44 protein-coding genes (1 of these 44 running past the window's edge) are annotated in these 57,671 nt (G+C 28.4%); 18 read left to right on the top strand and 26 right to left on the bottom strand.

Going from position 1 to position 57,671, the window contains the following annotated elements; translation table 11 throughout:
- The 6 genes from KI686_RS00220 to KI686_RS00195 all read left to right on the top strand — a co-directional run.
- On the top strand, window positions 1-1,503 hold the 3' portion of the coding sequence (locus KI686_RS00220; protein ID WP_237587212.1) for a SulP family inorganic anion transporter. Its footprint begins 225 nt before the window's first position; only the last 1,503 of its 1,728 coding nucleotides appear in the window; the start codon falls outside the window, past its left edge; it ends in the stop codon at window positions 1,501-1,503.
- Window positions 1,504-1,515: 12 nt separating this feature from the next.
- Window positions 1,516-2,922, top strand: a complete 1,407-nt coding sequence (locus tag KI686_RS00215; protein WP_237587211.1) for an MBL fold metallo-hydrolase — start codon at window positions 1,516-1,518, stop codon at window positions 2,920-2,922.
- A 5-nt stretch (window positions 2,923-2,927) separates the two neighbouring features.
- The gene (locus KI686_RS00210) at window positions 2,928-3,302 is read left to right on the top strand and encodes a rhodanese-like domain-containing protein (protein ID WP_237587210.1); all 375 of its coding nucleotides are present in this window, start codon (window positions 2,928-2,930) and stop codon (window positions 3,300-3,302) included.
- Between the two features lie 86 nt (window positions 3,303-3,388).
- Window positions 3,389-6,670, top strand: a complete 3,282-nt coding sequence (locus KI686_RS00205) for a toxin-antitoxin system YwqK family antitoxin (protein WP_237587209.1) — start codon at window positions 3,389-3,391, stop codon at window positions 6,668-6,670.
- Entirely contained in the window at window positions 6,639-8,582 is a 1,944-nt protein-coding gene (locus KI686_RS00200; RefSeq protein ID WP_237587208.1) for a DUF3858 domain-containing protein, read from the top strand. The genes KI686_RS00205 and KI686_RS00200 overlap by 32 nt, the downstream gene beginning before the upstream one ends.
- A gap of 10 nt (window positions 8,583-8,592) precedes the next feature.
- The gene (locus KI686_RS00195; protein ID WP_237587207.1) at window positions 8,593-10,551 is read left to right on the top strand and encodes a DUF3857 domain-containing protein; all 1,959 of its coding nucleotides are present in this window, start codon (window positions 8,593-8,595) and stop codon (window positions 10,549-10,551) included.
- Between the two features lie 74 nt (window positions 10,552-10,625).
- On the opposite strand, the gene KI686_RS00190 is transcribed toward KI686_RS00195, so the two are convergent.
- From KI686_RS00190 to KI686_RS00155, 8 genes are all read right to left on the bottom strand, one after another.
- Complete coding sequence (locus KI686_RS00190) at window positions 10,626-11,723, bottom strand: type I phosphomannose isomerase catalytic subunit (protein WP_237587206.1); 1,098 nt, start codon at window positions 11,721-11,723, stop codon at window positions 10,626-10,628.
- A 42-nt stretch (window positions 11,724-11,765) separates the two neighbouring features.
- Window positions 11,766-13,016, bottom strand: coding sequence for an NRAMP family divalent metal transporter (locus KI686_RS00185; protein WP_237587205.1), 1,251 nt, complete (start codon window positions 13,014-13,016; stop codon window positions 11,766-11,768).
- A 668-nt stretch (window positions 13,017-13,684) separates the two neighbouring features.
- The gene (locus KI686_RS00180) at window positions 13,685-13,753 is read right to left on the bottom strand and encodes a DUF885 domain-containing protein (RefSeq protein WP_237587834.1); all 69 of its coding nucleotides are present in this window, start codon (window positions 13,751-13,753) and stop codon (window positions 13,685-13,687) included.
- A 166-nt stretch (window positions 13,754-13,919) separates the two neighbouring features.
- Window positions 13,920-15,962 (bottom strand): M13 family metallopeptidase, encoded by a 2,043-nt coding sequence (locus tag KI686_RS00175; RefSeq protein WP_237587204.1) that lies wholly within the window; start codon window positions 15,960-15,962, stop codon window positions 13,920-13,922.
- A gap of 189 nt (window positions 15,963-16,151) precedes the next feature.
- Complete coding sequence (locus KI686_RS00170; RefSeq protein ID WP_237587203.1) at window positions 16,152-17,018, bottom strand: hypothetical protein; 867 nt, start codon at window positions 17,016-17,018, stop codon at window positions 16,152-16,154.
- 6 nt (window positions 17,019-17,024) lie between these two features.
- Window positions 17,025-18,413 carry an MBOAT family O-acyltransferase gene (locus tag KI686_RS00165; RefSeq protein ID WP_237587202.1) on the bottom strand — a complete coding sequence of 463 codons (1,389 nt, stop codon included), beginning with the start codon at window positions 18,411-18,413 and terminating at the stop codon, window positions 17,025-17,027.
- Between the two features lie 186 nt (window positions 18,414-18,599).
- Window positions 18,600-19,415, bottom strand: coding sequence for a hypothetical protein (locus tag KI686_RS00160; RefSeq protein ID WP_237587201.1), 816 nt, complete (start codon window positions 19,413-19,415; stop codon window positions 18,600-18,602).
- A 164-nt stretch (window positions 19,416-19,579) separates the two neighbouring features.
- Complete coding sequence (locus KI686_RS00155) at window positions 19,580-21,922, bottom strand: TonB-dependent receptor (RefSeq protein WP_237587200.1); 2,343 nt, start codon at window positions 21,920-21,922, stop codon at window positions 19,580-19,582.
- 452 nt (window positions 21,923-22,374) lie between these two features.
- On the opposite strand from KI686_RS00155, the gene KI686_RS00150 reads away from it, so the two are divergent.
- Window positions 22,375-23,466 carry a TlpA disulfide reductase family protein gene (locus KI686_RS00150; protein WP_237587199.1) on the top strand — a complete coding sequence of 364 codons (1,092 nt, stop codon included), beginning with the start codon at window positions 22,375-22,377 and terminating at the stop codon, window positions 23,464-23,466.
- Between the two features lie 114 nt (window positions 23,467-23,580).
- On the opposite strand, the gene KI686_RS00145 is transcribed toward KI686_RS00150, so the two are convergent.
- The 5 genes from KI686_RS00145 to KI686_RS00125 are packed head-to-tail and all read right to left on the bottom strand — an operon-like array spanning window position 23,581 to window position 26,539.
- Window positions 23,581-24,177 carry an AAA family ATPase gene (locus KI686_RS00145; RefSeq protein ID WP_237587198.1) on the bottom strand — a complete coding sequence of 199 codons (597 nt, stop codon included), beginning with the start codon at window positions 24,175-24,177 and terminating at the stop codon, window positions 23,581-23,583.
- Window positions 24,147-24,770, bottom strand: a complete 624-nt coding sequence (pnuC, locus tag KI686_RS00140) for a nicotinamide riboside transporter PnuC (protein ID WP_237587197.1) — start codon at window positions 24,768-24,770, stop codon at window positions 24,147-24,149. Before pnuC ends, KI686_RS00145 begins: the two co-directional genes overlap by 31 nt.
- A gap of 6 nt (window positions 24,771-24,776) precedes the next feature.
- Window positions 24,777-25,520, bottom strand: coding sequence for a phosphoglycerol geranylgeranyltransferase (locus KI686_RS00135; protein WP_368735861.1), 744 nt, complete (start codon window positions 25,518-25,520; stop codon window positions 24,777-24,779).
- A gap of 8 nt (window positions 25,521-25,528) precedes the next feature.
- Window positions 25,529-25,867, bottom strand: coding sequence for a 5-carboxymethyl-2-hydroxymuconate Delta-isomerase (locus tag KI686_RS00130; protein ID WP_237587196.1), 339 nt, complete (start codon window positions 25,865-25,867; stop codon window positions 25,529-25,531).
- Window positions 25,868-25,909: 42 nt separating this feature from the next.
- Window positions 25,910-26,539, bottom strand: coding sequence for a 4'-phosphopantetheinyl transferase family protein (locus tag KI686_RS00125; protein WP_237587195.1), 630 nt, complete (start codon window positions 26,537-26,539; stop codon window positions 25,910-25,912).
- A gap of 63 nt (window positions 26,540-26,602) precedes the next feature.
- Between KI686_RS00125 and ahcY the strand changes: the two genes are divergently transcribed.
- Window positions 26,603-27,916, top strand: a complete 1,314-nt coding sequence (gene ahcY, locus KI686_RS00120) for an adenosylhomocysteinase (RefSeq protein ID WP_237587194.1) — start codon at window positions 26,603-26,605, stop codon at window positions 27,914-27,916.
- Window positions 27,917-28,026: 110 nt separating this feature from the next.
- Here ahcY and KI686_RS00115 read toward each other — a convergent pair whose 3' ends face one another.
- The 12 genes from KI686_RS00115 to lpdA form a co-directional block, all read right to left on the bottom strand.
- Entirely contained in the window at window positions 28,027-29,172 is a 1,146-nt protein-coding gene (locus KI686_RS00115) for an AEC family transporter (protein ID WP_237587193.1), read from the bottom strand.
- Window positions 29,173-29,175: 3 nt separating this feature from the next.
- Window positions 29,176-30,366: a pyridoxal phosphate-dependent aminotransferase gene (locus KI686_RS00110; protein WP_237587192.1), complete on the bottom strand. Its 1,191-nt coding sequence runs from the start codon at window positions 30,364-30,366 to the stop codon at window positions 29,176-29,178.
- A 238-nt stretch (window positions 30,367-30,604) separates the two neighbouring features.
- Window positions 30,605-32,140 (bottom strand): YifB family Mg chelatase-like AAA ATPase, encoded by a 1,536-nt coding sequence (locus KI686_RS00105; RefSeq protein ID WP_237587191.1) that lies wholly within the window; start codon window positions 32,138-32,140, stop codon window positions 30,605-30,607.
- 26 nt (window positions 32,141-32,166) lie between these two features.
- Entirely contained in the window at window positions 32,167-32,556 is a 390-nt protein-coding gene (locus tag KI686_RS00100) for a hypothetical protein (RefSeq protein WP_237587190.1), read from the bottom strand.
- A 52-nt stretch (window positions 32,557-32,608) separates the two neighbouring features.
- Window positions 32,609-35,188: a phosphoenolpyruvate carboxylase gene (locus tag KI686_RS00095; RefSeq protein ID WP_237587189.1), complete on the bottom strand. Its 2,580-nt coding sequence runs from the start codon at window positions 35,186-35,188 to the stop codon at window positions 32,609-32,611.
- Window positions 35,189-35,450: 262 nt separating this feature from the next.
- Window positions 35,451-36,833, bottom strand: coding sequence for a TlpA family protein disulfide reductase (locus KI686_RS00090; RefSeq protein WP_237587188.1), 1,383 nt, complete (start codon window positions 36,831-36,833; stop codon window positions 35,451-35,453).
- Between the two features lie 47 nt (window positions 36,834-36,880).
- Entirely contained in the window at window positions 36,881-38,197 is a 1,317-nt protein-coding gene (tilS, locus tag KI686_RS00085; protein WP_237587187.1) for a tRNA lysidine(34) synthetase TilS, read from the bottom strand.
- Between the two features lie 21 nt (window positions 38,198-38,218).
- On the bottom strand, window positions 38,219-38,455 hold the full coding sequence (locus KI686_RS00080) for a hypothetical protein (RefSeq protein ID WP_237587186.1): 237 nt from the start codon (window positions 38,453-38,455) through the stop codon (window positions 38,219-38,221).
- Between the two features lie 21 nt (window positions 38,456-38,476).
- On the bottom strand, window positions 38,477-39,781 hold the full coding sequence (locus KI686_RS00075) for a serine hydrolase domain-containing protein (protein WP_237587185.1): 1,305 nt from the start codon (window positions 39,779-39,781) through the stop codon (window positions 38,477-38,479).
- A gap of 39 nt (window positions 39,782-39,820) precedes the next feature.
- Window positions 39,821-41,125: an anthranilate synthase component I family protein gene (locus KI686_RS00070; RefSeq protein ID WP_237587184.1), complete on the bottom strand. Its 1,305-nt coding sequence runs from the start codon at window positions 41,123-41,125 to the stop codon at window positions 39,821-39,823.
- Between the two features lie 22 nt (window positions 41,126-41,147).
- Window positions 41,148-42,368: a hypothetical protein gene (locus KI686_RS00065; protein ID WP_237587183.1), complete on the bottom strand. Its 1,221-nt coding sequence runs from the start codon at window positions 42,366-42,368 to the stop codon at window positions 41,148-41,150.
- A gap of 102 nt (window positions 42,369-42,470) precedes the next feature.
- Window positions 42,471-43,871, bottom strand: a complete 1,401-nt coding sequence (gene lpdA, locus KI686_RS00060; protein ID WP_237587182.1) for a dihydrolipoyl dehydrogenase — start codon at window positions 43,869-43,871, stop codon at window positions 42,471-42,473.
- A 134-nt stretch (window positions 43,872-44,005) separates the two neighbouring features.
- On the opposite strand from lpdA, the gene KI686_RS00055 reads away from it, so the two are divergent.
- From KI686_RS00055 to KI686_RS00040, 4 genes are all read left to right on the top strand, one after another.
- The gene (locus tag KI686_RS00055; RefSeq protein ID WP_237587181.1) at window positions 44,006-44,479 is read left to right on the top strand and encodes a heme-binding domain-containing protein; all 474 of its coding nucleotides are present in this window, start codon (window positions 44,006-44,008) and stop codon (window positions 44,477-44,479) included.
- A complete protein-coding gene (locus KI686_RS00050) occupies window positions 44,480-45,721 on the top strand; it encodes a glycosyltransferase family 4 protein (RefSeq protein WP_237587179.1) in 1,242 nt (413 codons plus the stop codon).
- 113 nt (window positions 45,722-45,834) lie between these two features.
- Entirely contained in the window at window positions 45,835-48,240 is a 2,406-nt protein-coding gene (locus KI686_RS00045) for a M60 family peptidase N-terminal accessory domain-containing protein (RefSeq protein WP_237587178.1), read from the top strand.
- Window positions 48,237-49,034 (top strand): hypothetical protein, encoded by a 798-nt coding sequence (locus KI686_RS00040; RefSeq protein WP_237587177.1) that lies wholly within the window; start codon window positions 48,237-48,239, stop codon window positions 49,032-49,034. The genes KI686_RS00045 and KI686_RS00040 overlap by 4 nt, the downstream gene beginning before the upstream one ends.
- An 81-nt stretch (window positions 49,035-49,115) precedes the next feature.
- Here the strand turns inward: KI686_RS00040 and KI686_RS00035 are convergent, their stop codons facing one another.
- Window positions 49,116-49,865 carry a DeoR/GlpR family DNA-binding transcription regulator gene (locus KI686_RS00035; RefSeq protein ID WP_237587176.1) on the bottom strand — a complete coding sequence of 250 codons (750 nt, stop codon included), beginning with the start codon at window positions 49,863-49,865 and terminating at the stop codon, window positions 49,116-49,118.
- A gap of 585 nt (window positions 49,866-50,450) precedes the next feature.
- Here KI686_RS00035 and KI686_RS00030 point away from each other — a divergent pair.
- The 6 genes from KI686_RS00030 to nagB all read left to right on the top strand — a co-directional run.
- A complete protein-coding gene (locus KI686_RS00030; protein WP_237587175.1) occupies window positions 50,451-51,905 on the top strand; it encodes a sodium:solute symporter in 1,455 nt (484 codons plus the stop codon).
- Window positions 51,898-52,731: an N-acetylmuramic acid 6-phosphate etherase gene (murQ, locus tag KI686_RS00025; RefSeq protein ID WP_237587174.1), complete on the top strand. Its 834-nt coding sequence runs from the start codon at window positions 51,898-51,900 to the stop codon at window positions 52,729-52,731. Before KI686_RS00030 ends, murQ begins: the two co-directional genes overlap by 8 nt.
- Before the next feature lies 1 nt (window position 52,732).
- Window positions 52,733-53,839 carry an acyltransferase family protein gene (locus KI686_RS00020; RefSeq protein WP_237587173.1) on the top strand — a complete coding sequence of 369 codons (1,107 nt, stop codon included), beginning with the start codon at window positions 52,733-52,735 and terminating at the stop codon, window positions 53,837-53,839.
- A 10-nt stretch (window positions 53,840-53,849) separates the two neighbouring features.
- Window positions 53,850-55,535 (top strand): glycoside hydrolase family 3 protein, encoded by a 1,686-nt coding sequence (locus KI686_RS00015; protein ID WP_237587172.1) that lies wholly within the window; start codon window positions 53,850-53,852, stop codon window positions 55,533-55,535.
- 19 nt (window positions 55,536-55,554) lie between these two features.
- Window positions 55,555-56,763, top strand: coding sequence for an exo-beta-N-acetylmuramidase NamZ family protein (locus KI686_RS00010; RefSeq protein ID WP_237587171.1), 1,209 nt, complete (start codon window positions 55,555-55,557; stop codon window positions 56,761-56,763).
- Between the two features lie 71 nt (window positions 56,764-56,834).
- Window positions 56,835-57,671: glucosamine-6-phosphate deaminase (gene nagB / locus KI686_RS00005; protein ID WP_237587170.1), on the top strand; the 837-nt coding region annotated here is incomplete at its 3' end.

Genomic DNA, 57,671 nt, shown 5'->3' with positions numbered 1-57,671 from the left:
GGACCAGTTGCTATGGATTCTCTAATAGTAGCAACAGGTGTTTCTACATTAGCTTTATCGGGTTCAGACAGTTATATTTCCATAGCAATATTATTAGCACTAATGGTTGGTGTAATCCAATTTATTATGGGAGTTTTTAGCTTAGGTTTTATTGTTAATTTTTTGTCAAAACCAGTAATAACCGGCTTTACATCTGCAGTAGCATTAATCATAGGTTTTAATCAATTTAGAAACTTATTTGGTGTCGATTTTGTACAAAGTGATCAATTACAATATGTAGTAGAAGATATTTGTTTACAACTTTCTAGCTTTAATTATAATACAACTATAATAGGTTTAATATCTGTTATTGTAATTGTTATCTTTAGAAAGATTGATAAGAGAATACCAAACGCTTTAATTGTAGTTGTTTTAGGTATTTTGATTATGAAATATTTTGGTAAATCTTTTAATGACGTTTCCATAGTAAAAGATATCCCATCGGGATTACCTGTATTTAGTTTTCCAGAATTTGATTTAGATTTAATAAAAGAGCTTTTGCCTATAGCATTTACATTAGTTATGGTTGGTTATTTAGAAACTATTTCTATAGGTAAATCTTTAGAAGCAAAACAAGATGAATATAGAATAAGGCCAAATCAAGAATTAATAGCCTTAGGAATTGGTAATATGGTAGGCTCACTTTTTAAGGCTTATCCAACTACATCAAGTTTTTCTAGATCTGCAATTAATGAAGAAAGCGGTGCTAAAACAGGTATGTCTGCCTTAATTTCTGTGTTGATGGTTGTTTTAACTTTATTGTTTTTAACACCTTTATTTTATCATTTACCAAAAACAGTATTAGCTGCAATTATTATTGTAGCAGTTTTTAAGTTAGTAAATTTTAAAGAAGCAGCCTTTTTATGGAAAGCAAACCATTTAGATTTTTGGTTAATGTTGGCAACTTTTATAGCTACATTATTGCTAGGTATAGAGTTTGGTATTATTGTAGGTGTTGGGTTGTCTTTAATAGTGTTAATTTATAGAACATCTAGACCTTATGTAACAGAGTTAGGAAAGGTACCAGATTCAGATTTTTATAGAAATAAAAACCGTTTTGAAGAAGTTATTATAGAAAATGATGTTTTGGTTTTTAGGTTTGATGCACAAATTTTTTATGCAAACTCTAGTTATTTTAGAGATAAACTAGATGAAATGGTAATTGAAAAAGGAAAAACATTAAAGTTAATTGTTTTAGATGCAGAAAGTATTAATAGAGTTGATAGTACAGGTGTAGAAATGCTAAAAGAGCGTATTAAATTCTATCAGAAAAAAGAAATTCTGTTCTATTTTGCAGGAGTTAAAGGCCCGGTTAGAGATGACTTTTTTAGAAGTGGAATTTTAGATATTATAGGAATTAATCATTTTTTTATGAAATCTAATCAAGCAGTTAAATTTTATAAAACAGGAGATAGAAAAGAACAAGAAAAATATGCTAAATACATTCATCAAGCATACAAATAAAATTTAAATATTATGATAATAGAACAAATATATACAGGATGTTTAGCACAAGGAGCTTACTACATAGAAAGTAACGGAGAAGTAGCTATTATAGATCCATTAAGAGAAGTACAAGATTATATTAACAAGGCAGAAAAAAATAAAGCTAAAATTAAATATATTTTCGAAACTCATTTTCATGCAGATTTTGTTAGCGGACACGTAACTTTAGCTGAAAAAACTGGAGCTAAAATTGTATACGGACCAACAGCAAAAACTAATTTTGATGCTATTATAGCAGAAGATAATCAAGTTTTTAAAGTGGGTGAAATTACCATTACAGTTTTACACACTCCGGGTCATACAATGGAAAGTTCTTGCTTTTTGTTAAAGGATAAAAACGGTAAAGACCATGCTATTTTTAGTGGTGATACCTTGTTTTTAGGAGACGTTGGTAGACCAGATTTAGCACAAAAAGGAGATATTACAGAAAAAGACTTGGCAGGTTTTTTGTTTGATAGTTTACGTAATAAAGTAATGCCTTTAGTAGACGATGTAATTGTATATCCTGCACATGGTGCTGGTTCTGCTTGTGGTAAAAACTTAAGTAAGGAAACTGTGGGTACAATTGGTAATCAAAAAGAAACCAATTATGCTTTAAGAGCAAATATGACTAAAGAGGAATTTATAAAAGAAGTTACGGATGGATTATTACCTCCGCCAGCATATTTTCCTCTAAATGTTAAATTGAATAAAGAAGGGTATAAAAATATTGATGATATTATTAAAACATCAGCAAAACCATTATCTGTAAAAGATTTTGAAATGATTGCAAATGAAACAGATGCAATTGTTTTAGATGTTCGTCATCAAACGGAGTTTGTAAAAGGATTTATCCCACAATCTATTTTTATTGGTATAGATGGTGGATTTGCGCCTTGGGTTGGTGCTTTAATTAAAGATATTAATCAACCAATTTTATTGGTTGCACCAAAAGGACGAGAAGAAGATACCATTACACGTTTATCTAGAGTTGGCTTTGATAACGTTTTAGGATATTTAGATGGTAGTTTTGAATCTTGGCAAAAAGCAGGCAAAGAAGTTGATAGCTTAGAATCTGTTTCTGCAGATATTTTAGAAGAAAAAATTAAAGAAAAAGCAATAGTTTTTGATGTTAGAAAACCAGGAGAATTTACAAGTGAACATATTATTATGGCAAAAAGTACTCCTTTAGATTTTTTAAACGATCATATTGCAGAGTTTCCTAAAAAAGGAGATTTTTATATACATTGTGCAGGTGGTTACCGATCTGTAATTGCAGCATCCATTTTAAAATCAAGAGGGTTTCATAATGTAATAGATGTTGCAGGTGGTTATTCTGCTATTAGAAATACAAACATAGAAAGAACGGCAGCGGTTTGTCCATCAACATTAAAATAGAAAGTATGACAAAAAATATTTTAAGTCTTTTTTTAATGGTGTTTTTCTTTATCAATTGTAATGCTCAAGAAGAGATTAAAACAATTTCTACAAAAGAATTAAAAATATTACTTTCTAAAGAAAATGTTCAGTTATTAGATGTTAGAACACCAATAGAAACAAAATTTGGTTATATAGAATCTGCTTTATTTATTAATTACTTTAATAGTGATTTTGTAGAACAAGCTGTAAATAAATTAGATAAAGAAAAACCTGTTTATGTATACTGTAGGTCTGGAAAAAGAAGTGCTAAAGCATCAAAACTATTAAAAGAAAAAGGTTTTAATGTCTTTGATGTTTTAGGAGGATATAATCAATGGACAAAAGAAAATCAGAAATAACTTCAACTAAAATAATTTTTTAAAAAAGCGTGTAAAAACTATATTAAAAAAAGGTGTTTACACGCTTTTTTTATTATTTTAGTTTAATGAAAAAACTACTTATTGCTATTTTTCTTGTTGCTAATTTAGGCTTTTCTCAAGAAAAACTCCCTTTTATTGATTATGATTCAATTCTTTTAAAAGTTTCAAAAGAAGAAAATTTAGAAAAGAAAATAGAATTAATTAATAAAATTAATAAAAACGATTCTACATATAATGCATTACTTGTTTCTAAATCTTATTATTTATTAAACCTAAATAAGTATAAAGAAGCTTTAGAAGTTATAAATGAAGGTCTTAGTAAATCTTCTAGTGATTCTAAATCAGACTTTTATATTAATAAAGGTATTGCACTAATAAGTTTAGGTGAAAATGATAAAGCTTTAGAAAATTACAATGAAGCACTTAAATTTTATCCTAAAAATTATTTATTATGGCATAATAAAGGTTATGTTTTAGAACTAAAAGGAGCTTTAAATAAAGCCGTAGGCGCTTATAAAATGGCAATAACTTTAAACCCTACTTATAAGAAATCGCACTTACAAATTGGTAATATTTTTTATAAACAAGAGCGGTTAACACAAGCTCTAATGTGTTTTAATATGTATTTACTATTAGAGCCAGATGCAGAAGGTGCTTTTGCAACTTTACAATCTTTAAATAATGTTGTGCAATCTAAAAATGCTAGTAAAAGAGATGCAACTATTAAGTTAGATGATGCAGATGACTCTTTTGAAGAAATAGATTTAGTGTTGAATAGTAAAATTGCAATGAATGCTAACTACACAACAGGAAACCCAATAAACATTGCTTTAACAAGGCAAAACCATGCAATGATTGAAAAACTAAAAGGCTTTAAAGGAAAAGGTACTTTTTGGGACAAAACTTATATACCATTATACAATTGGATTGCCAAGAATAATAAGTTTGATGATTTTATTTACACCTTAACTTACTCAATAGAAAATAAAGAGTTTAAAAAAATTGTAGATAAAAAAGAGAAAGAAATTATTGCTTTTTTAGCAGAACTAAAACAAGAATGGGCTAAAATAACAGCTGTTAATACAATTGTTTTTAACGGAAAAGAGCAAGAAGTAACTTATGAATATGATGGAAATTATGTAGATGCAATAGGAAAGTTTAAAGAAGGAAACCCTGTAGGTTTTTGGCAATTTTATAATGAAGACGGTATGCTAACTGCAGAAGGGAATTTTAATGATTCTGGAGAAAAAATTGATAAATGGACTTGGTATAATGGTTTAAACAAAATAAAAGAAACAGCATTTTACAAGAACGGTTTGTTAGAAGGTAAAAACGAAATGTTTTATAAGAATAACAAAAAATATGTAAATGCTATTTATAAAAATGATTCGTTAGATGGTAAATATGAATATTTTAATAATAGAGGAGCTTTATTACAAAGAAAATATTTTAAGTCTGGTAAATTAGAAGGAGACTATAAATCTTATTTTGATGTTGGAGAAAAACTAATTGAGTTTGAGATTCCTTACAAAAACGGAGAGATAGAAAAAGAGGTTCTAGAATATTTTGCTACAGGAAATTTGTATGCAAAATCATATTACGTTGCGGGTAAAAAGACAGGTTTAGAAACGGTTTATTATGATAATAAAAAAATAGCATCAGAAATTAATTATCAAAATGGAGATTTAAACGGAAGTTATAAAACATATCATTTTAATGGAAAAACTAAAGAAATAGGTCAAAGTTTAGAAGGTTTTTATAACGGACAATGGAAAACATTTTATTCTGATGGAACATTAGAAAGCGAATTTAATTATGTAAAAGGAGATTTAAATGATTTGTACAGATATTATGATAAAGATGGCAAGTTATTTTACGATTACGTTTACAGAAAAGGAGAAATAATTGCTTACACTTTTTATAACAAAGAAGGTTCGGTTTTAAAAGAAGGAAAGAAAAAAGGAGGCGAATTTTATTACCAAGGTTTTTCGCCAAAAGGAAATATAACAGCAGAAGGTTTGTATGATATTTCTGGAGGAAAAAGTGGAGAATGGAAGTTTTATGACAATAATGGAGTCTTAACCAACAAAGGAAACTTTGAAGATAATAAAACAATTGGTGAGTATTTTACTTATTTTAAAAATGGAGAAATAGATAATATTACAACTTATAAAAATGATGTTTTAGATGGTTATTATGTGGGTTACCATATTAATGGGCAAATGGCTGTACAAGGTTGGTATAAAGAAGGTAAAGCTCATGGAGAATGGAGATATTATAATATTGATGGTAATTTAAATACTATAAGTTTTTATCATAAAGGCATGCTACACGGATTGCAAAAATATTATAGTGTCAGTGGTAAATTAAGCTCTACTTCCCTTTTTAGTTATGATTATATTACTTCTGAAAACATATATGATAAAGAAGGAAACTTGTTTGAAACAATAAATTATGTTTCTGATAAAGAAGAATATAAATTATATGTAAAACATTTTAATGGCAATATAGATACAGAGGTTTCTTATGTAAATCAAATAAAAAACGGTAGCTATAAAGTTTTTTATTACAATGGAAAAAAGAAAATTGTAGGAAGTTACCTTAATGGAGAACAAAACGGACTTTGGACTTGGTATTATGAAAACGGAAATGTAGAAAGTATCGCTAATTTTTCTAGAGGAAAAACACAAGGTAAAGTAATTAATTACTATGAAAATGGTAAAGTACAAGGAGATTATAGTTTTGAGAATGACTTAGAAGTAGGTAAAAGTGTTACCTACTATAAAACAGGTGTAAAATCTGCAGAAATAGAATATTATGAAGGTAATATTCATGGTAAGAAAATTATTTTTGATGAAACAGGAAAAGTACAATTAATCCGTTTTTATAATCACGGAGAAATTATAGGTTATAGTTATTTAGACAAAAACGGAACAGAAATTGATATGATTCCTTTTAAAAATGAATCTGGTAAAATAGAAGCATTTTTTGATAACGGAAAACCTTCTGTAAAAACGGAATATAAATTGGGTTCTTTAGTAGGTTCTTTTAAATCGTATTTTTATAATGGTAATTTAGAGACTGATACACCTTATTTAAATGGTAAATATCACGGTGTAGATAAAGAATATTTTCTTAACGGTAAGTTAAAAAAAGAAACCAGTTATAGTCATGGTAAAAAGCAAGGAAAACAAATTGTATATTTAGAATCTGGAAAAAAGAAGGAGGAAAAAATGTTTTTAAATGATTTACAAGATGGCATATCATATTATTATGATAAAGAAGGGGAATTAAAAACCAGAAAGGAGTATTTTAATGGGAAAATATACAAGATTGAAAATTTATAAATTAGGTTTAGTCTGCAGCTTTTTATTAATAATTACAAGTTTAAATGCTCAGTTTTCTCCAGAATTTTTAAAATATAGTAAAGAATATCCAGAAGCAGCTAGGGTACAACTAAATCAAGAAACAATCATCAACATAGAAATTGGTGAAAATGGTTTAGATATTAACCAAGAGTTTCTAGAAGAAGAACTGTATTTAAACGAGTCTGCAACTTATAACTCTAAAAATACACTTAGTTTTTCATCGTTTTTTGAATTAAACCAAATTGAAGCCTCTTCTTTTTCTTATCAAAATAATAATTACGTAGAAACTACTGTAGATAAGTTTACAGAAAAAGATGAGTTAAATCAATCTTTTCATGATGATACAAAACTATTAAACTTTGTTTATCCTAATTTAAAAAAAGGATCAAAATCTAGATTAAAATATTCTCAAAAAATTAAAAATCCACGTTTTTTAATTCCTTTTTATTTTGGCGATTATTATCCGATTATAAAAAATAGAGTTGTAATTATTGCAGATAAAGATGTTAATTTAGAATTTAAGAAATTTAATATTGCTGAAGATAAAATTAAATTTACCAAAGAAGAAAAGAGAAAAAAGGTAATTTATACTTGGGAGTTAAAGGATCAAAAAGAATTTGAGTACGAAGAAAATACACCAAGTTTTAAAACAATTTTGCCACATATAGTACCTATAATTACATCTTATAAAACTAAAAACGAAACGGTAAATTTATTAGGGTCTGTTTCCGATTTGTATAACTGGTATTATTCTTTAGTAAAAGATGTAAATACAGAAGCACCAAGTAAAGACTTGGTAAGTTTGGTAAATGAAATTACTGCGGATAAAGAAACAGAATTAGAAAAGGTAAAAGCCATTTATTATTGGACACAAAAAAACATAAAATACATTGCATTTGAGTATGCGTTAGGTGGTTTTATACCAAGAGAATCTAATGATGTTTTTAGAAAAAAATATGGTGATTGTAAAGACAACTCTAGTATTTTATATAAAATGTTAGAAATTGCAGGTGTAAAAGGGCATTTAACGTGGATTGGTACAAGAAGTATTCCTTATACTTATGAAGAAGTACCAACGCCAGTTGTAGACAATCATATGATTCTTTCTTACGAAAACAATGGCAAAACTTATTATTTAGATGCTACAGGTAGGTATATAAAATTTGGCACGCCAACATCTTTTATACAAGGTAAAGAAGCCTTGGTAGCTTACGGAAATGAATTTAAGGTTAAAAAAGTGCCTATTATAGAGGCCAAAGAAAATGCAATTATAGACACTACAAGCATTAAGTTAGAAAACGGAATTGTTATTGGGCAATCTAAAACTACAGTCTCTGGATATCCGAAGATAGATTTATTTCAAGATTTAGAAAACGAGAATACTCAAACAAAATTAATAGAACTTTATAATAGAAGGTTTAATAAAGGAAACAATAAATTTTTGGTAACCAATGTTAAAGAAATTAATAAGTATGATTATGATAAACCTTTTATAGTAGATTATAATTTTGAAATTAAAAGTTATTTTAAAGAATTAGGCGATGAGATTTATGTAAACTTAAACTTAAACAAAGACATATCTAATTATAAAACAGACAAAAAACGTATTCATGCTATAGAATTCGACTACAAAAGGCACTTTAATTACACTACAAAATTAGAAATTCCGGCAGGCTATAAAGTTGATTATTTGCCAGAGTCAATTTCAATTTCAAATGAGTTTTTAACTTGTAGTATCGCTTATATTATTAAAAATAATGAAGTAATTTATAACCAAAAAATTAATTTAAACTTTTTGACTTTAAGCGTGGAGCAGCAAGAAGAAGTAAATAATCAGATAAAAAAAATTGAAAGAAATTATAAAGAAATTGTAGTTTTAAAGAAAGTATAAAAAGATAATTATGAAAATAAAAATTAGTTTATTAACGGTATTATTATTTGCTTTTCAGGCAGCTTTTTCACAAGAAAGTCCTTTTTTTAAAGGGTATGATTGGGAAAAAAACCCGAATTATAAAATAGAAAAAACATCTGAAGATATAATTGCTTTAAAAGAAAAAGCGGTAACAGAATTTTATTTTGAAGAAGAAGACTTAATAGAATACTTTTTAGAACATAAAGTTTTATGGTTAAATTCTGATGATGCTATAGAAGAGTATAATAAAATTTATTTACCATTCTCTTCAAGTGCAGAATTGCTAGTAAATAAAGCAAGAGTAATAACCCCAGAAGGAAACTTAATAGATTTAGACAAATCTAAGATTTTAACAGCTGCAGATGAAGAAACAGGCAGACAATACAAATATTTTGCGTTAGAAGGTATTACAAAAGGTAGTTTTATAGAGTATTTGTATGTAGTAAAAAGACAGCCAGGTTACATGGGTAAAAAGGCTTATTTACAAGATGAGTATTATATAGAAAAAGCAGAGTTCGATTTGTTTTCTCCAGAAAATTTAGTTTTTAAATTTAAAAGTTATAATGATTTACCAGAAGTAAAAGAAGACACTTTAACAACAGGTAAATTACATTGGAAAATACATTTAGATAAAGTAGAAAAGCTAGAAAATGAGTACCAAGCACCTTATAATGCATCTAGAAAATTTATTGTTTATAAGATAGATAGAAATAAAGCTGGTAATGTTTCTGATATTGTTTCATACAGTAAAGTAGCTCAAAATTTATATTCGTTTTACTTTTCTGAATACACAAAAAAGGAAGTAGAATTGATAAACGATTTTATAAAAGAATTAGAGTTAAGTAAAAAAGCAGACGAAGAAACCATTATTAGAAAAGTAGATGCTTACATAAAAACTAACTTATATTCTCAAGACGTTTATAGTGATGATTTAGAAAATCTAGAACTTATTTTAACCAATAAAGTAGCTAATGAAAGTGGGGTTTTAAAATTGTATATAGCCGTTTTAAAAACATTAAATATTAACCCAGAAATTGTTTTAACAAGTGATAGAAATGAGCTAAGATTCGATCCAGAATTTGAAGCAAATAACTTTTTAACAGACTTTTTACTGTATTTTCCTAATTCTAAAAAATATTTATCGCCAAATGCATCAGGTACAAGATATGGTTTTCCAATGCCATTTGTAACAGATAATTATGGATTATTTATAAAAGAAGTAGTTGTTGGAGATTACAAATCTGCTGTTGGTAAAATAAAATATATAGAACCAGTTACAGTTGATAAAACAGTTGATATAATGAAAATAACTGTAGATTTTGATAAAGATAATCTTACAGAAAATAGTGTGCATTTAGATAGATCTTTTAGCGGATATTATGCAATGAATATTCAGCCATTTATGCATTTAATACAAGATACAGATGATTTAGTTGATAGTTTTATAGAATCGATTACAAGTGAAGCAGAAACATCAAAAAGAAAATTAATAAATGATGATTCTGATTTATTTGGAGTAAAACCTTTACAAGTAATTGCAGATTTTACTACTGAAGCTTTTGTAGAAAAAGCAGGTAGAAAGTATTTATTTAAATTAGGAGATATTATTGGAGAACAATCGCAATTGTATCAAGAAAAAGTAAGAGTCTTGCCTTTAGAAGAACAGTTTCATAGAAGTTATTTTAGAACCTTAACAATTAATATACCAGAAGGTTATAAAATTACCAATTTAGAGGATATTAATATTGATAATTCATTTTCTAAAGAAGGTAAAAAGCTATTTTCTTTTAAATCTTCTTATAAGCTAGAAGGAAATAAATTAACAGTAACTGCAGATGAACATTATGCAGAAAACAAAATTGATGTTGCTGTTTATGAAGAATATAGAACAGTAATTAATAGTGCGGCAGATTTTAATAAAATAGTATTGTTATTAGAGCCTAAATAAAACGATATCATTTAAAATAAAAAGGGTATTACTTTTTAGTAATACCCTTTTTTATTGTTTTTAAATATTTTAAACTAAGCAGATGGTGGATAGCAAAGTAATATTTTAGAAGCTATTTTAGAATTAAAAGTAATTTCTGAAATTGCTGCAGAAATAAATATTTCATCACCTTGTTTGTAATCATATTCTTTTCCATTACAAGTTATTGTTCCGTTTCCAGAATAAATAACAGCTACATAAAAACAAGAATTTCCTTTAATAGTATGTTGGCCATCTAAAAGCAATTCGTTTAAACCAAAGCAATTTGTGTGCTTTTTATTAAACAACGTTTTTAGAGTAAAATCATTAGAACTATCCAGAACTTCTGGTGCTATTTTCCATTCATCTAAAGCCTCTTCCATTGTAAAAGTATCGTAATGGAAACATTCTAACATTTTTTCTTCACCAACACCTTGATGAATTAATTCTGGACCAATTTTTAAACCAGCAGGAGTCGTTTTTTCAACTCTCATAGTATAATCTGTAGGTTCTTGCACTTCCATTAAAAAACAACCTGCACCAATTGCATGTGGTACACCACCATAAATCATAAATGCATCACCAGGTTTAACTTCAATTTTATGCAAACAATCTAGCATACCTTGTATGTCTTGGTTTTCAAAATGAGTTCTCCAAATATCTTTAGTTACATGTTTTTTAAAGCCCATGTAAACAACTGGTTTTTCACCATTTATTTCGCGAGTATTTAACACATACCAAGATTCTGTTTTACCAAATTCTGAGTTAAATACGGTTCTTGCATACTCTTTATCTGGATGAACTTGTACAGTTAAACGCTCCATAGAGTCTAACATTTTAATTAGCACGCCAGTTGTACCGTATTTTTTGGCTAATTTTTCACCTAAATATAGTTCTAGATTAGAATCTATTAATTCTTTTAACGGTATAATTCCGTCTGTAGTTTCCATAAGAGATAAACCTTCATCTTCTGGTCTTCCATTTCCTCTTGCTGTAATAGTAGACATGATCCATTGTTCCGGCATGCTTCCATCAACTTCAGGAGATATTTTTTTCCAATTATCAATTAATGCACCACCTTCATAAGTTCTCCAAACTCTGTTAGAAAGTTGTTTTAAAGGAAAATGTGCGTGTTTTTCTAAATTTGTGCTCATGTTTTATTATTGTAAGTAAAGTAAGAAAAGCGTTTTTTTTTATTAGATAAAATCTATAAAGCCAGTAATTGCAACATACAGCATAAAGCAGTTAAAAATAAAAGTTGCTGTTAAGGCAATATTCATCCAAAGAGTTGTTTTTTGATCTTTCATTATTTCTTTTTTATTTAAAAGAATAATTAAAAATAAAGTAATTAATGGCATTACAAACGGACTAAGAGCTTGAGATGCGATTAAAATCCAAACAGGTTTTCCTCCTAAAAAAGGAACAATTAAACCAGACAAAGCAACCAAAACAACAATGGCTTTATACAATGGCTTTTTCATGTTACGAGGTGTGTTAGAATAATCTGCAATCAACCAAGGAAATAATAATAGATTAGGAAAAATAGAAGACAATCCAGCTCCAATAATTCCTAAAGTAAATAATGTAAGGGCAAAGTCACCTGCCCAAGGACCTAAAGCAGCCATTAAATCGGTAGCATCATTAACAGGTGTTCCTTTAAAATAAAGTGTACCTGTTGCACTAATCATAATTGCAAGACTAATTAAAAAAGTCATTATCATTGCAGACATTGCATCTTTATTCTCTTTTTGCAAGTCTTTTAAACCCCAATTTTCTTCTTGTACCAAAATACTACGAGAGGCCAAGCAAACACCAGCCATTGTAGTACCTACAATTCCTGCAACAATTAAACCGGTATTATTGCCTGCGGGTAAACTAGGAAAAAAGTCGATAATAGATTTACCAGATTCTTTTAACACCATAAAGCTTGTAAAAATAAAAGCCAATGCCATAAAACCGACCATAATACTCATGGCTTTAATAAAGTTTTCGTGCTTACCTGTCCAGAAAAGACCTATTAAAAGAGCAATAAAGAAAATTGCAATTGCTGGTTTATTTAAAAAAGAAATAGATGTTTTAACAGAAATCCATTCCATACTAACTTCAGCAACTACACCCATAACACCAATAACAGATGATATAATAGAAACAGCAAGTGCGGTTATAATAAACAGCGTAATGGGTTTACCAAATGTGGTTTTAAAAATATACATAAGCGTATTACCAGACATAATGGTTAGTTTACTAATGGATATTAATAAAAAATAAGTAAAAAAGCATGAAAGCAAAAGTGCCCAAGATAAGCTTAAGCCAAATTTAGCACCAGAAACTACCATAGAAGTTACACTACCTGTACCTACTACATAACCTATAATAAAAAAAGCAGGTCCGAAGTCTTTAATTTTTTTTTTCGTTTTTTCTAAAAAAGAAATGCTACTTGTAGCCATAGTTAATTGTTGTTTGTTAAAAAGAATAAATAGTTGATTACAAAAAGAAGAAAATTATACTGCTAAATAAATTTACCTTCTTTGATTTTAGTTAAAATAACAAGTTGATATTTTTATGATAAATAAATATCATTAGGTAGCTAAAGTAGGTTTTTAATGTTTAAATATCAACAGAAATTATTGGTTTAACAAAAAAGTGAATAAGCAGATATAAGATTGTAATTACCTATAGAAAAAAAATAATTACTTTTAAGTTTTATTTATTGTTTTAGAAGATATCCTTTTTTTTATTTATACTTTCTTATAATAAAATACAAAGTTCTTTATAGTGATTGATTAACAATCTACTTTTAGGTAAATTAATTGGTTGTAAACACTAATTAATTTTGACTTGAAACTTAATTTGAGTAAGATAAAAAGAGAGCAATTTTGCTCTCTTTTTTATTTCGATTTAGTGAGGTTTGATAACTTCCCCATGATATGATGTCGTTTTAATGACTTATATCATTAGTTATCAAAGCTATATTAAATTTTAAGGGAAGACAATACTCATTTATAGGTATTTTTTAAAGCATTTTATTATTAGATTTTTATTTGTTCATCAATCCAATTATTAATATTGTTTTCTAATACATCAAATGTTAGAGCACCACTACCTATATAGTACGTCATGAAAAAGCTCTAATATCAAATTTTTCTTTAAGAGTGTTTTCAGATTTCTTGCGTAACTCTTTTATTTTTAATTTTCCAATTTTGTAAGCTAAAGCTTGTCCGAGCTAAGTGATATATATGTATTCTATATATTTGATTATTAGCATTTTAAAAACAAAAAAACTCAAGCTTAAGCTTGAGTTTTTTTTATGAAAGTTAATTAAAAATACTTATTATGTTTTACTTAATAGATTACCATATTTTAACTCTTTTTTCTGGTGGCAAATACAGAGAGTCATTTTCTTGAATATTAAAAGCAGAATAAAATTCTGGAATATTTCTAACTACACCATTTACCCTAAATTTAGCAGGAGAATGTTCGTCTGTATTTATTTGAACTCTTAACGCTTCAGCTCTAGATTTACTTCTCCATGATTGAGCCCAACCTATAAAAACTCTTTGCTCTCCAGAAAATCCATCTATAACAGGAGGTTCTTTACCATTTAGTGATATTTTATAGGCTTTTAAAGCAATACTAAGACCACCTAAGTCTCCGATATTTTCCCCTAAAGTAAATTCACCATTAACATTTAAGCCAGGCAAGGCTTCATAAGAATTATATTGAGAAACTAAGGTAGAAGTCCGTTTTTTAAACTCTTCTTTATCTTTTTCTGTCCACCAGTTTCGCATAGCTCCATCTCCGTCAAATGTACTTCCCATATCATCAAAACCGTGTCCTATTTCATGACCAATAACAGCTCCTATGCCACCATAATTAACAGCATCTTCAACATTTAAATCAAAAAAAGGAGGTTGTAAAATAGCTGCAGGAAAAACAATTTCATTCAATGTAGGGTTATAATAAGCATTTACAGTTTGAGGTGTCATATCCCATTCTGTTTTATCAATTGGTTGTCCTAATTTAGAGATTGCTCTGTTATATTCTATAAGAGCAGCTCTTTGTAGGTTACCAAAAAGATCATCTGCTTTAATATCAACATCATAAGTTTTCCACTTATCTGGATATCCTATTTTAGGCATAAATTTATTCAGTTTATCTAAAGCCTCTTTTTTAGTATCATCACTCATCCAATCTAGTTCCTTTATACTTTGCTCATAAGCTTTTAATAAATTTGTTACTAGTGCTTCCATCCTTTTTTTTGCTTCTGGTGGAAAGTGTTTTTTCACATATACTTTACCTACAACTTCTCCTAAAGCATCATTAACAATTGTAACTCCACGTCTCCATAAAGGTCTTTGCTGTGGTATATCACGAAGTTCTTTACTGTAAAATTCAAAATTTTGATTAGATATATCGTCATTTAATTTAGAAGCGTTTTTATTAAGAATATGCCATTTTAAATATATTTTCCAATTAGAAATACTTGTTGATGTAATGATTTTGTCTAAAGCTTTCATGTAATCTAACATTAATACTCCAAGTTTTTTTTCATTTTTTAAACCAGCTTCATTAAGGTAGGTATCCCAATTATAATTAGGCATAATAATAGAAAGGCTATCAGTTGAAAACATATTATAAAGATTAACCAAATCTCTAGTCTTTTCTTTTTTTAAGTGCTTTTCTGCTAATGCGGTTTCAATAGACATTATTATTGAAGAAGCTTTTTCTGCATTAGGTAAATTAGCTAAAGCAAACATTTTAGATATATGTTCAGTGTATTTAATTCTTATTTGTTTAGAACGTTCATCATCTTTTAAATAATATTCACGGTCTGGTAGTCCCAGACCATCTTGCCAAGTATACATTCTATAAATTGTAGGGTTTTTAAAATCTTGATAGATAAATAAAGAAAAGGGTATATTGATGCCATATTTATTAGCGTAGGCAAAATAAGAGGCCAAATCATCATAATTTTTTATGGCATCGACTTTATTAAATTGAGGTTGTAACGGAGAAACTCCTAATTTATTTCTTGTTTCAATATCCATATAGGATTTATAAAGGTCTCCTACTTTTTGTTCATCAGAATCTTTTTTATATTCTTTAGAGGCAGATTCTTCTATAATTTCTTTGATATGATTTTCTGATTCTTCATATAAAATATATCCAATACCGTATGCTGATTTATCCGAAGGGATTTCAGTATTTTTCATCCAAGTGCCATTTACATAAGATGTAAAGTTATCACCTGGTTTTACAGAAGTATCCATATATTCTGTTAACACTCCAGAGGCAAGTGGCGTTTCTTTCTTTTCTTTAATATTATTTTTACAACTGATTATGATAATCAATAAAAACAGAGGTAAAATTTTAATTACAAATTTTGATTTCATACTCGTTAGTTTTAATATTGGTTAATGTTCTTTTTTAATTTCTATAATGCTATTTGTCAAAGTTATATGGTTTTATTAGCATTGTCAATACCAATATATAGGTATTTTACCTATTTCATTATCAGTTGTTTAAAAACAAAAAACTCAAGCCTAAGCTTGAGTTTTTTTGTTTTTATGAAGTTATTTTAATTATTTTATTTTGTCAAATTCTTTAATAAGTGTAGATGCTATAATTTTGATAGCTTCTTGGTTTGGATGACTATTTCTAAAAGATTCTGCATATTTAGCATCATTAATAATATCTACAGATTGAATTAAATGATAATTGGCGTCTTTACTAAATTCTTTAAACATTTGATATTGTTCCCAGTTTTTTGGACTTCCGCCAGCAGTAAAAGGTGTGTTTACAAAAATGAAAACATTTTCTGCATTAATAGAATTAAAGTAATTTTTTAAGTATTCTTTGTCTTTTAAATTATCTTTAGGAAAATTATATGCAGTTGTGCCAGGATAAAATTTACCTGTAAATGTTAACGATAAATACTGGATACTTTCTTTAAAAAATAGAAGAGAAGCAGAGTTTTTGATAATATTTTTTACATGAATTTTATTGGTTTCTGTAGCTTTTTCATCATTCTTTACAACTGATTTTTGTGTTATTGGAGGTAAGTTTTGAGTGCGAGAAATAATATCACTAATATTATAAAAGTAAATTATAAATTTAGGATTTAGTTTGCCAATTGAATCTAAAACAATTTTATGATCTACCAATTCTGTAGAAGATTTTGTTAAATCTATAAAGTTATAACCTCTAGATTTAAAATAATCTCTAAATAAAATAGGATAACTTTCTTTAGCATAAGCTGTGCTTGCATAACTATCACCAAGAAAATAAACATCATCTTTTATATTTTTATTAATAGATGAGGTGCTAACAGAAAAAGTATCAGTTGTAACCCTAAGTACATTGTCTTTAGAAGAAAGATTGGCAATCAATTCAAAAGAAAGAATAAAAGAAATAAGTATTAAGAAAGTATTTAATATAAATTTTTTCATCGTTTTTTAGAATTGAAAATAAATAAATTCTGATTTGGTGCTAGAAAAAGCTGCCGCAATAAATGCACCTATCATTAAAGGATATAATAATTTATTATATTTAGGAAACTGTATTAATATATCTACAATTACACCAATTAAAATTATCCAAAGAAAACCAAGATAATTATCGAAATTAAAATTGATTTTTTGAATGTATTTTACCGCATCTGTTATTGTGTCTGATCTAAAGAAAATCCAAGCAAATGTTACTAATATATAGGTTGATAAAATACCGAATAGTTGTCTAAGTTTATCAAAATTTAATTTATCAAATTTAAAAGGCCCTAAATATTTTCTGTTGTTGTTTGATAAAAAGATAGGAATAAAAAGCAGCGAATGCAATGCTCCCCAAACAATAAAAGTCCAGTTTGCACCATGCCAAAAACCAGAAACTAGAAAAATGATAGAAATGTTTAATAAAGACCTGTATTTTCCTTTTCTAGAACCACCTAAAGGGATGTATAAGTAATCTCTAAACCAGGTGTTTAAAGAGATGTGCCAACGTCGCCAAAACTCACCAATATTTCTAGAAAAATAAGGGAAATTAAAGTTTTCCATTAAGTTAAAGCCAAAAAGCATAGATGTTCCTCTTGCTATTTTAGAATAACCACCAAAGTCTCCATAGATTTGAAAAGAGAAAAATATAGCACCGAGTATTAATGTTCCTCCTGATACATTTTCGTAATTATTAAAAATATCATTTACAATAGGAGCAAGGGTGTCTGCTATAAATATTTTAAGAAAAAAACCGTAGATAATTAATTTAATTCCATTTATAAATTCAATTTTATCAAATTTTCTTTTATTTAAAATTTGTGGAATAAGATTGGTTGCTCTTTCAATAGGACCTGCAACTAATTGCGGAAAAAAACTAACAAAGGCAGCAAATGCAATAAAATCTTTAGTAGGCTCTAGCTTTCTTTTATAAACATCTATAGAATAACTTAATGTTTGAAATGTATAAAAACTAATACCCACAGGTAAAACAATATTTAAAGAACTTGCTTTTATATTCATTCCAAAAAAAGTAAAAGCAGCTGTAAAGTTGTCTATAAAGAAGTTGTAATACTTAAAAAAACCTAAAAAACCTAGATTTACAACGATGCTAAGCCATAATAAAACTTTTCTTTTAGAAGCATTTTCTTGGTTTAAAAGTCCTCTACCGATAGAGTAATCTACTAGTGTACTAAACAGAATTAGTGATAAAAATTTCCAATCCCACCAACCATAAAAAAGGTAACTAGCAACTACAATTAAAAAATTTTGAAGTTTAAGATTTTTATTGGTAATAAACCAATAAAGCACAAAGACAATAGGTAAAAAAATTGCAAAATCAATTGAGTTAAATAGCATCTTTTTTAGGTAAAAATAATAAAATTAAGTTTTTAAGAAAGGTGTTTTCTGATTTTAGTTATTTGTGATTAAAAATTAAACAAAAAGTCCCAAGTTTTTATACTTGAGACTTGTTTTTTATCTAATTAAAATATTAGAAAATAAGCAACAAAAATTATAAGTTGATACTCTCTTTTTAATAGATTTTTATTTATCAGTAGGTTTTAACATTATTTTACGTTCAACAGTGTTAAAAGGCCCAGGTATAACATTTCCTTCTGCATCAACTAATTTTAATTTTATGGTAACTTCTCCCATCTCTAAACCAGAGATAACATGAGGAATCCATTCTGTTATGGTAAATTCTTCGCCATTAATAGTAGCTATTACTTTATTACCAGTTTCTGATAATTCGGTATTTAAAACAAAGAAATCTAAAAGTATACTTTCTGTATCTTTACCTGTGTATGTGCCTTTTGGTCTACTATAGATTAATGTTGGTGCATCAATATCAATATTTAAACTATCTGTTGCATTTTCTCCAACAACTAATTTTCTTACTACCATAGAATTGTCGTTTTTAACAGATTCATGATAAGATCTACTTAAAAAAGCGACTAAATGATGTGTTCCTGCTGGTATTTCCTTTTTTATGTTTGATTCATAATGAGCAGAATAAGGTTGATTGTCTAATATAAAATGGATGTGTTGTCCTTTATTAGAATTTGCTAATTTTTCTGTGTTATTACTATTTGTTTGATCACCAAGTGTGTAGTTTTCTAGCTTAAAATTAAAACTAAAATCATCCTCTTCATTAAAGTTAATGGTTTTAGGAGTGTTTAGTGTCAATTTAGCATCCGAATAAGAAGGAGAATCCGTTAGAGGTGTTAAATAAATTTTAGATTTTTTACTAACAGAATCAATTTGTGTGCTTATTTCTTTAGATGCCTCTTCTTTACTTTTTTTACAACTTATTATAAATGTTAAAGACAAAATAAGTGCGATAAATTTTAAAAATTTCATAATTATTATGTTTTTTTGATTTCCGATAAGTTAAGAAAAGTAATAAAAATATTTGCTTGTATAAGATATACTTAACTTATAGTTGTAATAAGAAATGTCTATAAAAATGAAAAAACCTCAAGTTTTACACCTGAGATTTCTTCCTTTTTCTAATCATTAAGTTTTTAAAATTTTAAAGTAACACCTACTAAAAAGTTTGTTGTTGCTTGTGGGTAATAACCAGCGTAATCTAATGTTGTAGTTTCTCCAGCTACAGACCAAGTATCATCATAAGTACCATAATAACCTCTGTCTACATATTCTGTGTTAAAGATGTTATTAATCAAAGCTGTAAATACAATAGATTTAAAGATTCTATTTGGGTTAATTTGATAAACAATATTAAAATCTGAAGTAAAAAAGCTATCTAAAACATCATTTTCAGAAACTCTACTTCCTAAATTACTCATAAATTGTTTGCCAACATATTTAGATAAGATAGTAAATTGTAGGTTTTGTACAGGCGTATAAATAAATAAGTTTCCTGCAACAATATCCGGAGAAAAAGATAAATCTGTATTTCCTAAATTTTGTAAAGTTCCATCAATTTGAGAATAAAAATCTCTATTTTTATTAGAACTAAAAGCAGCATTTGGTTTTATTGATAATTGATTAGAAATAGTAATATCTGCATCAATTTCTAAACCTAAACGATAACTATCTCCAGAGGTTGCTCTTACTGGTGCACCAACATCATCTAAAGCACCTGTTAACACCAATTGATTTTTATAATTCATATAATAAACATTGGTGTTTAATTTAAAGTTTTCAGATTTTAATCTCCATCCAAATTCTAAATCATTTAAAGTTTCATGAGTTGTAACCCCGCCTTCAAAATCGTTTCTATTAGGTTCTCTGTTAGCAACAGCAAAAGAAGTGTATAAATTATTATCGTCGTTAATTTTGTATGATAAACCAACCTTTGGATTGAAAAAATTGAAGTTAGCATCTACATCAATAGCATCTCTATCAGAAGTTAAACCTTGTGTTTGATAACCTACAAAACGCCCCTGAATATCTGCGTAACCAGATAGTTTTTCGCTAATATCAAAAGTTGCTTTTGTAAAGATAGAAAAGTCTGTTTTTTTAGCATCAGAAAAATAATATTGATCTCTAATACTTACATTTTCTGCCAAATCAGATCCCCAAATAACTTCACCAAAATGATCTCCAGAATAATCAGAATAAGAAATTCCAGAAATTAAATTTAGTTTTTCTGATTTGTAATTTGCATTAAAGTTTACTACATAAAAATCGTTGTCTAACCAACGTCTTACAATAACATCAGAACCATCAACAATTAAGTTGTTAAAGTCTGCAGCATCTTCTTCTGCTTTGTATTGCTCAAAAAATCCAGATCCTTTTGTGTAGTTTAAACCTAAGTTTGTAGACCAATTATCGTTTAATTTTTCATTCCAGTGTAATTGATAATGGTTTTGTCCGTAATCATCAACTTCGTTTTCATAAGTATACGGGTTTTGTCTTCTGTCTTCTTCTAATTCTTCTGCAGTTAAACCGTACCAAGCTTGGTATGTAACTTCTTTACCACCAAAAGTTACCGCTTTTATTAAGGTATTTTCATCAGTATAACTACCTTGTAAATAATAAGATTTTATATCAGAAAAAGCTCTGTCTACATAACCATCCGAAGAAATTTTAGACAAACGCCCTGCAATTTCTATATGATCGTTAATTTTACCAGTAGTAAATTTTACAGTATGTTTTTTAGTGTTGTAAGAACCGAATGAGTTAGAAATTTCTCCTCCGGCTTCTTCTGCAACAGCATCTGTTAAAATGTTTAAACTTGCACCAAAAGCACCAGAACCGTTTGTAGAGGTACCAACACCACGTTGCAATTGTAGGTTTTCTGTAGAAGAAGCAAAGTCACCTAAATTTACCCAAAAAGAACCATGGCTTTCTGCATCGTTATAAGGTATTCCGTTAACGGTTACATTAATTCTTTCTCCGTTAGAGCCACGTACACTCATATATGTATACCCAACACCTGCACCCGCATCTGTAGATGAAACTACAGAAGGTAAATAATTTAGTAAAACAGGTATGTCTTGCCCTAAATTACGCGTTGCAATTTCTTTTTTGGATAGGTTAGAAAACGTAACTGGTACATCTGCGTTTACACGAACAGCAGAAACCAACACTTCTTCCAAAACATTTTCATTAGAATTTAAAACAAAGTTTATTTCTTTGTTTTGTACTAAAGTAATTTCTTTAGAAACGGTTGTGTAGCCAATAAAAGAAACCTGAATTGTATAGGTTCCTTTTTCTAAATTTATGCTGAAATTTCCATTAAAATCAGTAGAAGTACCTTTGTTGTTTTCTTTTACCAAAATAGTTGCACCTGGTAAAGAAGTATTATTTTCATCTATCACTTTTCCTTTTAATGTAAGTGATTGGGCGTTTGCAAGTAAACTGGCAAACAAGAATAAAAAAAATGAGATTTTTTTCATTTTAAAAAATTTTAAAACGAATAAAAAGAGGCAATTATTCTTGTAATTAATATTGAATAATTAATGTTTATCATTATTTGTAAGTTAACTAAATAACCTTTTTAATGATATGTTTTACAAAATGGCGATTATCGCCTCCCTAAACAGCATTATCTGTTCTAGGTTCGTTGGGTATGATCTCAGCCTTTTACAGCACCCCTTTATGAGAACGGTGCAAATGTATACTGTAAAAAATTAATAGAAAACAAAAAAGTAGATTTTTTAAATTTTTAGAAGCTGTCTCCTGCTTTCACTACTCGCTTTTTTTACCCTAAAAAGGTTAAAAAAGAGCTCAAACACACCGTTCAATCAGGGCTAAGCTTGTTTGCTGGTTTTATTAAAATAGGTTGCGTAATGATTTGATTTTGTAGTTGTTATTATTTGTTTATCTTTAGAAATCAAAAACTATAAAAATGAAAAAAAGTATTGCAATTCTATTTCTTATAATTGGCTTAGTATCTTGTCAAAAAAAACAAAGTGGTTATACTATAGAAGCAAATATTACAGGTTTAAAAGACAGTGCAAAAGTAATTTTATTTAATGTTAATACTTATAAAAACCTAGACTCTACAATTGTTATAGATAATAAATTTACTTTTAAAGGAGAATTAAGTGACCCTACAAATGTTGTTATAAATAGCCCATCTACAGGTGTTAGTTTTTCTTTTTGGTTGGAAAACAAAAAAATTACAATAAATTCTTCTAAAGAAGAGCTATTAAAAAAAGATAATGATTTTAATAAAATTATTAAAGGGAGTGAAACAAATAAAATAGCACTTCGTTATAAAATTTTTTTGAAGCCTTTAAAGGATAGACAAAGAGAAATGTATCTAAAAAAACAATCTAAAACTATTTCTGAAGAACAACACAAACAATTTATAGATTCTATTTATAATACTTCTCTAAAATTTATTTTAGAGAATCCGAATAATTATTTTTCTTTATCAGAAATTCTTTTAAAAAGATTTTCTTTAAAAAAAGAAGAACTAGAAGACTATTTTAGTCAACTTTCTTTAAACTTAAAAAAATCTAGTTACGGAAAAATATTGGATGATTTTTTACATTTAGAAAAAATTAAAGAAGGTGGTAATATTATAGATATTATCGGAAAAAACTTAAAGGAAGAAGAAGTAAAGTTAAGCGATTTTAAAGGGAAAGTAGTATTGTTAGATTTTTGGGCAGGTTGGTGCCCTCCTTGTATTAAGCAAATAAAAGAAGAGTTTCCTCTATTAATAGAAAAATACAAAGACAAAAATTTCCAGATTGTAAGTTATTCATTTGATTTTGATAAAAAAATGTGGAAAAACGCAAGTGATAAACTGAATATTAATTGGCCTAATTTTTCTAATCTTACTAAGGCAGATATTGATCCGGTTTCTATACAATATAACGTATCATCAATACCAATTACTTTTATTATTAACGAAGAAGGGAAAGTTTTAAAAAGGGTTGAATATCATGATGATTTAGAAGAAGAATTAGATCGTGTTTTATTAGATGAATAACTAATTTTTAGTTTTCTCTTTTAATCTAACTTAGTTTTTTTTCTTAACGCTTTTTTTAATAATTAAAAGAATTGCTAAAACCTATTTTGGTGCATAAATGCATGTCTAGACCGATTAAAGAATCGATGAAAAAGAGTATAAATCTTCTTTTTCTTTGATGATTTTATTTATAGCTGTTGTTGCTTCTTTTAAACGAGTTTCTCTGTCTCCTTTTAACAAAATGTATGGCCTGTTGTGTTTTTTTAGTGCTGTTTCAAAAGCATTAAACATTTCTAAACGTTGTTCTGGTCTGTCTCTTAAATCATCTTCTTCCCAAGGAGTATCTATGTATGTTAAGAGGTACAAATCGTATTTATTTTCGTTGGCCGCTTTGTCTAGTTTTTCATCAACAAAACCACCGTAAAATTCTTGAGAGTAAACTTTTGTTTCTAATAAATCTGTATCGCAAATAAGAATTTTATCTGCTCTTTTTGCTAGTTTATTTTCTAGTTTCATTTGCCCAATAGCAATGGGGATTAAGTCTTCTGATTCGCAAGTTTTGCGTTCATTATTCCATTTTTTTTGAAGGTATTCACGCGCAAATTCTGGTGCCCAAACAGTATGGTAATAGCGTGCTAATTGACGAGAAAGAGTTGTTTTGCCAGTAGATTCTGGCCCAAATAAAACAACTTTCACTAAATTTATTGGGTCTTGTTTAAGTTTCTTTTCCATGCTAAATAACCAAATATTGCTATAAAAGTAAATATTAAATATTGAATACTTGTAAAAGTAAAACCTTTGTAAAAGTATAAAGGTGTAGAAATAATATCACCAATAATCCAATAAATCCAATTTTCTATTTTTCGTTTTGCCATTAACCACATACCAACAAAGAAAATTGCTGTTGTAAAAGTATCTACATAAGCGGTCCAACTTGTCCATTTTTCGAAATAAGTATAAACACCGTAGACAAAAATTAGTGTTGCTATAAAAATAAGAATGCTTAGTTTTTTTTCTTTTAAAGTAGTTGTAGATATTGGTGTTTCATGTTCTCCATCACTTTTATATGTCCAAACATACCAACCATAAATGCTCATAATAAAATAGTAAGCATTAATCATCATATCACCTAAAAGTTCCCATTTTAAAAGTAGATAAACAAAAATTAGTGTGCTTACCATACCTGTTGGAAAAACCCAAATTTTATTCTTTTTAGAATACCAAACAGATAAAAAGCCAAAAATTACAGCAATAATTTCTAGAGTGATGTCTACAACAGAATATTCTTTATATTGACCAAAAAGAAAATCGAAAATTTCTAACATTTTGTTTTAATTGTATTGGGTAAATTTAGAGCTTTTTAAATCTTCAAAAAAAGATTCATTATTTTCAAATGCGGTACCAATAACAATCATATCTGCACCAGCATTAAAAGTGTTTTCTATTTGTTGTTTAGAGCGAATTCCACCGCCAATAATTAACGGAATAGATATGTTATTCTTTACAATAGAGATCGTATTTTCATCTACAGGTACTTTTGCACCAGAACCGGCTTCTAAATAAATTAGCTTTTTTCCAGAAAATTCACCGGCTAAAGCTGTGTTTATAATTAACTCTATGCTTGTTTGAGCAATTGGTTTGGTACTACTGACCCTTTGTGTTGCAGTTTCTTTTTGTCCGTCAATTAAAATATAACCGGTTGGTAAAATTTCTAAATCAGTATTTTTTAAAAAAGGAGCAGCTTTAATTTGTTGCTCAATCAGATATTCGGGATTTCTACCAGAAAGCAAACTTAAAAATAAAATTCCGTCTGCTTTTTGTGTGATTTGAGCAACATCACCAGGAAATAAAACAACAGGTAAATGAGTTGCTTTTTTTATGGCGATTACTACATTTTCTGTTTGATGATTTTTATCTGTACTGCCACCAACAAAAATATGGGTTGCAATAGATTGATGTACTTTATTTAAAAATGAAGGAATATTTTCAAGGTTTATTTTTTCGGGATCAATTAAAACAGCCAATAGTTTTTTGCCTGCTATTTTTGCTGATAAAATGTCTTGATAAATATTCACGATTTAAATTATTGTTTTTTAGAATATGTGTTTGGATTTATGTCAATTATTTCTACAGAAATATTTTTTACAAATGTATATTCTACTGATAAAACATTAAGTATTTTATTACTTAATATTTTTTTCTGACTGTCTGTTCTTCCTTGTAGCGACTTTATAGTAGTGTGTATAAAAGAAGTTTTTTTACCACCAACCAAATATTCCTTTATTGGCAAAGCTCTTGTTTTTATAGTTGTGTTATCAAACAATTCTGAATTTATTAGTTCTTGATTTACAACCTTAACAGTTTTAGATATTTTATTACGAGTTTCTAAATCATTAGAATATTCAATGATACAATGTGGCATTTATTTTTTATTAAGATTGATTAATTTAAAAAAAGCATAATTTTAATAAGCAAAAACACAGGTAAAACCTTCAAATTCTAAAAATTCAATTTTATAAGTTGAGGTTGTATGGTTGTATCTAATTTCTCCAGAAGTTTTTTTATCAGAAAACTTAAAATCTTCTATATAAATGTTTTCTAAAAAACGTAATTTTTTCTTTCCATAGATTTTATACAAACTTTCTTTTGCTCCCCAAACAATGGTTAGTTTGCTTATTAAAGCATCATGGTTTGCAATGGTTTTGTATTCTTCTACAGGTGTAAATTTATGTGCAATTTTTAAAATTTTATCACGTTGCATTTCAATATCAATACCAACAGGTTGTTCATCATCAGAAATAATTAAGCCAGAAAAAGTAAAAGAATGCGTAATAGAAATTTGTTTTCCGTCTTTTAAATGTGGTTTTCCAAATTCATCATAGATTAAATCCTTATCAGAATAACCAACTTCTTTAAGTAAATGTCTAACACTTAAAAAACCTTTTTGGTGTAAATCAGATTTCATTCCGTTTAAACGATTCTGACTTTTATCTGTAAGTAAAATGTTTGTTTTTAATTGATTAAAAGATTCTTCAATCTTCCAAATTAATACTTTAGTATTTTTGTTAACCGTTAAACTTTTATAAAGAGGCATACTTTTTTAAAATGGATGTTGTAACTTTGCAACTGCAAAAAATAGAATATAAAGATACATAATATGAGCACAACAACAGCTTACGTACCATTTAAAGTTAAAGATATTTCTTTGGCAGATTGGGGAAGAAAAGAAATTACATTGGCAGAAGCAGAAATGCCAGGTTTAATGTCTTTAAGAGAAGAGTATAAAGATGAACAACCTTTAAAAGGAGCTAGAATTGCTGGATGTTTACATATGACAATTCAAACTGCAGTTTTAATTGAAACTTTACAGGCTTTAGGTGCAGAGGTTACTTGGAGTTCTTGTAATATTTTTTCTACTCAAGACCAAGCTGCTGCTGCAATTGCTGCAACAGGAACTGCTGTTTATGCATGGAAAGGATTATCTGAAGAAGAGTTTGACTGGTGTATAGAACAAACGTTATTCTTTGGTGAAGATAAAAAACCATTAAATATGATTTTAGATGATGGTGGAGATTTAACAAACATGGTGTTAGATAAATATCCAGAATTAGCTGCAGGAATCAATGGTTTATCAGAAGAAACTACTACAGGGGTTCATAGATTATATGAAAGAGTTAAAAACGGAACGTTACCAATGCCAGCCATTAATGTAAACGATTCTGTTACAAAATCTAAATTTGATAACAAATATGGTTGTAAAGAATCTGCTGTAGATGCAATTCGTAGAGCAACAGATGTTATGTTAGCAGGTAAAAGAGTAACAGTTTGTGGTTATGGAGATGTTGGTAAAGGTACAGCAGCTTCTTTTAAAGGAGCAGGTTCTATTGTTACAGTAACAGAAATAGACCCAATTTGTGCTTTACAAGCTGCAATGGATGGTTTTGAAGTGAAGAAATTAGAAACAGTTGTAGCAAATTCTGATATTATTATTACAACAACTGGTAATAAAGATATTATTCAAGGTCGTCATTTTGAAGCAATGAAAGACAAAGTTATTGTATGTAACATTGGGCATTTTGATAATGAAATAGATATGGCTTGGTTAAATAAAAACCATGGTAACACTAAAGATACTATTAAACCTCAGGTAGATAAATATAATATTGCTGGTAAAGACATTATTATTTTAGCAGAAGGACGTTTAGTAAATTTAGGTTGTGCAACAGGGCATCCAAGTTTTGTAATGTCTAACTCATTTACAAACCAAACATTGGCTCAAATAGAACTTTGGAACAATGCAGACGCTTATAAAAATGATGTATATATGTTACCAAAACATTTAGATGAAAAAGTAGCAAAATTACACTTAGCAAAAATTGGTGTAGAGTTAACAGAGTTAAGAGAAGATCAAGCATCTTATATTGGTGTAACAGTAGATGGTCCTTATAAGCCAGAGCATTACAGATACTAAAAAAGTAAAACTGTCTTATCTTTTTTTAAAAAGGTAGAAGAGTATTTTAATAAAAAAAACAACCCTTTCATTAATTTGAAAGGGTTGTTTTTTTATAATCTATTTTTCAATTATTTATCCGCAGAAAATTGATGTTTATTTTCGCTACTAATAGAACTGATAGAGCTTTCTTTAGCAGATATATTTTGTTTTATTTTATTTAAAATAGGATATAAAATTCCTATAAAAAATAATATACCACAAAGAATAAAAATATTATTTGTTTCTGTAAAAGTATTACCAGCTGTTAATATTCCTAAAATTAATAAAACAGAAATAGGTAACGAAAGAGCTAATATTGATAAAGCAAAGTTAGTGTCAAACGTTTTTTCTACAGTTTCTTCTTTTTTCTCTTTTAGGTGTATTGCAGAAATATGTGCAAAAGGCCAAAAACTAGCAGAACTCAAACCAAAAGCAATCATTACTAAAATATCTTTTTTAATTGATAAATCTGCAAAAGATATTATTGCAGCAATTAGTAATAGAGTAAAAGAGGCTCTTAAAAGTAATAAAGAAAACAATTGAAAAAATTGTTGTTTTTTAATCTTAACTGCTAAACCTATAAAAAGAAGAACTAAAGGTGTCATAATAAAACTTAGTCTACTTAACGTCATCGATAAAAAATTAGGAATTTTATCAAACGTAATACCAAAAGAAACTAAAATTAAAGCTACTATTATAAACATGTTTACAGGTTCGTATAATAAAGCTTTTAAAAGTCCTTTTAGTTTAGATTTTAAAGAGTTGGCTTCAAAATCTGCATTTTTATAATGCCATTTTAATGCAACTAAATAAAGCAAAAAGAGTACAAAAAATTTGTTTCCTAAATCTGCCATTGCAGCTTTTGCTAAAGATCCGTCACCTAAAAATTCTAATATAAAAGGAAAACAAGATAAACCAGGTGCTAAAGATGGTATTAATAACTTAGCACTTCTTCCTTTATCTGAGTTACTATCAATACCAATTAACTTTAAGAGTAAAGGTGTAATAGCAAAAAGTATTACATTAAAACCTAATGCTAATATTGGAAAAAGAATTAAGTTACCATCAACCTTTACTTTTAATAAAGCGATAAATATTGTAGCAGGTAAAGCAAGTGAAAGAATTATTTTTTTTAATCCGTTTGTTTCGTCTCCTGTAGAAATTTTCTTTTTAAGGATTACTCCTATTATTATGAATAAAATAAAAGAAATTGATTTTTCTAATGCTCCATCCATAAATTAGGCAAATATTTCGGTCATAGCCTTGGTAAAAATTTTCATTTCATCCATAGTACCAATACTTACTCTACACCAGTTTTTATCCCAAAATTTAAAAGATTTTACAGCTACATTTTTAGCATAAATTTTCTTTAAAAATTCTTTACCTTCCATAGGTATTTCAAATATAATAAAGTTGGTTTCTGATGGTAAAAAAGAAAAGTTATTTTCTTTTAAGTACTTCATAGTATACAATCTAGCATCGGCAATTTTAGTTTTACAAGAATCTAAAAAGTCTTGATTTTCTAAACTTGTTGCTGCTGCAGCAATAGACGGACCAGTAATTCCCATTCCTCCACGAGTAATCTCGCTAATAATATCTAAAGTTTCTTTTTTACCAATAGCATAACCAATTCTTAAACCAGCCATACCATGTATTTTAGAAAAAGTTCTTGCAACAATTACGTTTTTACCTTCTGCAACTAAAGTATTCATAGAGTCTTTTAATCCGTTGTCAGACAATTCTAAATAAGCTTCATCAACAAAAACAGGTACTTTTTCTGAAACTCTACTACAAAAATCTCTTAATTTTTTAGCATCAGTTATAGAACCTGTTGGGTTGTTAGGGTTACAGATGTAAACTAACTTTGTGTTTTCATCAATACCTGCTTCCATAGCATCTAAATCGTGCTGAGAGTCTTCTAATAATTTGTAAGATTTCCAATTTCCACCAACAGATTTTGCAACAACAATTAAAGACATGTAACTTGGGTCTGCACTAATAACGTTACCACCTTCTTGAAAGAAAACCATAGCTACTTTTTCTAATAAATCAGAAGAACCAGGTCCCATTAAAATTTGGTTTGTATCTATTCCTTCATTTTTAGCAATTTGTTCTTTTAAATTACCTAAAGTTTTCCAAGCATATCTATTTCCGCTAAAAACTTCGTCTTGAAAAGCTTTTGCAGATTTTGGTGGTGGTCCGTAAGGGTTTTCGTTAGATCTTAATATTGTTAAAGCACTCTCTTCTTTTACAATTGGAGGCGTAAATTCATTAAAATAATTATTAGAACTGTATAAAAAAGTTCTACCTTCTTTTTGAGCTGCTAATACGTTTCTACTCCAGATATCATGAGGGACTAAAGCCATTGCACCTATAGTTAAAGTACCTTTTTTTAACCACTCACGTCTACTAAGATTTGTTGTTTTCATTTTAGGATAAATTATAAGAATTAATTTGCACTAAATTAGAAAACTATTTGCTTTTTTATGGTATCAAAAACTTAATAATAATCATAAAAATTTATTTTTTTGATAAAAAAAATAAGTTAAATGTTTTTTTTCGTATTTAAATCTCATTAAAAAGCTTGTTTTATTGTGTATTTTGTATTTTAATGTTGTGATTTCCTTTTTTTAAATCTAAAAAGATAGATTTTTAAAAATAGAAATTTTACCCTAACCAACCATCTCTATCTAAACTTCTATACTGTATTGCTTCTGCAATATGATTGGGAGAAATATCTTGCTCATTAGTCAAATCTGCTATAGTTCTAGATACTTTTAAGATTCTATCATACGCTCTAGCAGAAAGGTTTAATTTTTCCATAGCTGTTTTTAAAAGTGTTAAACTCTCTTCGGATAATTTACAAAATTCTCTAATTTGTTTTACATTCATTTGTGCATTATAATGGATGTTTGCTAAATTCTTAAACCTTAAAGATTGTCTTTCTCTAGCATCAGTTACACGTTTTCTTATTTCTACAGATGATTCTCCTTTTCTTTCTTCTGATAATTTTTCAAAAGGAACAGGTGTTACTTCTATATGAATATCAATTCTGTCTAATAAAGGGCCAGATATTTTACTCAAATAACGTTGCATTTCTTGTGGTGTTGAGGCCATTGGAGAGTTTGGATCGTTAAAAAAACCACTCGGACTCGGGTTCATACTAGCAACCAACATAAAACTACTTGGATAAGTAACTGTAAATTTTGCTCTAGAAATGGTAACTTCTCTATCTTCTAAAGGTTGCCTCATTACCTCTAAAACTTCTCTTTTAAACTCTGGCAATTCATCTAAAAACAAAACTCCGTTATGAGACAGTGAAATTTCTCCAGGTCTAGGGTATTGACCACCACCAACAAGAGCAACATTAGATATTGTGTGATGTGGGCTTCTAAATGGACGTTGATATAGCAATCCTTCATTTTTTGTTTTGCCAACAACAGAATGGATTTTTGTAGTTTCTAAAGCTTCATGTAATGTCATTGGTGGTAAAATAGATGGTAGTCTTTTTGCCAACATTGTTTTACCAGATCCTGGAGGACCAATAAGGATGATGTTATGGCCACCAGCAGCAGCAATTTCCATACATCTTTTTATAGATTCTTGTCCTTTTACATCAGAAAAATCAAATTCTGGAAAGTCAATATTCTTGTAAAATTCGGCTCTTGTATCTACAATTGTAGGTTTAATAATTTCATCGCCATTAAAATGATTTATTACCTCTATAATATTAGTAGCTCCAAGAATTTCAATATCATTTACAATTGCCGCTTCTTTAGCGTTTTCTTTAGGAAGAATAAAGTATTTAAAACCTTCTTCTCTGGCTTTTATGGCAATTGGCAATGCACCTCTTATGGGTTGTATGCTTCCGTCTAAAGAAAGTTCGCCCATAATAATATATTGTTCAATATTATCAGATTTAATTTGATTTGAGGCTGTTAAAATTCCCATAGCCAAAGTTAAATCGTAAGCAGCACCTTCCTTTCTAATATCGGCAGGCGCCATGTTTATGATAATTTTTTTACCAGGAAGTTTGTAATTGTTGTTGTTTAAAGCGGCAGAAATTCTGTAAGAACTTTCTCTAACGGCATTGTCTGGTAAACCCACTAAATGATAACCGATTCCTTTATCTATATTTACTTCTACAGTAATTGTAGTTGCTTCTATACCAAAAACTGCAGACCCATAAACTTTAACTAGCATTCTTTTTTCTTTAAAGATAAAGAAAATTAATTAACGTTAGGTTTAGGTTGTTTAAAGTTGATAGGATCCCATCTGGTAAGATCGTATTTTTTAAAAAATCCTTTTAAAAGGTTTTCGTCTCTATAACTTTTATAATCATCATAGATAAAACGTGTAGATTTTGCTGTAAGATTATTGCTAGATATATTAAACTCTCCGCTATCAATATCTTCAAAAGAAACCGTAGTAAATTTGTAGTTTTCTTTAAGTTTTAAATTGTTCTTAATAGAACTATAAGAAGGTGTTTTGTTAGTGTTTACTTGAAAGTTTATGGTGTAAATACTTGTCGGGAAAAAAGATTTGTTGGCAGTATTTTGCTGAGAAAAGCAATAACTGCCAACAAATAATATTATAAATAATGTAGTATATTTTTTCATAATTACAGTAAATCTGATATAAATATACTGTAATTATTTGAAAAATAAAACTTTAAGCAGAATTTCTACTTGCATTAATATTACCAAATAAAGAACGCATTACCATTTTTTCGTAAACGTCTATTTCTTCAGGTGAACCATCGTTTCTTTGTAGTTCTTGAATTTTCTTTAAAGCATATTGTTGTATTGTTAATAAAGGCAACACAATTTGTTCTCTAATTTCTATAGATGCTTTACCTACAGGAAAGTTCTCCATTAATTCTTCTTCTCCAGTAAGTTTTAAAAGTAATCTTTTTGTTGTCTGATATTCTTTAAAAATTAGTTTCCAAAAGTCTCCAAATTCAGGATCTTCTGCCATGTAAGAAGTTAAGCCAAAGAAAGATTTTGTTAAACTCATCATACTATTTTCTAAAAGAGTTCTAAAGAAATCTGATGCATGATAAAATTCTATAACCTCATCAAATCTGCCAGCGTCTTCATACTTCTTTAAAGCAGTACCAACACCAAAGAAACCAGGTACATTTTGCTTTAACTGGCTCCAACTACCAACAAAAGGAATTGCTCTTAGTTGAGAAAAATCTAAAGTATCAGAATTAGAACGTTTACTTGGTCTACTACCAATATTAGTTTTTGCATAGTATTTTAAAGTACTCATTTTTTCTAAGTACGGTAAAAATTGAGGATGATTTTTAAAATCTACATAAGTTTGGTAACTAGTAGATGCCATATCATTAATTAACTCTCTATGCTTTTCGTTTAGCTGGTCTTTAGTAAAAACATCATTTTTTATACCAGAACTTATTAATTGTTCTAAATTGTATTGAGATGAATTTTGTGTACCAAAGTTAGAGCTAATAGTTTGTCCTTGTATTGTTAATTGTATTTCTTTATCTTCTATAGTTGGTCCTAAAGAGGCATAAAATTGATGTGTTTTTCCTCCTCCACGAGCAGGTGGTCCACCACGTCCGTCAAAGAAAATAACTTCAATATCAAACTCTCTAGAAACTTTTGTTAAGGCTTCTTTAGCTTTAAAAATACCCCAATTGGCCATTAAGTAACCACCGTCTTTTGTTCCATCAGAAAAACCTAACATAATAGTTTGTTTGTCTTTTCTTCTAGATAAGTGGTATCTATAGGTTTTATTAGAGTAAAGAGTACGCATTACTTCTTCTGCATTTTCTAAATCTTCTACAGTTTCAAAAAGCGGAATAACATCTACAGGTAATTCGTTTTCGAAACCACATAAGTTTAACATTGCAAAAGTTTCCATTACATTTAAAGCAGTTTGGTTATTACTAATAATGTAACGGTTAGCACCTCTTTCTCCGTTTCTTTGTTGAATTTCTTTTAAAGCGTAAATAGATTCTATTGTTTTTACAGAAGTTTCATCTGTTAAAACATTAGGGTCTATACTACCTTTTACAACAGATAAAATATCTACTTGTTCTTTTTCTGAAAGACTTAAATAGTTGTCTGGGAAAGTAGTATCGCCAATTTGATGTAAATCTTTAACAATTTGTATAAATGCTTGGTGATGTACTCTACTATCTTGTCTAATATCTAAAGTTGCAAAATGGAAACCAAAAATTCTTACTTTATTTATAAAGTCGTTTAACTCTTCTACAAATAAAGATTGATGTTCGTTTACAATAATTTCTCTAGCAGCATAAAGTTCATCTAAAAGTATTTTCTGAGAAAAGTTTACTTTGGTATAACTTCTAACAACATGCTTGTAAAGTCTTTTTTCTAACCTTACTAAAATATCTTGTACACCATCAAAAGTAAAACGTCTTTTTAAACGTCTTACATCTCTATAATAGTTTCTTAAGATAGTTTGGCGTAATCTTTCTGCAACATCTAGGGTGATTCTAGTAGTTACAAATGGGTTACCATCTCTATCTCCTCCTGGCCAAAAACCAAGTTCTATAATTTCATTATCTATAGGTTCTCCATCGTAAATATGATGTTGAATGTAGTTGTAGATTTTAGGTACAGAATGATAAAAAACATGCTCTAAGTACCAAATTAAACTTACAGCTTCATCAAAAGGAGTTGGTTTTTCTTTTTTGTAAAAAGGTGTTTTACCTAATTGAGCTAAAAGTTTTCTTATTAAAAGTAAATCATCATTTTGTATAGCTTCATCTAAATCTGTAATAATACCAAGTACGGTTCCTGGGTAAAATTGAGTAGGATGTGCAGTTAAAACAATACGAACCTTAAAGTCTTCTAAATGCTTTTTTAATTCGTCCATTTTATTACTTAAAGAAGAAACTTCTTTAGAGTTTCTTAAAGTACCAATTCCGTTCATGTTATTAACTACCGGAAAAGCAGCGTCTTCTACCGCATCAAATAAAACAACTTGACGTTCTATAAATTGTATAAATCGAAAAAGTAAATCTGTTTTTTCTTTTTCTGTTGGTTCTTCTTGGTATTTTTTAAAAAAGTGATCTACTATTTCTGTAGGATTCTTTTCTAAGCTAAAACCTTTTTTACAAACTTTATGCAATAGCGGTAATAAAACACCTGTATCGTCTATAGTATCAAAGGGAAGAGTTGTGAAAATACTGTTGTAAATCTGATATTTAGACAGTACATTTTCGTTAAATCTTTCTAGTTTGGGTAAATTGTTCATTGTTTTATGATTTTACGGAAATAAAATTACAAAAAAGCAAAATGATAAAACCTACTTTTTTAAGAATAATTTCTTATTTTTTTAAGAAAATGATATAAATTATGTTATTTTTTAATTAAATGTTTAATTTTTATTACAACTTATTCATTTTGTTTTTATTTAAACTTTAATTTCCTTTTAAATCCATAATCTAAATAGGCTTTAGTATGGATGATGAGTTTTTTATAATAAAGTAACTTTTTTTCTGGAAGAATTTTACCTATTATAATTCTAAAGATTCAAATGTTTTTACTAATTTTTCATCAGAAGGTCTTGGCGCATTTGCATTAATAATGTTTCCTTTAGGGTCAATTAATATAAAACGAGGAATTCCTTTAATCATATAATCTTCTACAAATTTAGATTCCCAATTATTATCTGCAAATAATTGTATTCCTTTTAATTCTTTATCAACAATCATTTTTTGCCATTTTTCATGGTCTTTTTCTTTATCAATAGAAATACTCATAAACTCAATATTTTTATCATGGTATTCTTTTTCTAGCTTTTTTAAAGACGGAACTTCTGCAATACAAGGTCCGCACCAAGTTGCCCAAACATCAATATATACATATTTTCCTTTTAAATCATCTAAAGAGGTTGTTCCGCCAGCATTGTTTTCATAATCTATAAATTTAGGAGAAGGGTTTCCTTTTGCTAACGCTTTTAATTTATTGTAAGAGGTAGTTATTTCTTTATTATTTTCTTCGTCTGTAGAGTTGTTAGAGTAAAGTGTGTAAAACTCTTCTAAATTTTCTGTATAAGTGATACCATATTTAGCACTTTGATACAATAAATTATTTTTTATAGTTTGGTTTTGTATTTCTGAAACAGTTGTTAAATAAGCAATATCTCCAGATATAGAATCTTTTTTAGCTAAAAGATTAGATTTTTCTCTTGTTTTAGAGTTAACAAGATTTCTGTATGCATAAGAAAATAAAAAGTCTTGTTCATTTTCCATTGGTAAGTTTTCTAATTCATCTAAAAAATTATCAGAAACTTTAAATTCTCTGTTTTTTGTGTAATAACCATGATAAAGTTCGTAACTATTTAAACCAGTTAAATAATTGTATTCTATATTTTTAATTTCACTAGTTTTAAAATCATCAGAAATATTATCTGTTTTAGTTAATAAATCTTCTTCTGCTTTTTTTAAGTCTAATAAGATTTTTTTAAACTCTTCTTCATTTTTTAAAAAAGCCTCATTGTTTTTTGGCATTTTTTCGGCATAAATCTTATTCTTAGCAATTATATAATTATTTATTATTGCTGTACTACCTGTTATTTGTAAGGTAGAATCTTTTTTGTTTGCATCATATTTTATATAAGTTGTACTGCCTTTAGGAGCGTAAAATTCAGTAAGACTATTGTCTTGCCTAAGAAGGTAAGTGTGTGTGTTTATTTTAGGGTAAATAGTATCTAAAAAAGTACCATCTTCAGCTAATTGAATATCCGTTTTTTTATTTGTGTTGTATTGATTAACAATACTGATTTTGTCAGCTTTACTGTTTTCAATTTTACCAGAAATAATTGTGTAATCAATTTTTTTTTCTGGTGTACAAGAAACCATTGCTAAAAATGCTGTTAATAGCCATAAATTTTTCATAAAAAAAGGTGTTTTTTTGATTAAAATTGAAAGATACAAAACCTTTTTTACTGAATAAAAGAAAATTTTAAAATGTTGTTAGATAATTCTTTAGCAAGAAAACGATTGTCTTGTCTGTAATTAACAATCCAAATAATAGCATTATTGTTGTTGCAAAGTAGCCAAGTGTTTTCTTTTTCTATAAGAGATAGTTTTTCGTCTTTAAAAAATTTACTTAATTTCTTTTTACCTGCCATTCCAGAAGGGTAAAAGAAATCGCCATCTTTCCATTTTCTAAGTTTTAGCGGGAAATCTAAACTTTGTTTATCAACATAAATAGTTTGTTTGTTTTTTGTTGATTTTTCTTTTACGGTTTCAATTTTTAAATGAATTGGTTGTGTAATTTCTGTTAGATTTTTATCAATAATAAAAATGTTTTCTTTGGAAGTAGAAATTGACTTTTTTCTTAAAATTAAGTAATTTCTGTCTTTTAATAAAACATGCGTTTTAGAGTGAATCTGTTTTCCTGATTGTGCAGAAAGTAATTGATAAACATCATTCCATTCTGTAAAATTATACTCTTTTAAAAGTTGATATAAATAAGCTTTAGGGTTTGATGTTTTTTCTAATTCTTTAATATTTAGCTTTTTAATGTCTTTGTCAGAAGAGATTATTTGTTTAGAAATATCACTAATCTTGTCTTCTATAATTTGCTGACTTTCTTTTAAATGAGCAGTTGTATTTGCAAAAGTTTCTAATAAACTAGGGTTTATTTCTTTTAAAATAGGTAAAATAAGATGTCTAACTTTATTTCTTGTATATTTTGTAGATGCGTTACTTTTATCTTCTCGCCAGGCAATATTATTCTCTGTTGCAAATGCTAAAATTGCTTCTCTAGAAAATGTTAATAGCGGACGAACAATATTTCCGTTAATTTCCGGAATTCCGGTTAAACCGTCTAAACCACTTCCTCTGGTAAGGTTGATTAAAAATGTTTCTAAATTGTCATCTGCGTGATGTGCTGTAAGTAAATAATTAAATTGATGTTGATTTATTAATTGATTAAACCAATTGTATCGCAAATTTCTTGCAGCTATTTGTGTAGATTGTTTGTTCTCTTTAGCGTATTGAGTAGTATTAAAATGGGTTGTAAAAACAGGGATATTTAATTCATCTCCTAATTTTTTTACAAAGTCTTCATCTAAATCGCTTTCTGTTGTTCTTAATTTAAAATTGCAATGAGCTAAAGAAACACCAAAATTTAATTTTGATAAAAGATGTGTTAAAACTACAGAATCAACTCCGCCAGAAATAGCAATTAGTAGTTTTTTATCCTTTAAAAAAGGAAGATTATTTGCAATATGGTTTGATAGTTTCTGTAGCATTTTTATACTTAAAAATGTAAATTAAATTTGTTTTCTTAACCAGGTTCTAATTTCTTTTCTTAGAGAAACTTCTGGTTTTGGTAACGGAATTGTTTTACCAAATTGTTTACTTCTATTAAATTTAGAAAACGTAATTTTTAGTTGTTTCCATTCTGTAGGATATAATTCTAAAAATTGGTTGAACATATTTTGCTCGTTCGGTTTTTCATCTAAACTTTCTAAAGTTTTTTTAAATTTTTCTTCTTGATCAATTATCATTTAGTAAATATAAATAGGTTTTTATTCTTTTATAGCCTTGTAGAAAATTTGCTGTAATTTTGGTCTAATATTTAAGTTATAAATGTTTCTATGATTTCTGTTTGGATAAACTCTGTTTGATAAGAAAATAAAGATTAAATCGTTTTTAGGATCTGCCCAAACAAAGGTACCTGTAAAACCACTATGCCCAAAACTTTCTGGACTAACTTCTGGAGCCGGATATGCTTTTTTAATAGGTAATTCAGCATTGTTTATAGAAGGTTTATCAAAACCAAGACCTCTTCTATTGTCATTTTCTGGATATTGAATTTTTGTAAACTCTTTTAAAGTACTTTCAGAAATGTATCTTTTTCCATCGTAAATACCATAATTGGCGTACATCTGCATCACTTTTGCTAAATCTAAGGCGGTACCAAATAATCCTGCGTTACCAGAAATTCCGCCTAAAAGAGCAGCATTTTCATCATGAACCCAATTTTTGGTCAATCCTTTTCTAAAAATAGTATCTATTTCTGTAGGAACAATAAGGTTTTTAAAATTTTTAGTTTTTGGTCTGTAGCCTAAAGTGTTTGCGCTTAATGGAAAATAGAAGTTTTTTTCTAAATAATTGGTGTATTCTTCTTTTGTTATTTGCGATATTAAATCAGGATAAATTAAAAAGCTTAAACCAGAGTATTTGTATTTTTTTACATCAGAAACTTTAGATCTATTAATTTGTCTAAACATTTTGTTTTTAAAACGGTTTTTAACAAAAAGACTATCGTAAGCTTCGTTTTTAAATCGGTTATTCGCTTTGTTCTTAATAAAGCGCTTTTTAATTTTCCCGTTCTTTTTGTAAATTTCATTCAAAAAAACAATGTAAGGATTCAGGCCTGCTTGGTGTGCCAAAACTTCTCTAAAAGTTAAGTTTTTTTTGTCTTTTCTTTTTTTCCAAGGTTTCCAATAATTACTAAAAGGGCTGTCTAAATCTAGTTTACCTTCGCTGTGTAATTTCATTAAAGCAAGTAACGGACCAATAATTTTTGTTACCGAAGCTAAATCGTACATATCATCTAGATTTACTTTTTGTAAACTGTCATATGTATGATAGCCGTAAGCTTTATCAAAAATAATTTTGTGATTTTTTGCTACTAATATTCTTGCGCCGGGAAAAGCTTCTTGTTGTATTCCTAATTTTACAATAGAATCTACTTTTGTGTGTATGTAAAGAGAATCCATATTTACTTCAGACGGATTTCCGTAAGAAAGCTTTTTGTTTTGCGAAATTGTAAGACTAGAAATAAATATAATTATAAGTAAAGTGCATTTACGTTTAGAGATTAACATGTTTTAATTTTATTGGGGTTCTGTAAAGAAAAATCTAATTTAATTATAATTTTGTAAAACATACTTCATCGCCTTTGCTTTTAACAAACACTCTTCGTATTCTTTTTCTGGATTAGATTTTGCGGTTATTGCGCCACCAACAGAAAAGGAAATGTATTTTTTTTCTTCATTATATAAAATGCTTCTTATAATTACGTTAAAATCAAAGTCGTTTTCTGGAGTAAAATAACCAATTGTACCAGAGTATAAACCTCGTTTTGTTTCTTCCAGATTTTCTATAATTTTCATGGCAGAAACTTTAGGAGCGCCAGTCATGCTTCCCATTGGGTAAGTGCTTTGCAAAATATCCACTGGATGTGTTTTTTTATCAACCAAAGAAGTTACTGTAGAAATTAATTGATGCACTTGTTTAAAAGAATACACTTTACATAATTCTTCTACTTTTACGCTTCCTATTTGTGCAGTTTTAGATAAATCGTTTCTTACTAAATCTACAATCATTACATTTTCTGCGCGTTCTTTTTCATCTCTCATTAAATCATTTGCAATTTTGGCATCGTCAAATTCGCTAATTAATCTTTTTGCGGTTCCTTTTATTGGTTGAGAAATTACTTTTAAACCTTCTTTTTTAATGTATCTTTCTGGCGATGCGCATAAAGCATATTTGTCGCCCATTTTTAAGAAAGAGGCAAAAGGAGGTTCAGAAATTTTATTTAAATCATTGTAAACATTAATAGGATTTATTGTTGAATTTTCCGCATAAAATTCTTGACAATAATTAGCTTCATAAATATCTCCTTGATGAATATGATTTAATATTTTGTTGATTTTAGTGTGATATTCATCTTTATGAACTCTTAATTTTATTTTAATTTCAGAAGTTTCTTTTTGGGTATTAATGTTTTTTTCAAAGTTTTTAATCTCTTTAAAATCATCATCAATCTCATCATCAACCATTCTTAAATACAGAAATTCAACAGAATTGTTATTGATAAAAATTAACTTTTTAGGCTGAAAAAAATACAAATCAGCAAAATCTAAACCATCAAAATTATTAGATGTAAGTTGTTCTACATCATTTTTAACATCATAAGTAATGTAGCCAAAAATATAATCTTTTGTAATGGTTTGGTATTCTTTTAATTTCTTAAAAGCATTGTAATAATCTGTTTTTATAGATGTAAATTCATCTACAGCTAGTGCGCAATTAAAACTACTGTATTTTTGTTTGTAATTGTTAGAATCTAACCAAATTACAGTTTCAAATTGCTGAGACCAAGACAATAAATTTTGTTTAAATTGATTGATATTGTCAATAGAAAAAGTACGAAGTGTTCTTTGCATATAAAAAACAAAATTACAAATCTTATTTGTTAGAAAGAGGTATTTTTAAACTGATTCCTGTTTGTAAATCTGGCGAGTTATTTAAATACAGATCTTCTTTAATATAAAATGTAAAATTATAATTTTTTCTTCCGTAAGTATAAAGCCAACTCCAAGCAGATTGATATTCGTACAGTTTTTCGAAACCGTTTTGCCAGCCAGAATGTATTTCTTTCCAAAGACCAACTAATTGATAATATGTTGCTTCTTCTTTTTTGCTAAAACGAGATTGAATTTGATAATTTACAGCTACAGAATGATAGTTTTTCTTTTTTGTGTATTTGGTGTACTCAAACATTGTTTCTAAACTTCCTAGAAATTTGTTGTTACCAAAACTGACTAAATCGTCTTTTAAATTGATAATGTTTTTTCTTAAAACACTAGACCCGAAAGCACTTCTAATTTCTGATCCATTATTTAAAGACCATTTTTTAACAATGTTTCCAGAAAAACCAAGATCTATAGATGGATTGTATTTAGATGTATTGATGCCTAAATGAGAACCAAAATTGATGAAAACATTTTTCTTTTTAAGGTTGATAAAATCTGGATAATAAAAATGATTCAACTCGATTCCTGCAAAAATAAATTCCCCATTTTTTAAGGTCATTTCATTTCCGTTTCTATCTTTATAATTAACATTCACTTGGTTTAAACCATAATATTTTCTACCAAAAGGATCTTCGCCACCAGCAATATTACTGTGAAACCATTCTAGAAATTCATCACCTGTAAAAATAGAAAAAGGATATTTTCCTTTGGTAACTAAATAGGAGCGAAGTGTAATTGCTAGTTCATTATTTTTATTGATTTTTGTATTGTAATCAATCCTTAAATTTTTAAAAACAGCATCTATAACTATGCTTTCGTAATCGGCAGGTGTTGTTTCTTGATCAACATAAAAATGCCTATCATACCAAATTATATTGCTCATTTCTTTTCTTGTGGCGTTGTCTTTTGGTAGGTACATTTCTACAAAAGGATGAAACGTATTTGCACTTGCGTAAGAAATATTTAATGTTGATTTGTCTGTTGGTCTAACTTTAAAATTCTGATTTATTCTAGAAGAAAACATACCAAAATGATGAATTGGTAATAAGCTAGGTTTGTCTATTCCGTTTTTTAAAGGAATAGAATCTTTCTTTTGTCCGAAAACAAAAATAGGTACAGATATTAATAAAAAAAACAAGTTCTTTTTTATCATTTTGTAAAAGTAGACTAAAGTTTACAAAGAAAAAAAGCAACCTAAACTAGGTTGCTTTTTTTTGTATTTATAGTAAAATTCTAAGTTGATTAGAATTGTTAATTATGCATTTAAAGGTTTACCATCCCAAGCAGCTTTTGCAGCTTCTTTTACTGCTTCTGAATAAGTTGGGTGACCATGGCAAATTCTTGCTAAATCTTCTGCGGATGCTCTGTATTCCATAGCAACTGCAGCTTCCATAATTAAATCGGCAACACGCGCACCAACCATATGAACGCCTAAAATTTCATCGGTATTTTTATCTGCTAAAACTTTTACAAAACCATCAATATCTCCACTTGCACGAGATCTACCTAAAGCTCTCATAGAAAATTTACCAGATTTGTAATCTACTTTTGCATCTTTTAATTCTTGTTCTGTTTTACCAACAGCTGCAACTTCTGGCCAAGTGTACACAATACCTGGTATTAAGTTGTAATCTATATGTGGTTTTTCTCCAGCTAAATATTCTGCAACAACAACACCTTCTTCTTCTGCTTTGTGCGCCAACATTGCTCCTTTAACAACATCACCAATTGCATAAATATTAGAAACATTAGTTTGTAAATGATCGTTTACAGAAACTTGCCCGCGTTCGTTAACTTCTACACCTACTTTTTCTAAGCCTAAACCTTCTGTATACGCTTTTCTACCAACAGCAACTAAACAGTAATCTCCTTTAAAAGTAACTTCTTCTCCTTTTTTGTTGTTTGCTTTTACAATAACTTCATCACCATTTCTTTCAACAGAAGTAACACCAGTACTTACATTAAATTTAATACCTTGTTTCTTTAAAACTTTGGTAAGTTCTTTAGAAACATCAGCATCCATAGTTGGTGTAATTTTAGGAGCATATTCTACTACAGTAACTTCTGCGCCTAAACGTTTGTATACAGACCCTAACTCTAACCCAATAACACCACCACCAATTACAATTAAATGTTTTGGTACTTCTTTTAATTTTAAAGCTTCTGTAGAAGTAATTACACGTTCTTTATCTAAAGAGATAAAAGGTAGTGTAGATGGTTTAGAACCTGTTGCTATAATAATATTAGTTCCCTCAATAATTTCTGATGAACCATCGTTTTTAGAAACTTTAACGTGAGTTGCATCTTCAAAAGAACCAAAACCTTCAAAAACGTCAATGTTGTTTTTGTCCATTAAGTATTTAATTCCGCCTGTTGTAGTTTCTACTACTTTGGCTTTTCTTTCTACCATTTTGCTAAAATCGAACGTTGGTTTTTCTACAGAAATTCCGTGTTCTTCAAAATGATTTACAGCATCGTAATAATGATGAGAAGAGTCTAACAGTGCTTTAGAAGGAATACATCCAACATTTAAACAAGTACCTCCTAAAGTTGAATATTTTTCAATAATTGCTACTTTTTTACCTAATTGAGATGCTCTAACTGCAGAAATGTATCCTCCAGGACCAGATCCAATTACAATAATATCGTATTTCATGATTGCGTTTTTTTGCGTATAATGTAACCTTTCGGTTTGTTTTCTATTGATTTTTGACAAAAATACGGATATTTTCACAGAATAAAGACGGAATTTAGTAGTTTTACTAATTAGAAAATCTTAAAATTTACACAATGAAAATTTTTAAAAAAATAGTACTATTAATACTTATTATTTTGTTGATTTCGCAATTTTTTGGTCCAGAAAAAAATGAAGGAGAGTTGTCTTCTGTAAATTCTTTTTTAGCAGAAACAAATCCGCCAGAAAATGTAAAAAAGATTTTAAAAGAAAGTTGTTACGATTGTCATTCTAACGTAACTGTTTATCCTTGGTATAGTAAAATTACACCTGTAAATTATTGGTTAGATGATCATATAAAAGATGGTAAAAAACATTTAAATTTTTCTGAATGGAGTAATTATTCTTTAAAAAAGAAAGAACACAAAATGGATGAATTGTATGAGGAAGTAGAGGAAGGTAAAATGCCTTTAGATTCTTATACTTGGGTACATACAGAAGCAAATTTATCGGAAGAACAAATAGAAGCTGTGGTTGCTTGGGGTAAAAAAGTACAAGCAGATTATAAGCAACAACTTAATGCTGAATAATTGAACAGCGAACACATTTTAATAATTGGTTATGTTTGGGTAGAACCAAATTCTTCTGCAGCAGGCAGTAGAATGTTGCAATTAATAGAGCTTTTTTTACAAAAGGGATATTTAATAACATTTGCTTCTCCTGCTCAAAAAAGTGAAAAAGCTGCTAGTTTAGCCTCTTTAGGAATTAATGAGGTTGCAATTGAATTAAATAATATTTCTTTTGATGATTTTATAAAAGAATTACAGCCAACAATGGTATTGTTCGATCGTTTTATGATGGAAGAGCAATTTGGTTGGCGTGTGGCAGAAAATTGCCCAAATGCTTTACGAATTCTAGATACAGAAGATTTACATTTTTTAAGAAAAACGCGTCATCAACAATTAAAAAAAGGAGAGAACTTTACTAACGAAGCTTTGTTAAAATCTGATGATGCAAAAAGAGAAATTGCCTCTATTTTACGTTGTGATTTATCATTGATAATTTCTACTTACGAAATGGATTTGCTAAAATCTGTTTTTAAAATTGATGAAAAAATTCTTTCTTATCTGCCATTTTTATTAGATAAAATTGATGAAGATCAAATAGAGATTTTAAAACCTTTTGAAGAAAGAAATCATTTTGTGTTTATTGGTAATTTTTTTCATAAACCTAATGTAGATGCAGTTTTAACTCTAAAAACACAGATTTGGTCAAAAATTAAAAAGCAATTACCTAAGGCAGAACTATATGTTTACGGAGCTTATGCAAATCAGCAAATAAATCAATTACATAATAAAAAAGAAGGTTTTATTATTAAAGGTTTTGCAAGTGATGCTAAAGAGGTTGTAAAAAATGCACGTGTTGTTTTAGCTCCTTTGCGCTTTGGCGCAGGAATAAAAGGTAAGTTAACCGAAGCTATGATTTGCGGAACGCCAAGTATAACTACCAATATTGGTGCAGAAGGAATGCACAATAATTTACCTTGGAATGGTTTTGTAGAAACTGATTTTACTAAATTTTCAGAAAAAGCAATTCAGTTATATTCTGATAAATCTCTTTGGGAAGAATCTCAGAAAAACGGATTTAAAATTATCAATCAGATTTATGATAAAAAGCAAAACGGAGAGGTTTTTATCAATCAGATAAAAGAGATTAAAGGTAATTTATCATATCATAGAAATCAAAATTTTTTAGGAAGTCTGTTGCAACACCAAACTTTACAAGCTACAAAGTTTATGAGTAAATGGATAGAGGAAAAGAACAAACATTAATATTTATAATTTAAATTTACCCTCAATATTCTTTGTCTTAATATTTTATCAAAAATCAAATAAAAAGATATTTTTCAAAAACTATTTTAAAAAAATAATAAACCTCAATTAAAATGAAAAAAACAAGTTACCTTATAATCTTAATCATGATTACTGTAACAATGAGTGTAAATGCTAACAAGATAGCTGTTACAGGTAATATTAATCAATTAGATTCTGGGAAGTTTACTTTAATTGAAAGGTTAAAATCTTTAAAAGATCATATTAAAGGTGATGTAGTTTTAACAAACCCTGATTTTTTAGCAATTAAAACAGAGGTTGAAAAAGATGCTGATTTTTTTAAAACTGATTATGATGTAATGAGTTTGGCTTTTGAAGTTGTTGCACTTTATGAAAATTTAAATGGAGGTTTATTTACCAGAGGAACAACTACTTTTGGTGGTTATAATAGATCGGCAGCAAATAAAAAGTTCGAAAATTTAATTTTAGAAATTATGCAATCTATATTAACTCATTCTTACACTGAGCATAATATAGAATCATATCCAAATTTATTTAAAAACTATTTATTTAAAACTTCTTCATATTTTCCAGGGGCAGTTTCTCCTCCTGAAAATAGTAAAATATCTTATAAAGTAGATGTAAATGCAACTCATTTAAAACAAGCAGGAACACAAGATAATTATTATCTTAAAGATGCTAGAAGGCCTACTGGTTGTTATTTAGCGCCAGGAAGTATTGTTAAAATAAAGGTGCCAAGTAAGTTGGTTGGTGTAGGAGCAAGTATTTTGGTGGGAGCGCATACGTGGGATTTTTCTAAAAAACGAACAGTTAAGAGAATGGATAAAGTTACAAAACTTTATCTTATAGAAGATGGTGTTGTAACTATTGCAAACCCTTTGGGTGGAGGTATATATGTTAATATTCCTTTAGGATTAGATTTGGGTAAAATACAAGTAACTATAGAAAATGCTGTAAAATCTCCTTATTACGCAAATACCTCTATTAAATCAACAACATTAAAAGAATGGCAGAATACAGAGAGAAAATATCCTGCTCCATGGGCAGATTTTGAAACTGAACGTTATATGATGCAAGTGCCTACTTCATGGATTTATGCATGGGACGATCCTTCAAAAACATTACAAGATTGGGATGATGCAATGGATGCAATATCAACAATTCATGGGAGAGCTTTGGTTAGATCAAAAACACCGATGTATCAGCAGGTAGATTTATTGTTTAGAGCTAATGTTTTTGCACCAGGTTATCCAATGGTTAATCATGCATATAATCCATATAACACACATACTTCTGGTAACTTTATTGATCATGTTTTTTTGGCGGGTCCAACATCTTATGTAAATAATATTGATGTTGTTTACCATGAAATGGGACATGGAGAAAGGATTCCTAAATTTAGAGGAGAAATGGAGTCTTATGTAAATCTTTTATGGGTAGCGGTACAAAATAGAGCTTTTAAAATGAACTTAAATGAGGCTCTTGCTAGTTCTAGAAATTATAAATATGGTCACTCTATTGATGAAGCAGCAATAAGTTGGATGATAACAGAAAACTTTAGAAAGGGTATTAAAATGAGTTCAAAAACCGGTAACTCTCAGCATGAATTTGGTTATCAATACAGAGGTCATGCTAAATATGTTGATATTGTTAGATTATTCGATTGGGAGCCTATTATAAATTTTTATCTTTCAGTTTCTGATGATTACGAAACAAAAGGAATTGAATATCCTAGAAACAATGACCCTACAGATAGTAGAATATTAAGAATGTCTATTGCTTCTGGATATGATTTAAGACCTTTAATACATTTTTGGGGAATTCATCCTATTGATGCATCTGTATTAGACGCTTCTATTAAAGATGCCAATCTAACTAAATCTACTGCTATTTATGATGTTTTACAACATTATAAAACCTTAGTGCCAAAAAATAACGAAAAATTTAAAGCTTTTGCTTTAAGTGATTTTACTCTTGCTGAAATAAAAAAAGCATCTTACAAAAAAGTACCAAAATCATACGGACCTGCTTTTTTTAAGGCTTGGTGGGATATATATGACTCTGAAGATGCAAATGAAGCAATCCGTTTTATAGATTCTCTTATTAATTTATATTTTCCTGATGGAAGACCAGAAGATAAAAGTATTTCTTGCAGTAATGTAATTGGTAAAGATGTAGATGCAAAATGGTCTGTTAAAGGAGATGAGGAATTTATTATACTAGATTTAGGAGAGTTGTATGATGTATGTAAGATGGAAATAGAATTTTATAAAAACTTAAATTTAGATTATTCTTTTGATGTGCAAGTTTCTAGAGATAATATTACATACGCACCTGTTTTTAATAAAATTACAAAAACAAAAACTAATAGTTTTAATTTATCTAGAAAAGCACGTTATATTAAAATTGTTGGATACGGAAACTCTACGGCAGAATTTAAATCGATAGAAAAAATTCTATTATACGGAGAGTTAGTAAGCATTAAACGAAATCTATGATAGACTCAGGAACAGGATTAACAATATTAGGAAGTGCTATTGGAGGAGCCAAGGTTTTAGAAAAAATTTTAGGTCCGACAGCAGATTATGTTGGAAATCAAATTAAAGAATGGACAGAAAAAAAAGTAAATAATACATCTAATATTTTTCACAATGCAGAAAAGAAATTAGGAACAGAAATTGATAAACCAGGTAGGGTTCCGCCAAAAGTCCTTAAAGGTATTCTTGAAGAGGGGTCTTGGTGTGAAGAAGAGTTGCAAGTTGAGTATTTTGGTGGAGTTCTAGCTTCTTCTAGAAGTGGAATATCTAGAGATGATAGAGGGGCGTATTTTGTTTCTCTAGTAACACGTTTGTCGGCTTATCAATTAAGAACACATTATCTAATTTATACAGCAATTAAAAATCATTTTGATGGTCAAGATTTAAACATTGGAGAGAGTGTAGATCGGAGAAAAATGGAGATTTTTATTCCCTACTCGGTCTATTTGAAAGGAATGGATTTTACAAATGAGGAAATTGGAAATTTTCATACACTAATGACTCATTCTATTTGGGGTTTAAATAAGGAAGAGCTAGTCGAAAACTTTTCATATGGTCCGAGTGAATATCTGAAAAAAAAATTTAGTGGCGCAGAGGAATCTGGAATAATAATTCAACCCTCTAATTTAGGGGTTGAATTATTTATGTGGGCTTTTGGTTATGGACAAAAAAGTAATAAGAAATTCTTTGCAACTACAACAGAATTTAAGACTGACAAAAAAATTATAATTGAGAAAACAATGAAAACCAAATAACGCTTGCTAACATCATATATAATTTGTTGCAAGCAGCCTACTTACAAAAAGTATAGCGGATTTTCTTGCTTCTTGTTTTATTTACATCAGAGTTATACCAGCGTTAATATATGGTTCTAGTATTGGGTCATTTGTGTCTAAATCTGTAATAGCGATATCAATTTCTTTTAAACTACAAACATCATAATTAAGTCTAAGATTCAATTTATTTGAAGTAGATAAATAAACATTTTTTTCAGAAGAGCTAATCATTTGTCTTTTAACCAACGCAACCTCATAGCTTTCTCCTGTAATACCTTGTTCTAAGCTAAAACCACTTACTCCTATAAAACAAAGATTAGCAGAAATGTTTGCTAAAAACTGAATTACATCTATACCTGTAGTAACCATGGCGTTTCTTTGTATTTTACCTCCAATAAAAATGGTTTCTATAGTTGGGTGTTCTGCAAGTTGCATTGCAATAGGTAAACTGTATGTGTAAATAGTTGCTTTTAAGTTTTTTGGAAATAATTTTGCTAGCATTAGGTTGGTAGTACCACCGCTCATAATTATTACCATTCCGTCTTTTACTAAAGTAATCGCTTTTCTGGCTATAGCAACTTTTTCCTCTCTTTTATAGATTACATCTTCATTATAATGATAAAGTTTTTGCATTGTAGATATTGCGCCACCGTGTATTTTGGTTAGCAAACCTTTTTTGTCTAATTCTTTTATATCTCTTCTAATTGTGTCTTCAGAAACATTAAGTTTTTCAGCTAAAAAACTAGAGCTAACTTGTCTGTTAATACTTACCTCATCTACAACTTTTTGTAATCTATCTTTTTTTCTCATTTAAGTTCATTTTTTCAAAAATAAGATTTTATTAAGGATTTATGCAAATAACTTTTTAGTTAAGAATGATATATTGCGGTTTTTGTTGTGTTTTTTTTAATAAAAACGCAAATTTTTGTTTTAATTTTTTTATTTTCTTTTAGTTTTTAAGTGATAAATAATGGATTTGTGAAAATTTTTAATAAAATATTTTTATGTTTTTGCATTTTTTGTGCTCTTTATATGGTTTAAAAATGCAATTAATTGTCAATTATTTGCATGTTTATGAATTTTATACTACATTTACCATGGCTTATATTAAGTTAGATTTATATTACACTATTGTTAATGCAACGTAGTTATAATTTCTACTTGTTATAAATTAAATGTTTAAGTGATGTGTTTACAAAGTTTAATAATGAGTGTTCAAATTATATGTAATTAAATAACAATTAAATCCCCCAGCAGTATGTTTGTGTATTGTTTTTGGTTGTTTTTTTAATTTGAGTTTTTGATAGGAAGTGACAGGAGTAGTCCGTTTCACTTCCTATCTTTAATTAATGACCTTCGTAAAAAAAATACTTGCAAAAATTAAGTGTTTAAAAAATGAATTCAACAATAATTCTATTAATTATAGCTTCTTATTTTGGAGTATTAATGTTAATTTCTCATTTTGTTTCAAAAAATACAAGTGATGATTCTTTTTATACAGGAGATAGAAAATCTCCTTGGCAAGTTGTTGCCTTTGGTATGATTGGAGCTGTAATGTCTGGTGTTACATTTGTGTCTATACCAGGTATGGTTAGCAATAATTACTTTTATTATTTGCAGTTTGTTTTTGGTAATGTTGTAGGTTATGTTTTTATAACTTTTGTTTTAATACCTATTTATTATAATTTAAAATTAGTGTCAATTTATAGTTATTTAGAAACAAGATTTGGCTCTATAACATACAAAACAGGTTCTTTATTCTTTTTAATATCTCAGTCTTTTGGTGCGGCTTTAAGATTATTACTTGCAGCAAAGATTTTACAATATGCCGTTTTTGATGCATTTAATATCCCTTTTTACTTAACCGTAATTATAATATTGATTTTAATATGGTTGTACACAAACAAATCTGGAATTAAAACAATTGTTTGGACGGATACTTTGCAAACCACTTTTTTATTGATGGCCGCAATTGTATCAATATTTGTAATAAAAAACTCTTTAGATTTAAGTTTTTCAGAAACACTAACATCAGTAACAGAACATAAGTATTTTAAGGTTTTTAATTGGGATTTTAATTCAGGAAGTAATTTTTTTAAACAATTTATTTCAGGAGTTTTAATTGCAGTTGCTATGGTTGGTTTAGATCAAAACATGATGCAAAAAACATTAACTTGTAAAAACAAAAAAGAAGCTCAGCGTAATATTTTAACATTCAGTTTATTTTTGGCTTTAGCTCAATTTCTTTTTTTAGGTTTAGGAGTAATGTTATATCTGTATGCAGAAAAATTTGGAATACAATTAGAAATAGAAAATGGTAAGTTTATAAATACAGATAATTTATTTCCAATGTTATCTCTAAATAATTTTGGAATAGTAGCTGCAATAAGTTTTATTTTAGGAATTACTGCTGCTTCATTTTCTAGTGTAGATTCATCTTTAACAGCATTAACAACATCGTTTACACATGATTTTTTAGACATTAATCATAAGAATTCAAAAGAAAAAAAACGACTTAAAAACTATGTTTTGCTAGGGTTTTCTTTGGTAATATTTATTATTATAATGCTGTTTTCTGCAAGTAAAGGAGATGTAATAACAACAATTTTTAAAGTAGCAGGTTATACTTATGGCCCTTTGTTGGGGCTGTATATGCTAGGTATTTTTACAGAAATAAAAATAAAAGACACAGTTGTACCTTACATATGTGTTTTAATGCCATTATTAACCTATTATATAAATTATATAGTAAAAGACAAGTTTTCATTTGATTTAGGTTTTATGAATATTTTACTTAATGCTTGTCTAACAATAGTGTGTTTAATCTTTATACGAAAAAAGAATGATTAACAAATTAATAACAGAGCAATCGTCTGATTACAACAACTTAGAGCAAATGAGTACTACTGAGTTGCTTACAAATATGAATAATGAGGATAAAACAGTTCCTTTAGCAATAGAAAAAGTCATACCTTCTATAAATAAATTGGTAGATGTTATTCATGAAAAAATGAGTAACGGTGGACGTCTTTTTTATATTGGAGCAGGAACAAGTGGGCGTTTAGGTGTGCTTGATGCTTCTGAGTGTCCGCCAACTTATGGAGTTTCTGATGATTGGATTATCGGAATTATTGCAGGAGGAGATATCGCTCTTAGAAAAGCAGTAGAAAATGCAGAAGATGATGCCGATTTAGCTTGGCAAAATTTACAAGAATATGCTATTTCAGATAAAGATGTTTTATTGGGTATTGCAGCTTCTGGTACAACACCTTATGTAATAGGTGGTTTACAAAAAGCCAAAGAACAAAATATAATTACAGGTTGCATAACTTGTAACCAAAATTCTCCACTTGCTTTAGAGGCAGATTACCCAATAGAATTAGTAGTTGGGCCAGAGTTTGTTACTGGTAGTACAAGAATGAAAGCTGGTACTGCGCAAAAGTTAGCATTAAACATGATTTCTACAACTGTAATGATAAAGTTGGGTAGAGTAAAAGGGAATAAAATGGTAGATATGAAACTTTCTAATAAAAAGCTAGTATCTAGAGGTGTAAAAATGATAATGGACGAACTTACTGTAGAAGAATCTTTTGCAAAGAGGCTGTTAAAAAAACACAAAAGTGTAAGAAAATCTTTAGAAGCCTATAAGAAAGAAATAAAAGAGTTAAACCTGTAAAATGGAAATACAAGGAAGGCTAAAAGCATTAGATGTTCTTAGAGGAATTACAATTGCTGCTATGATTTTGGTGAACACACCAGGTAGTTGGTCTTATGTTTATTGGCCTTTATTGCATGCTAAATGGCATGGTTTTACACCAACAGATGCAGTTTTTCCTTTTTTCTTATTTATTGTAGGTGTTTCTATTCATTTTTCTTTTAAAAAAAATAAAGAAAAAGAAAATCAAAAAGTATTAATAAAGATTGTTAAAAGAACGGTAGTTATTTTCTCTTTAGGATTTTTTTTAAACCTTTTTCCAAAATTTAATTTCGAAACTGTTCGGTATTTTGGTGTATTGCAAAGAATAGCAATAGCTTATGGTATTGGTGCTGTTTTGTGTCTTTTTTTTGATAAAAGAAAACTGATTTACAGTACATTATTTATTTTAATTGCCTATTGGGGAATTTTGTATTTTACTGTTTCAGATAACCCTTTTGCACCTAAAACAAACATAGTAGGTAAAATAGATTTGTATTTATTTGGCGCAAATCATGTTTGGAAAGGTCTAGGTTTTCCTTTTGATCCAGAAGGATTATTATCAACAATACCATCAATAGCAACAGTGTTAATTGGCTTTTTAACAGGCGGTTTTTTAAGTAAACCAATAGAAAACGGTATCAAAATAAAGACACTTTTAAGTTATGGAGTGGGTCTTGTTGCATTAGGTTTTATTTGGGGATTTGTATTTCCTATAAATAAATCTCTTTGGACAAGTACTTTTGTTTGTTATGCCGCAGGTTGGGCAATGTTAATGTTGGCCTTTTTAATATGGATTATAGATGTTAAAAAATATACTAAATGGTCTCAACCATTTATCCATTTTGGTACAAATCCGTTATTTATTTTTGTTTTTTCTGGTTTGTATGTAAAAACAATGATTTATTTGGTGAAAATCACAAATTCAGAAGGAGAAATAACAAGTGGATTAAAATACATCTATCAAAATATATTTGTTCCAATTGCAGGTAATATGAATGGTTCTTTGTTATTTGCAATTGCCCATATTCTCTTTTTTTGGAGTTTGGTTTATGTGCTATTTAGAAATAAAATATTTATAAAAATTTAATTTTTTAAAAATGAAAAAAATAACATCAGTAATAGTTATTCTGCTTACAATTTTAATTAGTTGTAATAAAAAAGAGATGCCAAAAAAGACATCAGAAAATACTGATCAAAAAAAATGGGTAGATAGTATTTATAATAGCATGACACTTAAAGAAAAAGTAGGTCAGTTATTTATGATTGCTGCGTACTCAAATAAAGATAAAAAACATACAGATTCTATTCAGAAAATAATAAAAGAATATGGTGTTGGCGGATTGGTGTTTTTTCAAGGAGGTCCTGTAAGGCAAGCAAAACAAACAAATTTATATCAATCTGTATCTAAAGTACCTTTATTTATTGCAATGGATGCAGAATGGGGCTTAAATATGCGATTAGATAGTACTACTAGATTTCCTTATAATATGACGCTTGGTGCTTTATCAAATAATAGTTTGGTAAAAAAAGTAGGAGAAAAAATAGGCGAACACAGTAATCGTTTAGGAGTTCATATCAATTTTGCACCTGTTGTAGATATCAACACAAATTCTAAAAATCCAATTATAGGTGTGCGTTCTTTTGCAGAAGATAAATACAATGTAGCAGCTAAAGCATTGGCTTTTACAGAAGGTATGCAAAGTAAAAATGTGTTGGCAAGTGCAAAACATTTTCCTGGTCATGGAGACACTGATAAAGACTCTCATAAAACACTGCCAACAGTTTCTCTTTCAAAAGAAAGAATAGATTCGGTAGAAATGTATCCATACAAGCAATTGTTTAAAAATAATATGGCAGGTGTAATGGTAGCGCATTTAAATGTACCAAGTTTAGAGAAAGAAGAAGGTGTGCCGTCATCTCTATCAAATCATATTGTTACAGATGTTTTAAAAGGGCAATTGGGTTTTAAAGGGCTTGTTTTTACAGATGCTTTAAACATGAAAGGAGCTGCTAATTATAAAGAAAAAGGAGAAATAGATTTGGTTGCTTTTAAGGCTGGAAATGATATTTTATTGATGGGCGAAAATGTTTCTAAAGGGATTAATAAAATTATAGAGGCTTTTAATAAAAAAGAAATAACAGAAGAACGTTTAGCACATTCAGTAAAAAAGATTCTTGCAGCAAAATTTAAAGTTCATTTAAATAATTATAAACCAATAGAAATATCAAATCTTATTAACGATTTAAATGATAATGAAAGTAAATCTTTAAATGAAGAGGTTTTTACCAATGCGATTACTGCATTAAAAAATGAAAATGATTTTCTTCCAATTAAAAATGAAGAAGACAAAAAAATAGCAATTGTAACTTTGGGTGATGGAGATTCATCGTCTTTTTTAAAAACATTAAAATCAGAGATAAAAGTTGATGAGTTTTCTAACTTAAAAGAAGTTCATAAACTTAACAATTATGATAAAATTATCATTAGTTATCATCGTTTAAATAGTAGAATCACTGCTAAAATTTCTACGGATGATAAAATAAAAATAGAAGAAATAGCAAAAAATAATAAAGTTGTTTTAGATGTCTTTGCAAGTCAATATACTCTAGAAAATTTATCATTTAAAAATATTGAAGCCGTTATTATCTCTTATGAAAACTCAGAAATAGCTCAAAAAATTTCTGCCGAAATTATTACAGGTAATAAAAACTCTAAAGGAAAACTATCAGCTTCTATTAACGATGAATTTAAGTCTGGTTCTGGAATTGAAATATTAAAATAATAAGGTTAAAAAAATCCTCATGAAAAAAAGTATAATACTATTATTTTCTATCGTTTTAATTTGTTGTAGTTCTAAAAAAAATAAAGAGAACTTAGTAAATCCTAACTTGTTAGAAAATAAAACTGAACCCAAAATTATTGTAGCAGCTAATCAAACAGAAAAATATTTACCAATGCTAAAAGGTAAAAATGTTGGTGTTGTTGCAAACCAAACAAGTGTTATTTTTAAAGAAAAAGAGAATGTTCATTTAGTAGATTCTTTGTTGAGTTTAAATATAAATGTTACCAAAGTTTTTGCACCAGAACATGGTTTTAGAGGAAAAGCAGATGCAGGAGAACATATTGCAGATGGTATAGATAAAACAACAGGTTTGCCAATTATTTCGTTATATGGTAGCAATAGAAAGCCGTCTCATAATCATTTAAAAGGAATAGATGTAATGCTGTTCGATATTCAGGATGTTGGTGTACGTTTTTATACATATATTTCTACACTTCATTATGTGATGGAAGTTTGTGCAGAATTAAATATTCCGTTAATTGTTTTAGATAGACCAAATCCTAATGGACATTATGTTGATGGACCAATATTAGAAGAAGAAGTAAAAAGCTTTGTTGGTATGCATCCTGTACCAATTGTGTATGGAATGACAATTGGCGAATATGGTAAAATGATTAACGGAGAAAATTGGTTAGAAAATAATCTTAAATGTAATTTAACTGTTATTCCGTTAAAAAACTATACATATCAATCAGAATATGATTTACCTATAATACCATCGCCTAATTTACCGAACTCAAACTCAATTAATTTATATCCTAGTTTGTGTTTTTTTGAAGGAACTAATGTAAGTGCGGGTAGGGGAACAGAAACACAGTTTCAAATCTTTGGATCTCCTTTTATATCTAACAAATCATTCGATTTTAGTTTTACTCCTCAGCCTAATTTTGGTGCAAAACATCCAAAACATCAAGGTAAAATATGTTTTGGTAGAGATTTAAGAAATAACGAAAAATTGAGTGGTTTAAATTTAAATTGGTTAATAGAAGCTTATAGTTATACAGATAATAAAGCAACATTTTTTAATAACTTTTTTCCAAAATTGGCAGGAACAAAGCAATTACAAAATCAAATAGAACAAGGTTTGTCTTCTAAAGAAATAAAGGAAACTTGGCAAGAAGGATTGAGCAATTTTAAGAAAGTTAGAAGTAAATATACAATGTATTAATTAGTTCTTTTTATTGAAATAAATAATCTAAAACAACACTAAAAATTAATTTTTTATAAAAAATAAATAAGATGTTAAAGAGTAGTATTGATAAAGCCACAGGTTTTGAAAAAAGGTTTGAAAACATAGGTACTGTAGTATATGCAGATTCTACTTCTGCATCAAAATCTATAGCAGAAGAAATTGCAAGTTTAATAAAAGTAAAACAGTCTCAAAGACAGCCGTGTATTTTAGGATTGGCTACAGGTTCATCACCAAAAGGCTTGTATGCAGAATTAGTGCGTTTGCACAAAGAAGAAGGTTTAAGTTTTAAGAATGTAATTTCTTTTAATTTAGATGAATACTATCCAATGGAGCCAGATTCTGTAAATAGTTACGTTCGTTTTATGCAAGAACAATTGTTTAATCATGTAGATATTTTACCAGAAAACTGTTTTGTGCCAGACGGTACCTTACCAAAAGATAAGATTAGAGAATATTGTAGCGATTACGAAGCAAAAATAGAAGCTTTAGGAGGTATCGATTTACAGATTTTAGGAATTGGAGGAAACGGACATATTGGTTTTAATGAATCTGGATCATTACAAAATTCAAAAACAAGATTAGTAGCTTTAGATCATATTACAAGAGTTGCCGCAAGTGGAGATTTTTCTGGTTTAGAAAATACGCCAAGAACAGCAATAACATTAGGAGTAAAGAAAATAATGGAAGCCAAGAGAGTCATTTTAATGGCTTGGGGAGAAAGCAAATCTAATATTATAAAAGCCTCTGTAGAAGATACAGTTACAAGTCATGTACCCGCTTCTTATTTACAAGAACATGATAATGCAACGTTTGTTTTAGATCAAGCGGCAGCTTCTAAATTAACAAGAATCAATACGCCTTGGTTGGTAGAAAAAATTGTTTGG

This window comes from Polaribacter sargassicola, assembly GCF_021991835.1.
GTDB classification, from domain to species: domain Bacteria; phylum Bacteroidota; class Bacteroidia; order Flavobacteriales; family Flavobacteriaceae; genus Polaribacter; species Polaribacter sargassicola.
The sequence above is the reverse complement of the archived record's forward strand: the minus strand, read 5'-3'. Positions and strand labels throughout refer to the sequence as shown.

Excerpts from the sequence above, each read along its gene's own strand:
- KI686_RS00215 (WP_237587211.1), top strand. The coding sequence starts at position 1,516 with ATGATAATAGAACAAATATATACAGGATGTTTAGCACAAGGAGCTTAC.
- KI686_RS00210 (WP_237587210.1), top strand. The coding sequence starts at position 2,928 with ATGACAAAAAATATTTTAAGTCTTTTTTTAATGGTGTTTTTCTTTATC.
- KI686_RS00205 (WP_237587209.1), top strand. The coding sequence starts at position 3,389 with ATGAAAAAACTACTTATTGCTATTTTTCTTGTTGCTAATTTAGGCTTT.
- KI686_RS00200 (WP_237587208.1), top strand. The coding sequence starts at position 6,639 with ATGGGAAAATATACAAGATTGAAAATTTATAAATTAGGTTTAGTCTGC.
- KI686_RS00195 (WP_237587207.1), top strand. The coding sequence starts at position 8,593 with ATGAAAATAAAAATTAGTTTATTAACGGTATTATTATTTGCTTTTCAG.
- KI686_RS00190 (WP_237587206.1), bottom strand. The coding sequence starts at position 11,723 with ATGAGCACAAATTTAGAAAAACACGCACATTTTCCTTTAAAACAACTT.
- KI686_RS00185 (WP_237587205.1), bottom strand. The coding sequence starts at position 13,016 with ATGGCTACAAGTAGCATTTCTTTTTTAGAAAAAACGAAAAAAAAAATT.
- KI686_RS00175 (WP_237587204.1), bottom strand. The coding sequence starts at position 15,962 with ATGAAATCAAAATTTGTAATTAAAATTTTACCTCTGTTTTTATTGATT.
- KI686_RS00170 (WP_237587203.1), bottom strand. The coding sequence starts at position 17,018 with ATGAAAAAATTTATATTAAATACTTTCTTAATACTTATTTCTTTTATT.
- KI686_RS00165 (WP_237587202.1), bottom strand. The coding sequence starts at position 18,413 with ATGCTATTTAACTCAATTGATTTTGCAATTTTTTTACCTATTGTCTTT.
- KI686_RS00160 (WP_237587201.1), bottom strand. The coding sequence starts at position 19,415 with ATGAAATTTTTAAAATTTATCGCACTTATTTTGTCTTTAACATTTATA.
- KI686_RS00155 (WP_237587200.1), bottom strand. The coding sequence starts at position 21,922 with ATGAAAAAAATCTCATTTTTTTTATTCTTGTTTGCCAGTTTACTTGCA.
- KI686_RS00150 (WP_237587199.1), top strand. The coding sequence starts at position 22,375 with ATGAAAAAAAGTATTGCAATTCTATTTCTTATAATTGGCTTAGTATCT.
- KI686_RS00145 (WP_237587198.1), bottom strand. The coding sequence starts at position 24,177 with ATGGAAAAGAAACTTAAACAAGACCCAATAAATTTAGTGAAAGTTGTT.
- pnuC (WP_237587197.1), bottom strand. The coding sequence starts at position 24,770 with ATGTTAGAAATTTTCGATTTTCTTTTTGGTCAATATAAAGAATATTCT.
- KI686_RS00130 (WP_237587196.1), bottom strand. The coding sequence starts at position 25,867 with ATGCCACATTGTATCATTGAATATTCTAATGATTTAGAAACTCGTAAT.
- KI686_RS00125 (WP_237587195.1), bottom strand. The coding sequence starts at position 26,539 with ATGCCTCTTTATAAAAGTTTAACGGTTAACAAAAATACTAAAGTATTA.
- ahcY (WP_237587194.1), top strand. The coding sequence starts at position 26,603 with ATGAGCACAACAACAGCTTACGTACCATTTAAAGTTAAAGATATTTCT.
- KI686_RS00115 (WP_237587193.1), bottom strand. The coding sequence starts at position 29,172 with ATGGATGGAGCATTAGAAAAATCAATTTCTTTTATTTTATTCATAATA.
- KI686_RS00110 (WP_237587192.1), bottom strand. The coding sequence starts at position 30,366 with ATGAAAACAACAAATCTTAGTAGACGTGAGTGGTTAAAAAAAGGTACT.
- KI686_RS00105 (WP_237587191.1), bottom strand. The coding sequence starts at position 32,140 with ATGCTAGTTAAAGTTTATGGGTCTGCAGTTTTTGGTATAGAAGCAACT.
- KI686_RS00100 (WP_237587190.1), bottom strand. The coding sequence starts at position 32,556 with ATGAAAAAATATACTACATTATTTATAATATTATTTGTTGGCAGTTAT.
- KI686_RS00095 (WP_237587189.1), bottom strand. The coding sequence starts at position 35,188 with ATGAACAATTTACCCAAACTAGAAAGATTTAACGAAAATGTACTGTCT.
- KI686_RS00090 (WP_237587188.1), bottom strand. The coding sequence starts at position 36,833 with ATGAAAAATTTATGGCTATTAACAGCATTTTTAGCAATGGTTTCTTGT.
- tilS (WP_237587187.1), bottom strand. The coding sequence starts at position 38,197 with ATGCTACAGAAACTATCAAACCATATTGCAAATAATCTTCCTTTTTTA.
- KI686_RS00080 (WP_237587186.1), bottom strand. The coding sequence starts at position 38,455 with ATGATAATTGATCAAGAAGAAAAATTTAAAAAAACTTTAGAAAGTTTA.
- KI686_RS00075 (WP_237587185.1), bottom strand. The coding sequence starts at position 39,781 with ATGTTAATCTCTAAACGTAAATGCACTTTACTTATAATTATATTTATT.
- KI686_RS00070 (WP_237587184.1), bottom strand. The coding sequence starts at position 41,125 with ATGCAAAGAACACTTCGTACTTTTTCTATTGACAATATCAATCAATTT.
- KI686_RS00065 (WP_237587183.1), bottom strand. The coding sequence starts at position 42,368 with ATGATAAAAAAGAACTTGTTTTTTTTATTAATATCTGTACCTATTTTT.
- lpdA (WP_237587182.1), bottom strand. The coding sequence starts at position 43,871 with ATGAAATACGATATTATTGTAATTGGATCTGGTCCTGGAGGATACATT.
- KI686_RS00055 (WP_237587181.1), top strand. The coding sequence starts at position 44,006 with ATGAAAATTTTTAAAAAAATAGTACTATTAATACTTATTATTTTGTTG.
- KI686_RS00045 (WP_237587178.1), top strand. The coding sequence starts at position 45,835 with ATGAAAAAAACAAGTTACCTTATAATCTTAATCATGATTACTGTAACA.
- KI686_RS00040 (WP_237587177.1), top strand. The coding sequence starts at position 48,237 with ATGATAGACTCAGGAACAGGATTAACAATATTAGGAAGTGCTATTGGA.
- KI686_RS00035 (WP_237587176.1), bottom strand. The coding sequence starts at position 49,865 with ATGAGAAAAAAAGATAGATTACAAAAAGTTGTAGATGAGGTAAGTATT.
- KI686_RS00030 (WP_237587175.1), top strand. The coding sequence starts at position 50,451 with ATGAATTCAACAATAATTCTATTAATTATAGCTTCTTATTTTGGAGTA.
- murQ (WP_237587174.1), top strand. The coding sequence starts at position 51,898 with ATGATTAACAAATTAATAACAGAGCAATCGTCTGATTACAACAACTTA.
- KI686_RS00020 (WP_237587173.1), top strand. The coding sequence starts at position 52,733 with ATGGAAATACAAGGAAGGCTAAAAGCATTAGATGTTCTTAGAGGAATT.
- KI686_RS00015 (WP_237587172.1), top strand. The coding sequence starts at position 53,850 with ATGAAAAAAATAACATCAGTAATAGTTATTCTGCTTACAATTTTAATT.
- KI686_RS00010 (WP_237587171.1), top strand. The coding sequence starts at position 55,555 with ATGAAAAAAAGTATAATACTATTATTTTCTATCGTTTTAATTTGTTGT.